Below are 45995 nucleotides of genomic sequence, written 5' to 3' on the forward strand. Positions count from 1 at the left end.
CTTGATGCCTTCGGCTGCGAGCTCGACCTTGAGCTCTTCACGGCGTTCCTCGAAACGGTCCGAGACGTACTTGAGGAACACTAAGCCCAGGACCACGTGCTTGTACTCGCTGGGCTCCTGGTTACCGCGCAGCTTGTCGGCCGTCTTCCACAGGGTCTGCTCAAGGGTCTCTGCCGGCTTAGCCGCGCGTCTTGCCATCAGTTGTATCTCCTCTGCGCCAGGCGCGCTTCAACTCGGTGCTTCTCTGCTAATCCGACTCTACCTGCGACGACCCACCTTCCTGGGTAGTTGTGTCTGCTGCGCCGCAACGCGACGCCGGGATATCTCCCGCGGAGGAAGGTCCTCTGCACAAGGAGGTCACGGCTATGACTGCCACTGCTACAACTACACCCCGTGTCTGGATCGGTTGCCTGCACTGCTACAACGACGGTGCGCTCATCGGCGAGTGGTTCGATGCCGTCGACGCAGACGAGGTCACGGTGTCCCAACTGCACGTCGGATCGGGTCGCAATGGCGCCCCATGCGAGGAGCTCTGGGTGATGGACCACGAGAACATGCCGATCCCGGGGGAGATAGATCCGCTCGCCGCCGCCGCGTGGGGTCGCTGCCTCGAGGAGTTCGACGAGCACTTGCGCCCCGCCTTGATGGCCTGGGTGCGCAGCGGTTCCTACGTCGCCGAGGGCACAGGGGACTTGCCGAGTCTGCCCGCCTTCGAGGAGAGGTACTGCGGCGAATGGGACTCCTTCGAGGAGTATGCCGAACAGCTCGCCGAGGATATCGGCCTCCTTGCCGGTGTTCCAGAGGAGGTTGCTAGGTACTTCGCGTGGGACCGGTGGGCAAGGGACCTCGCGTTCGACTACACCTGCGAGGACGCTCCCGGCAGCGGCGTCTTTGTGTTTCGGGACCTCTGACCCGCCGCTGGCCCGGCGGGCGAGGGCTACAACCCCGCCTCGTCGAGCATCTGAGACACGCTCATGCCCAGCGCGCCTGACAGGCCCATCAGGGTCGCCATGCGGGGGTTCGACGGGCTCGTCGAGTCCTTGCGCCCCGAACCTCGCCCACCCTCGAGGAGCTGGAGCGAGTTCTTCGTCAGGCCCGCCGAGTAGGCCAAATCCTCTTGGGTGAGGCCTCGCACCTCCCGGAGACCGCGCAGCGTCGTGCCGAGGAGTCTCGCATGCTCATTTGTCCAGCTCACACGACAATCGTTCCGACCAGGCCCGAAATATAACACCCTATAGAGCGGGCCTGTTATGTTTGGTCAAAGGGGGATCTGCTCGTAAACCAGACACCTGCACTTAGCGACGCTTAGCCGAGTGCCGGGCAACGACGCCCGTTGAAAATCGTTCAACTTGGACCACTTACTAGGAGACAACGCATGACCACGACGACCTCCACGCGCCGCGTGGTATCCCTCGCTGCCCTCGCCTTGGCCGCACCGCTCTTTCTATCCAGCTGTGGAACGTCCGGAGACGCCACCGGTGAATCTGCTAGCGATCGCCCGAACGACGCGAAGGAGGCCGTCTACGAGTTCGGGCAGCCCACGTATGTGTCTGTCGATGGGGGTCCGCTCGAGGTGAGGGTCCCCGAAGCCCTCAAGGAGGTTGCGGGTGCTGACCTCGAGGGGCTTGCAGTGACCAGCATGACCCTGACGCCGCATGAGCTCGAATCGGCCGGCAGCTGCGCCGTGGACCTGGACGTGGAGTTCGTCGACAATGGCAAGGACTCATTGCAGACCGCCGGTCAGACGGAGGACGAGTACGTCAAGGCTGCGAAGGAAAGCTTCGACGACGACCTGGGTGAAGGCCTGCAGACCATCGGCATTAGGACCTGGGACGAGCTGGTCGCTGAAATGGGCCAGGAGAAGGCCTACACGATCATGAGCGAGTTCGCCCCGGTCGCGCCCGACGGAACGTTCGATGACGAGGTTGCCCGTGCTAGCTATGATGGGGGCACTCCGCGCGGCAAGGTACTCAAGGCGCTCGGGCTCCCCGACGATTCCCCGAGCATCGATGCACTCGATGAAAGCGACCCTGAGACGGATGTCTACGCCTCCGACGACGCTTCGGACATCACTATCGTCCAGGACTGCGCAGCCTCGTCAAGCAATGAAGAGGATGCCGGAGAATCGATCAAGTTCCCGCTTCTGGACGAAGACGAGAACCGGGGCTTTGACGACGGCGCGACCTTCGAGTTCGCTGTGATGAAGTCCGGCGAGCTCGGCATCGTGAACGGCAGGGTCATCGGCTACGAGACCGACACCAACGGCGATTGGATCGCCGGCTGATACATGCAGAAGGCCCGTTCGTGTTCCCCTCGGGGTTCACGGACGGGCCTTCTTTTTTGTCGCGGACTTCGCGTCGCCACGCCCTCGGCGTCGTCGGCTCGACAGCCAGCGAAGTCGGTTCACCGCCATCCCTGGTAGACCTCGTGGAGCCACTTGCCACCGCGGTAGACCAGCCAACCAAGGCCTGCCGCGCTCACCAGAGTGCCCAGGGCGATCAGGCCCTTCGACCACCACTGCTGTGCCCCCTCGAACATGGACCATGCCCATGCGTACAGGCCGTTGATGTTGAGCATCGCCCCGCCGAGATCGAGCACCAACGCGACTGCCAGGGCGAACAGCGCCAGGGGCAGCAACGCCAGGAGCAACCGGCCCACCGAATGCCACGTAATCACCCTGCTGAGCTTGGCCGAGCGCTCGTTGGCCCTCTCCAGCACCTCGGCTGCCTTCTGCAGCCTCTCGGCCATCTCGGTGACCTTCTGCTCGCCGGCAACTTCCAGACGGCTCTCCTGCGCCTCCAGCGCCTCCTCGACCTTCAAGGCACTCTGCTCGATCATGGCCTCGTACTTGGACGCGACCTTGTCGGTGAGCACGTCCACGACCTTCTCGGTGTCGAGCCGCACCGTGCTTTTCGTGCGAACAGCCTTTGCCTGCTGCTCAGTCGCCGAGGCCATATCCGTCATCTGCGCTTCGAGCTTCCTCATCATTGACAAGGCCTCGAGCTCGCCGCGGCTTGCCTGGCTTCCGTCCGGCAGCTTCACGGTCTGGCTGCTGCTCAGCGTCTCGCCGATCGCTTCGAGCGTCTGCGCGATCTCCGTCGTCGCGTGCATTTGCCGCGACTTCAGCTCGGCGACTTGACTCGTCAGCGCGTCGAGCCGCGAGGTTGTCGCGGAGCGCTGCGAGGTCGACATCTGACGCAGCGCCGTCGCCATCTGGTTCTGGGCTTCGACCAGTGTCTCCACCCGGTCGGTCAGCGACTCCAACGTCGAGTTCATGCTCTCCGAGGAGCTCGACTGCTGTGTTCCCTCGGCTTCCAGCTCCTGCTGCGCGATCCTGTCCCGTACTCCCGTGCCGTTCCTGGCTCCCATGGCGGGCCTGCCTTTCCTTTTTCTCTACGAAGATCTCGTGTGCTCCCTGGTGGGTGAACTCTGTACAGAAAGACGACGCCTTGCGTCGTCGCTTGCGAGGCTTCGCGCCGGTCTCGTCGAGTGCCTTGTACGTCCAACCCACCGAATCGTGGGCAGGCTTCATCCCGTCATCGCTCGCCTTGACCTCGATGATCTTTTCGTCCAGCTCGATGGCCTTTTCCGCGAGCACCTTCCTGAACGATGGGGTGTCCACAGCTCGACGGTCTGCGAGGCACTCCTCGACGTCGTCTCCGAGCTTCTGGTCGAACTTGCTGAGCTCTGGCCCCTCCCGGTTTGCCTCCCAGTAGCTGCGCTGATCCACACTCAAGGACTTCTCCACGACCTCCAGACCCCTCTCGACCATCAGCTGGTCGTTCATTTTCTGGGTGTGGTAGTGCATGTTGTTCGTCTGCAGCGACTTGCCCGTGACGTTGTCGTGATTCAGGATCGTGATGTGGTTGTGCGGGTGTCCGCCCTTGCCGTCAACGTGAGTGATCACCATGACGTCGCTGTTCGGTCCAAGACGTTTCGCGTACTCGTACCCCAGATCCGTGACCTGCTGAACTTCCGCCGGGTTGCCCGGATCGAACTCCGTATTCGAGAAGCTCTGAATCACGCCACGAGCCTCGATCTTGCGACCGTTGGTCTTGGCGAGGGCTTCCGCCCTGTCGACGAACTCCTCTGGGCTCCCGAGGTCGCACCGCATTCCTGCCACGCGATCCGTGCCGTTGAGTATGTTCTTCTTGTACTCCGCCGAACCCCTTGCGCCATAGCGTTGATATCCGATGGCAGAACTTGCCTTGGCAATCCTTTTCGAGTGAGTAGTGCTCATGATCGCCTCACTCCGCCCAGAAGATCCTCGACCACTCGCAGCACGTCGCCCAGGGCGACCAGTGTTCCGACTGCGTCGTCACGACCGACCTCGCCAACACCATCGCTGTTCACCTTGCGGACCAGCTGATTGAAGTTCACCCCCAGGCGGTTCACTTCCGTGCGCAGCCTCCGCAGCTCATCGTTATTCAACGATGCGCCGCTATCGGGCTGAACGATCGCTGCCGCGATCGTCGTCGGCACGGCACCGCCATCGACTGCGTCGAGTGTCGCTGCGCGCAAGAGTGCCGACGGTGCGACCCCCATCGCAAGGGATCGCGCCTTCACGCGTGCTGCTTCTCCTTCGTCGAAGCGCACGGTGAGTCGCTCACCCTTCCTCGGTGGCCGCGTATCCGGTGTCCCATTCGCCATATTCGCACCCCTCCTCCTTCGTCGTCGTGCTTCGAATCTGCCTGCACATATTGGCTCCGTATACATGAGACGCAAGCAACCTATTCGTCAGACATCGCTGGCGCTCGTCTTCCTCATAGGGCTTGCGGGGGGAGGGCTGCGCCCTCCCCCTCGACCCCCACCTACAAGCGCCCGCGCTCTGCGCTACCCGCTTGAGCGCGAGCACGAGGAGGCTCCACCACCGACGGTGGCGGAGCCTCCCGCCCGCCCAGCAGGACATCAGTCGTCAACGGACTGGCTGCCCGGATGCGCCGCAGCCGGCATCTGATCCTGCTGTCCGAGAGCCCCTGACGTGGAGGTGCCCTGAGCGCGCGCCCGCCGGTCCTTCACGTCACTGGTGATGGCCTTCCGCGCGTCCTTCCTGAGCCTTCCGTACGCTTCGGGATCGCTCTTTTCGAGGAGCACGAGCATCCTGTCCTTGATCCGTGCCTCTTCCTTCTCCTGACGAAACTTGAGGCTCGACAACTTGGCTGCGGTGTCCTCTTCCACGATCGCCATTTCGGCTTCAAGGTGGGTGAGGCCGCCTTCGATCTTTTCCGTCATGCGCTGACGCTTGGTCAACTTCTGAGCCATGATGTTCATCCTTTTCTGCTTGCAGGATCGTTGATGTTGTTGGTTCGTTGGTACTGACCGAGTGCCACCTCCGGCGTCACTCCTCGACGTCCGCTGCCCGGGTCGTCGTAGTGAGTGGGTTGACCTCTTCGCCGTCATCGTCACCGCGCTTCACCATGAACCCGAGGGCCGTGGCGATGAGAGAGGGGAAGATGATCAGCGATGCGAGGAGGGCTGCTCCTGCTCCTGCGATCCACACGTTTGAGAAGATCGTGAGCCCGAAGCTGATACCCCAACGGGCGATCATGAATCCGACGGTGTAGCCCATCGCCAGCAGTGCCAGCCGCCAGATCGGCGAGCGTGCCTGCCACTGCTCGAACTCCGCAGCCATCGTGCGCAGAAGTCCCTTGGTGCCTTCGAACTCCGAGGTCTTGCGCTTGGGCAGGCGCAGCAGTCCGTTGAGCATCAACAGACGGCCCAGCTGCACGAGGAACATCGTGAGCATCGTGGCGGCGAACTCCAGCCAACCGTTTTTGGCCAGCGCATAGGCGACCATTCCGATGGCACCGCACGCCAGTAACGTGGCGATGATCTGGTAAGGGCGTTCGCCTGAATGAATGTGAACGGCGACGTTAGGCGCTTCCTTGTTCTTGCGTCCCATGTCGGGGACCCCTTTCGAAGATGAGCTGCGATAGCGCCTTCACTACAGGCACCTATTGCGGTTCAGCGGGACGGACTCTCCAGTTCGTCATCGCTGTAGATCTCGACCTCAACCGGAGCGATCTCCGGCTCGGGATCGGGAGCTGCCGCGACCGGCTGCTCCGTCGTTTCGTAGTGCTCAGACGCATCGCCGACCTCGATCGGGTTGATGGCCACCTCGCTGGTGGGTACCTCAATGACGACCTTCTCCATGCGTGAGCCCGACTGCTTATGCCGACGAGCTACCGCAGGCCAACCGAACGCCCGAGTGAGCCATGCGGTCCACAGGACACCCAGCACACCTTCGATGGCGCCAAAGGTCGCCAGGGCACCCGTGGCACCCTCTGGGACCCACTGACGGCCGACCAGCCAGACGATGATCCCGAGGATCAAAGCGATGCCGATGAACGGCCCAGGGGCGAGCCGGCCCCATCGAGGAGCCATCAGCCATCCGATGCCGTAGGCAATGCGGGAGACGAGAAGAGCGGGGCCGACGAGGATCAACATCACCAGCACCCAGCCGACCGTGAAGAACACCCACCCGAGGGTGTTGGCGGCGCCCTCCTCCCGAAAGATCGAGCGATAGATGATGCTGCGAGTGGTGACCTCCGACGAGGTCGCGTCACCGGCACCGGATTCGTAGCGGTCGTGTCGACGGGCAGTGCGCATGAGCTTCTCGCCCCGACGGCGTGCGCCCAGCGAGTGACCGGCGCGAGCGAGGATCCAGGAACCCCTGTCCTTCTCCCAGCGATCAGCCATTGCTCTCGGCCTCCTCCACCGGCGCGTAGGTGACTCCGTCGACGATGCAGACCTGCTCGGCCTCCTCCGGGGCCTCTGCCATCTCGCAAACCCGGCCACCGCCACCGGAGACGCCGGCCGCGATCCCAAGCACGAAGACCCCGCCGAGCACGACCAGAACAACCACTGTCGCGACGATGTACTTACCCATTCGGACCACCTCTTCCGGTTTTCGTAGTGTTGTAGTCGTTACAAGGTTACTATACTGTTATTGTTGTTGCAAGGTAATTAGGAGAGAGGAAAAGATGAGCCAGAAGACCCGACTCGCAACGACCATCCCCGCCGAGGTGGACACAGTGATCCGAGCCCTTGCCGCGGAACGCCGGACCAACCTCTCAGCGGTCGTCACCGGCCTACTCAGGCACGCACTGAAAAATCCAGAAGATCCTGATCTCATCGCCATCCTCGACAGCGAGGTGGCCGCTTCCAGAGCCGAGCGCGCGTCCATAGGCCGACGCGCCATGAACATCCGTTACGACAAGAAACCGGAGGACTGACCAATGGGACTGTTCGCCCCCAATACCGCCTACAAGCCGCCTCCCACCCCGTTCGGCGGCTTCATCGAGAACAAGGCAGCCATCACTGCACCGCACCTACTTGTCTCAGGGCCTTCAGGCGTCGGTAAGAGCCGACGCGTCCTCGGACCCGGCATCCTCATGTGGCGCGGCCCGGTGGTTGCCGTGAGCTCGAAGCCCGATCTCATCGACCTGTGTCTCGAGAAGCGTCTTGCATGGGGCGGCGAGGGTCGCACCTACGTCCTCGATCTCTCCGGCGAGGTCCCGGATGACATCCTTCCCGCGGGGGTGGAGAAGGTAGTCATCGACCCCACGGCCCTCATCCGCAACGATGATGACGCCCTCGACCTGGCGAGCATCCTTATGCAGTCCGGTGCGGCGGGCGCAGGCGGCGGGTCCGGGTCAGGTGGTGGCGATCCCTTCTGGGAGAACATCTCCACCGCACCGCTGGCCGCACTTCTGCGCGCGACTGGCACGCGCGGCATCTCATGGGCGCGAGCTGCCGTCGGTCGACTCGACCCTGACGAGGTCGAAGGCCAGGGCTCGGAGGACGACGGGGGAGCGGTCGAAAGCACCCTCGATCCTGAGACGCCCTGCTGGATCAATGCCATCGGCGACCTCGAGGACAGCTCACCCATGCTGGCAAGTGAGCTCTCATCCGCCTCTCAGCTCGACCCCAAGATGCGCGATTCGATCATGGTCACCATGAAATCCGCGGTCGCACCGTGGCTGCGCTCGACGGTGGCCGGCAATCGCAACCTGCGGGCGTTCACTCCGGACCTGCTGGCACACCCCGGATCCACTCTGTTCATGGTTGCTCCGGCGACGGGGGTCGCGGCGGGCGCGGCCGTCTCCTGCGTCGACTTCATCTCCAAGCGCTGGCGGGCGAACCAGACAGAGCAGGCCAAGCTGCCCAGGTTGCTGATGGTCGTCGACGAGCTGTGCAACACGATGCCGTGGCCCAAGTTGCCCACGGTGGTCACGGAGTCCCGTGCCATGGGCATCCATCTACTTTGTGCCGTGCAGGCCACCAGCCAGTTCTCCAAGCGCTATGGCCCCGAGGGCATGAACGAGCTTCGCGACGTGTTTCCCGCAACGCTGTGCCTGGTGGGAGCCGCAGAGAAGGACATGCTGGAGAAGGCCGCGTGGTGGTACGGCCAGAGCGAGAGGCACAAGACGTCGACCGACCACTTGGGCAGGCAGTCACAGTCCTCCGAGAAGACCGACACCATGACTGCGACCGACCTGCTGCCTCGTTCAATCGACGAGGGCCGGCTGCTGCGGGGAACCCGACCAGGACACAGCGGTGGTGCGGTCAACGAGGCCGGGCTCTTGGTGACTCTCGTGGACATCGACTCCATCCCCTTTGCCCCTGTCAAGGGCAAGGGCAAGTGACCGCACGCGAAGGCCCCGCTACCTTCGCGGCAGCGGGGCCCTGCTTCTAATCGATCCGGGTCACCGGCTCAGAACCTCCTTCTCGCGCTCACCCTCCTGCTTGCGGGCCTGGACTGCCTTCTCCTTCTCGCTGACTGGCTTGCGCTCGACGGTCTTCGCTGACTCCGAAGCAGCCTTTCCCTTCTCTGAGCGCGAATGATCCTTGGCGGCCTGCTCGGACGCCGCACGCTCCCTCTGTTCACGGGCGCGACGGCGAGCGACCTCCTGCTGCCGCTGCGCCTCCTTGTACTCGGCGGAGCCCTTGGCCTCCTCGCCGAACTTGTGCTCGACGGCCTTTTCCCCACCCTCGCTCATGAGGCGACGGATCTCCTTCACACGATCCTTGTCGATCTTCTGCTGCTGAACTGCTGCTGCCTGGTTCATTGGTCCTCCTCAGGACTACTGCCGCCTGTCGACGATGTCGAGAATCCGCACATCGTGTTCCAAGCAGTTGTCGATCACCTGCTTGTCGTGCTCGCTGCATGCCCAGAACGAATGCCAGTGCGCGACGACTTCCCACACCGCTGGAGCGTCGCACCGCTCGCACGTGCTGCGTTCCACCGCTTCACCCCCTCTCCTTGTCATATCGACCCGTCCCCGACAACGCTGCGTAGAGGGTCGATCTTGAGACCTTGAGGTCTCGGGCCACCACGGCCTTGGGGACACCGTCAGAGACCCGGCGCCGGGCCTGGGCGATCTGATCGTCGGTGAGCTTGGTGCCACGGTCATAGACACCACGGGCCTTCGCTGCGGCGATGCCCTCGGCTTGTCGGTCGCGGATCATCGCCCGTTCGAGTTCAGCCACGGCAGCGAGCACCGTGAGCATGAAGGTCCCCGTACGGTCGGCAGTGTTCAGTGCAGGCGTATCAACGAACTCAACGGCCACGTTCTTCTCGCGTAGATCCCGCACGATCTCGAGCAGGTCCAGTGCCGAGCGGGCGAGCCGGTCGGCACTTACCACCCGTACCGTGTCGCCCTCGCGGACATACGCGAGCATCTCCTGCAGCCGCGGCCGGGACTGAATGTCCTTGCCGCTGATCTTCTCCTCGAACACGCGGTCCACATCGCCCAACGCTGAAAGCTGCCGAGCAAGGTTCTGGTCGGCGGCGCTCACGCGTGCGTAACCCACGACTTGACCCGATGCGTTCGATGACATCTAAGACCTACTCTCAAATATGTATAACAACAGTTTACTACCACCCTATTGAACACACAATAGAGCGGTTACCGTAGCGTGCAATCAGGTACACCCTGTTGAACAGTGGTTGCCGATGAGCCTGATGTTGCATGATTAGGGAGTGAGCCATGATTCGAACCAAGAAGCTACCGCCGAACAGACAGCCCCCAATGTGCCGAGCGCACACGCAGGTACAGACGAGGAACACGTAGATGGCGGCAGTGCCAAATGGCGCACAGCCAGGCACTTGATTGCAGCCGTCTTATTGTTGGTGCTTGCCGTAGGTGCTCTCTGGTTCTACAAGGACTGCACAGTCACTCAGAGCGGCGGGGTCTCAACGAGGATCTGCACGCCCCCCACTGTCACGAGTGCCGGAGCCCTACTCGCGCTCTTTACCGTGCTCATGCTTCTCTGGCCGGATCTAGCAGAGATCACAGTGCTCGGAGTGACGCTGAGACGCAAAATCTCTAAAGCTGCCGACGATGCTGCTGCAGCAGATCGAAAGGTATCGCAAGTTGAGAACTTGCTTCAGTTGCAACAGATTCGAATTGATTCGGTTGTTTCGTCGAGCAGTGTTGCCAGCGCTAGCTCAAACAATACCTTCCATTTTTCCGGTGGGGAGTGGTCGCAGCAAGAATCAGAGCGCCTTAGGAAATACAAAGACGCCGTCTCGCCGGAGTCCGACGGCGAGAGTGATAGCGAATCGGTTCAGGCCACCTCTAATTACTCGGAAGATGACTTGGCGATGCATCTCATCCGAGAGTATGAGGAGCTGTCAAAGCTATTGAATATTGGTCCCTACAGGCCCAACGGCAAGGGCGATGGCTACCGCGGTGGCCCGAAGCTGGCGAACGAGCTCCGGTGGTTCGCAGAGGAGCAGTCTGCCGTAATAAATAACGTCCGGCGACTCCGAAACTCGATCGCGCATGGAGATAGGTTTAGTCGCGAGGACGTCGCGGCGGGTATCCAGGTCGTTGAATCACTCTTGAGTAAAGCCAAGGAGCTGCGCGGCAGCGTGATTTAAGTGATGTTTACGGGCACCTGCTCGGCTGCATGCACAGTATTCGTATATTGCTCGGCGGTGAAAGTGTGGGGATGCAATCCTCTAAGCGCCACCAGTCATCGACAACCAAGGGGGTGCGGAGCAATAGAGCTCGGACAAGTCACTAGCGTTCGACCACCGAAGTAAGCGCTGTTGAACAGTGGTGAAAGCCGACCGCGGCGGGGCACAGGCTGCCTGAGACAACTAGGCAGCTCTTATGCTTACCTTCCAGCTGTACCCCCTGCGCCGGCCCGCGGGGTCGACGAGTAAGCCACCCCCTGGCGAAGCCCCACCTGCAGAGGCAGCGAGAACACGTTGCGATCCGTGCAGCGATCCGACTCGCTAAATCGCAACACCGATCGCAACCTCGCGTACCGGGCCTGAGGGCCCGGGGATCAAGAGGCGCTGCCCTGCGGGCCGCGGCGGGACACAGCCGGCCTTCGGCCGGGTTTTCCATGGACCCAAGAGGCACAGAGCGTAGGTGTGATGAGCACAGTCTGCCTGTGGCAACCACCAGGCAGCTCGCACGTGCTCACCTGCCAGATGTGCCCCCCCCTGCGCCGGCCCGCAGGGCCGGAGAGTGAGTCCCCCTTGCGAAGCCCCGCCTGCGGAGGTAGCGAGGCCATGCTGCGATCCGCAACGCTAGATCGCAATGATGGCGCTATTTCGGGTGAGTTGGGTGAGTTGGGTGAGTTGAATGCAGAGAATCCTACGCGTGAAGATTTTTCTTTGCCGGGACAGTTCGTGTGCCTCCGGTAGGAATTTTTATGTACGAGTGGGGCTGCTGGGAACTCACCCAACTCACCCAACTCACTTTCCCACCTAATCCAACCTCGGGCACCAGTTGGCCCGGCCCCGCAATAGCTCCCACCATCCTTTATGGACTGACGGGCAAAGAGCAGCCCCGGAATCCGTTGAATCCGGGGCTGTCATCTGCCGGCAGCGGCTACGGCGCGAGCCCCCCGTGCCATGTACAGTCCGCGTCGTCACACATGCTCAACTCACGGTGGGATCGGTCTACCTCAGGCCACCTGTCCTTCTCGCTGCGATAGCAATCGGACCAGTCCCGACCACGGTCGGACTTCTCCGCCAGGATCGGCACAGGAGTCGCACCAGAGCTGATCCGGAAGTTGAACTGCAACGCCCGCAACACGGCCTCCTCGGCTTCGTCAGCAAGGTCACTGGGTACGCTCAGCACGATCTCGTCGTGCACGATCGCGCGCAGGCATGGCAGGAGCCACATCGGCAACCGCAAAACGCCCTCCATCATGAGATCCCGGGCCGTACCCTGCCCGATGGCCGCAGGTGCCTGCGTATACTCACTGCCCCGACGGATGCGAACGGGCCGGCCAAAGGCGTTCCAGACCAGGCCCTTGCGTTCAGCCCGGGTCCGTACCTCCTTCTTGAACCGGGCGAGTTCCGGGAACCTTGCGTCGAGCGTGTTGAGCAGCGATTGTGCCTCGAAGTGTCCGATCCCCGCAGAGGCAGCGAGACCCTTCGCGCCCATGCCATAGGTCGTCGCATGCGTCACTGGCTTGGCATCGTCACGGCGTCCGGGATCGCCGAACAGCTCGACGGCCATCTCGGTGTGGTAGTCCTTTCCCGGCTCAAAGGCAGAGATATAGGCAGGGTCCTGGCAATGCGCCGCGATGGCACGTGCATCGACCTGCGAGAGGTCGAAAGCGATCAGCACGTCGCCCGCGTCGGGTAACAGCAGTGACCTCTCCAAGACATTTGCCCGATCGCGCTTGCCCAGTACGGTCAGTCCCGGCTTGGTCACTGAGATCCGTCCGGATGTCTGCCGGGCAGCCACGGAAGGGTGTACACGCCCGTCGAGGGCCGTATGATCGCCGATCGTCTGGACGACCGAGCGCTCCCGACTGATGGCGCGAAGGACCCCGACCAGCTCGATCAGGGCAACGTTGTCGGGGTGCTCGTCCAACAGCGCAGCAAGTGCATCCTTATTCGTAGCCAAGGACCCCCCATCCGTCCGGGGAGGCTCGACTCCACAGTCCACAAAAGCCCGCTCGAGAGCTGCAATCCCTTCCTTGGACCGCTGCGGTGCCTTGCCGGTGGTCGGCAACCCGTAGAGACGCCCCAGGCTCTCCCGAAGGACAGCCACACGCTGCGCCTGTGCAGTCAGACGACGCTGGACCTCGCCAACGTCCACTTTGAACCCGTAGCGGGTGATGTGGTTCAGACGCCACATCACCTGGTGTTCCCGGCGGAGATATTCATCGAACCCCAGGTACGTGGACACCTCGCGGAGCACCTCCACGTCCTGAACGAGGTATGCACGGTACCGTTCATCGTCGGTCGGAATGGCATCGTATCCGCCGAACTCGTCGGCCAGTCCCTTGAGAGTGGATTCCCCACCAGTAGTCAGCTTGCCCACGAGGTCGAGCCGCTTGGCAATCGCATCGAGGCCGTACCGCCGGGCATCGATGGATCCTGACAGCGGCGGGTCGATATGCCGCGCCATCAAAAGCGTGTCGCGCACCCGGCCCTGCCCCACCAACAGGCCGACATCGAGACCATGCCAATGCTCCAGGGCCGCCAAGTCGAACCCGATGGCATTATGTGCAACCACCCGATCGGCGGAGCGCAGAACGGCGCACAGCTCATCCATGTCGGTCGTCAGCACGACAGGACCGTCGCCAAGTGCGTAACCGGCCAGCCGGCAGAAGCCGGACCCATAGGTGTAGAGCTCATCAGCCGAAGCCGTTTCGATGTCGAAGCAGACCGTCTTCATGATGCACCCCCGAGGTCTTCGATGACCGGCGTGAACCCTGCCGAACCCGAAGCATCGTCGAGATCGTCGATCTCGACCATTGCGCGACCGGGCTCATCTGGAACGGTTCTGCGGCCCGTGGGCACCGGAACAGTGTTGGCCACCGTCGGAGTCGCCGGAGAAGAAGACGTCGGACTGTACTCCTCGATCAACCAGTTCGTTCGACGAGCTTGCCCGACACCGTTGTTGATCAGGCGATGGCCGTCCCGCCAGCGGCCCACCTGGGTGGCCCAGGCCTTGCCAAGGGCACGGGGGTCGGTTTCTTTCAGAAGCCGCTCCAAACCGGGAGGGGTCTCCGCGTCGGCATCCGTCAGAAGCTTCTCGGACACACCCTTCGCGGTGAAAGGCCTCCCGACGGGACAGGTGTCGGCGAGCCAACTCAGATGCGCCGTCCAGCACTGTCCTTCGAAGTCAGCAACGTCACGCTGTTCGTCCATCCCTTCAAGGAAACCGGGGATGTCTGCCACAGCGAGAATGCCGCCAAGCACGTCCTGCCACCTCTCGAACGAGCCGAACCGGAAAGCACGGGGTGCCTCCGGCTGCCCACGATCGAACCAGGCGCGGACAAGGATGAGGCAAGCCCTCAACAGAGCAGGGCGATGCTCCCCGGCCCACTGCGGCAGGTCGTGCTTGAAGCCGTCCCGGTTCTGCGGATTGGGAACATCTGTGTGCAACCGGATCTGCACGACCCGTCGCGCGGTGTCACCTGAGATCTCCACGTGGTTGCCGGCGAAGAAGAAACAGGCCCGGTTGGGCATCTCGATCCGTTCGGTCACCCCGAGCTTGCGATCCGACCACGACTCGGCAGTGACACAGCCATTCAACACAGCGGAGTCCAGGCGATGCGTCTCGTCGAAGAAGACCGAAGTAGAACCGGCATACAGGTACGCCGTAAGGGCCTTCCGCATCTCATCCTCGTTATCTGGAAGCATCGCAAGATTGGGAGCACGCCCGGCCACCACGGTCGACATCGTCGAGGCGAGCTTCCCTTTGCCGACGCCGGGCTGGAGCCCGTTGATGACCAGTAGGGGGTTGGTCGGAACGAGTGGGCGGACCAAGGGCGAAAGAAGCGCGGCGACCGCATGCGCCATATCCGACTGATCCTGCAACAAGAAATCGACGAGAAGGTCTTTCGTCAGCAAGTCACGGGCCTCTGCGATGTCAGCATCGGTCGGGCTGTCGGGGACGCTGATACCAGCGATGTCATCTGCCAGGGCCACGTACAAACCGGTCTCGGGGTCATAACCCGTCTCGGTCACGATGGAACCATCTGGACGGACGACCGGCACTGCTGAGACGCCATCAAGGCGCTGGTAGCCACGGTATCGGCTGGCGGCAGCCTGCATCGTGTTGCTGTCCGGCCAGACGTGAGGGTGTGAACAGCCCGACTGTTCTTTGCTTTGATCACCGTCCACGGTGATCGCGGCCGAGGAAAGCAGGTCGTTGAACATGCCGGAGGTCACCGGCACGACCACCGGCCCGTCCCGATCGACCACGAGTCGAACGAGAGCCTCACCGCGACGGAACAGCTCCTTGCCCTCATAACGCTCACGCAGCACCGAGTCCACCTTGTCGACGACCATCTTGCGATCTTCGCCGATGTGGATAACCGGCCGCTCGTCGTCACGACGGGTCCTCGCCAGTGCACGCGCCGACCGCTCTGCCGCTTTGCGCTTGCGGTCTTCCTGAGTCTCCGCCCTCGGCGGGCTATCGGAAGGTTTGCTCTTGGCAGTGGCGATCCAGTCTTCGAACATCTCGAGGCGGTCGATGCTGCAGGGCATGCCGCCAAGCTGGTCATCCACTCCTGAGCTGCCGAACCCGACAACCCACACGTACTTCACGGACGAAGCCCGACGTGAACCGCAAGCCGCCCCCAAGGCTAGGGCGCCATCGTAGACCTGCCGCTTCGTTGCAGCATCGGCATCCGGAACGATGAGCACTTCCTGGTCCCGCACCACCTTGAGATGGAGGGAGGGACTACCGCCCCGCGACCAGCCCGTGATCCCGCAGATCCGGAAAATGGCCCAGCCCGCAGGAGCCCACGCATCGGCCGCCAAGGCCTGCTTGACGCCTTCCACGACAAGAACACCGATGGGCTTCTCCACCCCACGGACGACGGGAAGCTGTGGACTGTCCGGTCCGCCACCCCCGTCGGACGGACTGATGTACTTCATGGGCTCGCCTTCGGCGTCGATGACCGTGCCAGCCTGCGGCTTCACCTGCCCGGTCTCGCTGCCGTCCTGCTCCTGCATCGGGAAGACGAGTACCGGGAACACAGCATCACCGAACTTGGAGATCCATCGGGCCCAAGCGGGCAACTCATCCACCGTCTGCGCGCTGTGCACACCATGCTTCTCGGCGATCTCCGCTGGAATAGCACTGCCTGCCAGCTCCTGCGCGTGGTCGGGCACCAGATTCGAGTATGCGGCCAAGGGGGATGGTGAGTTGGGTTTGTACCCAGCCGCGCCACTCGTAGAGAAAACGTTCCTTCCGGATGCATCCCTTTGTCCCGGTAAAGAAGAATCTTCACGTGCATGATTCTCAGCACCCAACTCGCCATTGGGCCTCAGAACCCCGTACCGAGAGTCCGGGCCATGCGTTGACTCCGCCATCGAAGTATCATTGGGGATAGAGCCCGCCAGAGCTTCATCGATTGCCGTCTCGCTGCCAACCGCACCGGGGCGGTTTTCATTTGCCATCATTGCGATGCACCCCGCAGGATCGCGAGGATGAGCTCGCGACGCTCATGGGCGATCGGCGGCGCAATCGCAGCCGCGCGCTTCGCTGCTGCCTGCAATTCGCTGAACGCACGCTCAGCAGCAGACGCATCGCGCATCGAGTCAAGGTCAGAGCGCGATACGACGTACCTGCCGTCGCTCATCTCGCGGGGGAGTGCGCCACTCTTGACGCGTCGGCGCAGGGTGTCGATCGATCCATACCGGCGATTGCCATCGGCATCGCGGATCTCCGCGGCCTGCGAAAGGGTTAATGTGTCAGCCGTAATAGTGGCCATGTGTTCTCACTCCAGAGACGGCACGTAAAGCGTGCTCATGTCCCTGGCTGACACACTCACAGGTGGCGATCTATTTCTCGCCTGTGCTGCCAGATGGAGTCCTGCCGCAGTCTCTCCCAACTGCTGACGCTTACTCCGCCCGTTGTGGCTGGTCCTGCCTCGTACCGGGTTGATCTAGGTCCCTTGGTACTCGGTGGTGAGGTGGGCTGTCCTCGGACGTTCTCTTAAGGGGCTTGCGAGACCCCACACGTACTGTCGCCTGCCTAGTCAAGCGGTCGAACCTAGCATACGCAATCCTTAGCCGGATTGCCACCGGGACTTTCCACACTCCGCCACTCAGAGCGTCCCGCGCTAATGCCAGCCTGGATCAACGCGATCGTAGTTGATCCCCGTCTGACCTTTAGAGCCTTTGCCGACCGGGCTGATCCGCGGGCTCATCAGCGCCCGGATCACTCGACGTTTACTCACCAGTTCCAGCGTGTTCCACGCGCTGCGCACGTCGCCGCTGGCTGCGAGGTCAAGCACCAACGGATCGGTTGCTGTGAGGCGCTCGAGGCGTTTTTGCGCCTCCTCGATCCGCGGACGTACGAGGTCCTCCTGATCGAACAGAATCTCAGGACGGTTCCGCTGCGCTGCCTTGACGCCGACCTCTTCGAGATATTTGCGATCTTTTTCGATCCGGTCAATAAGTGCCTGTCGTTCATCGTCCACACCATGATCCTGCTGACCGAGCAGCGCGAGAAAGTCGGGACGTTCCAATCGCGCGAGCATGAGCTCGGTGACAACGACATCAAGATGCTCTTCCTTCATGGCGACGTGGAACCCGCTTTTGCCGGGAACGCCATGACAGAGGTACGTGTGGTAGTGCTCACGTGGAAGCTGCCCACCATCTTCGCCGTACTTTTTCTTGCCGAGGTTCTGCTTGCCAGCCCTCGTCCCTGAGCCGCAGATTCCACACACGGCAATTCCTGACAGCAGATGCTTTGCGGGCCAGTCGTTCGTCTTCTTACGTGCAGGGTTGTTCAGCAAGGGAACCAGCTTTTGTTCCCACTTCTCGGGGTCGATCAGTGCTGGCCACGCGCCGTCGGCAACGATCTCTCCACGGTGCTGACGTTTTCCGGCGTACGCAGCTGTCAAGAGCATCGACTTCACAGCAGGTGGAGTCCAACCGAGATGGGCACGATGCTCCTTGAAAGACGGGCGTCGTGGAGGGACATGGAGCTTGTTGAACGATTTTGCGATTGCGTACAACGACTCGCCTGCGAGTACTCGTCTCGCCGCTTCCTTAACGATCTTGGCCTGGTCCGGTTCCTCCTCGATGTGCTTAAGCAATCGAGACTTCTCGTCATAAACGCGGCGGTAGCCGTACAAGTTCTTCCCGTGCACACGGCCCTGCTCTGCAGCTGCACGTACATCTCGACGGATACGCTCTGATGATTTGGCCGACTCGTATTCCGAGTCCACTGCATCCTCGAGCATTGAGCGACGGTCTCGCGCGTTGGCGGGATCGTACTCACGACCATGAGTCGTGACAAGAACGCGGACGCCTCGCTCCTCGCACAACTCGATCAGGTTCACCCACTCACCAGTACGACGTGACCCGCGTGAGGACTCCCAGAGCACTAGAACATCGGCATCAAACCGTCCGTCTTCAAGGTCGTCCGCCAAGCGACGGAAGTCCTCTCGCGCCCTCGTCGCGTACTTCGACGCGCTCCTGTCGTCGTCACGGTATGGCTGCGGGTGAAGCTTCCAGCCGCGCTTGGCAACCGCACTCATGTTCTCGTTGTGCTGCTGGTCTGGTGACTTGCCTGTGCCGTGCCTGTCCCGGGAGACCCGCAGGTACTCCCGAGCCACTGTCTGCTTGCTTGGGCGCTGGTCCTGATTCTGCATAGTTTGTACCCACCTCTCTTCTAAAGTATATCTGGGGCCAACGTGGCGATGATCCTGGGGAGCGTGTTGTGGTTATGCCGGTTCTGCGGGGTCAACCGGTGGCTGGCCTTGGGGGCATCGCTGCTGACTCTGGTCGGCTTCGTCATCCTGGTCCATCCCGAACCCAGCGTCATCCGTGCCGCCGTGATGGGTGCCGTCGGCGCCGTCGCCGTCTACCTCGGCAGAGGCCGCCAGGCGTTGACTGCGCTTTGCCTCTGCGTCTGCGGCGTTTTGGCGTGGGATCCGTGGTACGCCCGAGAGCCCGCCTTTCAGCTCTCGGCCCTGGCGACCGCCGGAATCGTCCTCATGGGCCAACGGTTGGGTGCGCTGGGGCGCCGCATCATGCCTGGCTGGTTGGCAGATGGCGTGGCCATCAGCACCAGCGCCCAGCTCTTCTGCCTCCCTGTTTTGCTGGGCATGAACCCTGCGTTCAGTCTGTATGCGGTGCCGGCGAATGTTGTGGCTGCGCCCATTGTCCCGCTGGTCACCGTGGTGGGGATGTCGGCCTTGGTGCTGTGTGCCGTACCGGGCCCCTGGGCCCAGCCACTCATCTGGATCGCGGGCATCCCCACCGACTGGATCGGGAAGCTGGGCAACCTGATCAACGGCCTGCCCGCAGCGTTGCTGCCGTGGCCAGAAGGTTTGGGTGGACGGGGAGCCGCAGTCCTGCTGGCCTCTCTGGCCCTGATCTCGGTCTGGCTCGCCGCAACGCCGCCGGTCGGGGGAGCCCAGAAAGACACCGAGGCCAGTCGGCCGCGCCAGCAAGCTCTCACTGCCTGGTTGGTACCGGGCAACGAGCACTTCGCCGCCCCCGGCCGGCGAACCGTTGCCGTCGCCGCAGCGCTAGGGTGCCTGGGATTGCTGGCCGGGATCACGGTCCCGGCCACCAGCTGGTGGCCACCCCCGCAGGACGGCTGGCAGGTCGCGGCCTGCGATGTTGGACAAGGGGATTCCTTTGTCCTGCGCTCCGCCCCCGATCACGCAGTACTGATCGACACCGGTACGGAGCCCGCCATCGTTGATGACTGCCTCAGCGAGCTCGGTGTCCACACCATTGATGCCCTCTTCATCACCCATTTGCATGCCGACCATGCTGGCGGGGTGGCGGGCGCCGTCCGTGGCAGGACGGTGGAGCGTGCGTTTTTCTCCACGGGAACCAACAGCACGGAACTCCCGGGGTTGCCACCTGGGCTGGAAGCCACGAAACCGCCCGTCGGAGACAGCGGGACGGCCGGTCCAGTCAGTTGGGAAGTGATCGGCCCCATCGGAGACCCCCGGGGTGAGGAAGAAAATGATGCCTCACTCGTCGTCGTCTTCACGATCGCCGGGCACGGGCTGCCGACCTTCACCCTTCTGGCCACCGGCGACCTGGAGGAGGAGGCGATGGATGCGGTCATCCGCACCCAGCCCGATCTTCGGGTAGACGTGTTGAAGGTCAGCCACCATGGGGCGAAAAACGGCGGGACCGCCATCATCGATCATTCCGGTGCCCGGGTGGCGCTGATCGGTGTCGGGGCCGAGAACAGCTACGGACACCCCACACCGATGATCCTCAAGGCATTGCACCAAGCAGGTATGCATTGCTTCCGCACGGATCTTAACGGCACCATCCGGTTGCGGGCTTCCCGCACAGGCGAGTTGATCGTCACCGGAAGGTCGGCACCGGCCTCGGGACGATAGGATGCAATGTCAGACTCCAACGGAAGGTGGATCAGGGTGGCCAATAAGTCCGCGGGAGGATCCCGGGTTACGGGAACGCGAACACAGGATCGCACGGGCTGGCGTCAGGTGGCCCCCGCCCCCCTGGTTCTTCTCCAGGGGCCAGAGAACTACATCGCGGGCCGTGTTTTTGAAGCGATCCGCCAGCAGGTGCGCAAACGCGACGGGAACGCCGAGATCACCGCTTTCGATGCCTCCACGTATCAGCGTGGTGAGCTGCTTCTGGCGGCCAGCCCCTCCCTTTTCGGTGAAGCGAAGATCATCGAGGCCACCTCCTTGGCCACCATGAACGAAGACTTCCTTGAAGACGCGCTCGCCTACGCAGCATCACCCGCGGACGACGTGGTGATGGTCTTGCACCATTCGGGTGGGAATCGGGGCAAGAAGGTACTTGATGCGCTCAAGGCCGCCGGTGCCGGGGTCATCGACTGCCAACCCCTGAAAAGGGATTCCGAGAAGGTCGACTTCGTGTCCCAGGAATTCAAGGCGGCCGGCCGCCGCATTCTGCCCGAGGCAACGCGGGCCCTCGTGGCAGCGGTTGGTACCGATCTGGGGGAATTGGCGGCGGCTTGCTCCCAATTAATTCAGGACACCACCGGTGAGGTTGATCAGGAGACCGTGGACCGGTATTTCGGTGGACGGGTGGAAGCCACCGGCTTCAAGGTCGCCGATGCCGCCCTCTCCGGTCGCGGGCCAGCCGCCTTGGGGACGCTACGCCATGCCCTGGCCACCGGCACGGATCCGGTGCCGATCGTCGCCGCATTGGCCATGAAGCTCCGTCAAGTGGCCAAGGTCTCCGGGCAACGCCGTTCCGCTGGTGCCATGGCTCAGGAGTTCGGCATGGCGCCATGGCAGATCCAGCAGGCGCAGGAGCAGGCGAGGTATTTCTCAGCGGATGACCTGGTGCGTTGCCTGAGGCTGGTTGCCGAGGCCGACGCCCAAGTCAAGGGGGCTTCGCGGGATCCGCATTATGCGGTTGAGCGTGCCGTGACCGGTATCGCCTTGGCCGCGCAGCGCTGATGAGTCGCCCTCGGGCAGTTAAACGAAGAAGCCGCTTCCGGTTGACCGGAAGCGGCTTCTCACGATGAAACCTTGAACGAGCTTTAGAGCGCGTTGACCTTCTTGGAGATGGCCGACTTGTGGTTCGCTGCGTTGTTCTTGTGCAGGACACCCTTGGAGACAGCCTTGTCGAGCTTGCGACCGGCAACGCTCAGAGCTGCGGTCGCAGCATCCTTATCAGCCTTGGTCACGGCCTGCTTGACAGCGCGGATGGCGGTCTTCACATCCGAACGAACTGCCGCGTTGTTGGCGCGGGCCTTCTCGTTGGTGAGGATGCGCTTCTTCTGAGATTTGATGTTTGCCACTAGTTTAAACTCTCTTGCTTTCGCGGAAAATGGTCGGTGAGGGTCCCTCCCGAGCCATCGACTGAGCGGCGTGGGGATACCTATGGCGACCCGGGAGAAGTGCCCGTCGACCTGCGCGGACACACAGCAAGCAATCCTAGCAGCTATGCCCGGTCGTCGCGATTCGACACCGGCTGAGGCGGGTCGGGGATTCTGTTGAGATCAACTTGCTTTTCCACCTGAGCGGCACCCTTCGCCTCGACAACTGTGGCGGTAACCGACGGAGAAAGGTACCCGTTTCACGCGGGACGGCTCAGGCTTCCCTCAGGGCCCGGCTGACCCGTTCGAAGGCCTGCCGACCCAGCACGGCACCTTCGCGACGAATGGCCTGGGGGTCAACGCGGATCACCCGATCAATTTTTACTTCGCTGGGCCTGCCCTGCCGGTCCCAGGCTCCGGTTCCGATATCAACGTAGTCCGCGTCACGGTGATGGGGGTTGTCATGGTCCCGGGAGGTCAGCATCAGGGCCAGGAGTAGTTCCCCGTCGCGGCCCACCAGAAGGACGGGGCGGTCCTTGCCCTGGGTTGGGTCCTCCTCATAGGGGACCCACGTCCACACGATTTCCCCGGGGTCCGGGAGGCCATCGGGTTGCGGGGCATATCTGGGTGTGAACCTGCCGGTGTAGTCCCCGGGGTAGGGTCGTTCGGCCCACTGCCCCGACGATTGCTGCGGCGCAGTTCCGGGGCTCTGTGAGCGTTGCGTTGTGCTGCCTTGACTGGACCGAAAGAGCCGGATCGCTTGGGAACCAAGTCGAACAATTTTCCTCATACTGCGCGCACTGATCTGCATGCGCCTACGGTAACAGCGGTCCGCCACGCCCGCTTCGGGGACCGGCTTGAGGCCGAATCGTGGAACAATGAGGATCTGTGGTGCAACCGCGCCCACCATCAGTCCCATCAAGAACCCCAGAGTGAGGTCACCTACGTGTCACCCATGGCCCGCACCGCACCGGTGCCTGCCGCAACCGATCCGGCGATCCTCAGGAACTTCTGCATCATCGCCCATATCGACCACGGGAAGTCCACCTTGGCCGACCGGATGCTGCAATCCACGGGGATCGTCTCCCAGCGTGAGATGAAGGCACAATACCTGGACCGGATGGATATCGAGCGTGAGCGCGGCATCACCATCAAATCCCAGGCCGTTCGCATGCCGTGGGAAGTCGATGGCGTCTCCTATGCACTGAACATGATCGACACCCCGGGCCACGTCGACTTCACCTATGAGGTGTCCCGGTCGCTGGCAGCCAGCGAGGGAGCGATCCTACTGGTCGATGCCGCCCAGGGGATCGAAGCCCAGACTCTGGCCAACCTCTACCTGGCCATGGAAAACGATCTGACGATCATCCCTGTGCTCAATAAGATCGATCTTCCAGCCGCGCAACCCGAGAAGTATGCCGCCGAAATTGCCGGACTCATTGGGGGCAACCCTGAGGACGTGTTGAAGGTCTCGGGAAAGACCGGCGAAGGCGTCGACGCGCTGTTGGACAAAATCGTGCGCGACCTACCGCCTCCGGTCGGCAATGCCGATGCCCCGGCCCGAGCCATGATCTTCGACTCCGTCTACGACACCTACCGCGGTGTCGTCACGTACGTCCGAGTCGTCGACGGGAAGTTGAGCCCGCGCGAAAAGGTCCAGATGATGTCCACGCGCACCGCCCATGAGGTGCTCGAGATCGGGGTATCTTCGCCCGAACCGACACCTTGCAAAGGCCTGGGCGTCGGCGAGGTCGGCTACCTGATCACCGGTGTGAAGGACGTCCGGCTGTCAAAGGTCGGCGACACCATCACCTCCTTCGTCAATCCCGCTCCGGAGTCCCTCGGCGGTTACGAGGATCCCAAACCGATGGTCTTCTCCGGGCTGTACCCGATCGACGGATCGGATTACCCGGTCTTGCGCGATGCCCTGGACAAGCTCCTGCTCAACGACGCGGCACTGACCTTCGAACCGGAAACCTCGGTAGCCCTGGGCTTCGGCTTCCGCGTGGGTTTCCTGGGTCTGCTGCACCTGGAAATCACGCGTGAACGCCTGGAAAGCGAGTTCAACCTGGATCTCATTTCCACGGCCCCCAACGTCATCTACGACGTGGTGACCGAGGATAAGTCGGTGGTCACCGTGACCAACCCCAGCGAGTTCCCTGCCGGCAAGATCCAAGAAGTCCGCGAACCGATGGTGGCCGGCACGATCCTGACCCCGAATGAATTCGTCGGCTCGGTCATGGAACTATGCCAATCACGACGCGGCCAGATGCTCGGCATGGATTATCTCTCCGAGGACCGGGTGGAACTGCGGTACTTGCTCCCGCTGGCGGAAATCGTGTTCGATTTCTTCGATTTCCTCAAATCCAAGACGCGCGGCTATGCCTCCTTCGACTGGAAGGCAGAGGGCGAACAGGTCGCCGATCTGGTCAAGGTCGACATCCTGCTCCAGGGTGAGGCGGTGGACGCGTTCAGCGCGATCACCCATAAGGACAAGGCCTACCCCTATGGGGTCATGATGACCCGCAAGCTGCGCGAACTCATTCCGCGCCAGCAGTTCGAGGTCCCCATCCAGGCAGCCATCGGCTCGCGGATCATCGCCCGTGAATCCGTCCGGGCCATCCGCAAGGACGTACTGGCCAAATGCTACGGCGGCGATATCTCGCGTAAGCGCAAACTGCTCGAAAAGCAGAAGGAAGGCAAAAAGCGCATGAAGATGGTCGGCCGTGTCGAGGTCCCGCAGGAAGCCTTCATTGCGGCACTGTCCTCCGAAGGTTCCGCGGATAAGGCCAAGAAGTAGTCTTCATGCCTTCAGCTTTGCCCCTCGGGGATCCGGCGCCGGCCGATGGCCTGCTGCCTGCCAGCACCATCGACGGCGCCACCGAACGCGACTTCTGCATCTATGTGCATATCCCGTTCTGTGCCGTCCGTTGCGGATACTGCGACTTCAACACCTATACGGCTCATGAACTCGGCTCCGGTTCCAGTCAGGACACCTATGCAGCGGCAGCCTCCGCCGAACTCGAGTTCGGCGGAGGCGTGCTGCGTGCCAGCGGGTTGCCCGACCGGAAAGTCTCCACCGTTTTCTTCGGCGGCGGAACCCCGACCCTGTTGCCTGCAGAAGACTTGGCCTCGGTCCTGGAAACGATCCGCGAGACCTGGGGTCTGGTGGACGGCGCCGAAATCACCACGGAAGCGAACCCGGACTCCGTCACCTTCGAATCGCTCAGCACGCTGGCCGACGCCGGTTTCACCCGGGTGTCCTTCGGTATGCAGTCAGCCGTTCCTCACGTGCTGAAGACCTTGGACCGCACGCACCGCCCCGAGGGGGTCGGGCAGGCCGTGGCTTGGGCGCGCGAAGCCGGACTCGCTGTCAGCGTGGACTTGATCTACGGGGTACCGGGGGAGTCTCTGGACGATTGGCGGGCCTCCCTGCTGACGGCGCTGTCCTACGAACCCGACCATATTTCTGCCTACGCCCTCATCATCGAGGCCGGAACCCGGCTGGCCGCCCAGATTCGCCGCGGCGAAGTCGCGGATATCGATGACGACGACCACGCAGATAAGTATCTCCTGGCCGAAGAACTGCTCACCGCCGCAGGGTTCTCCTGGTATGAGGTCAGCAACTGGAGCCGCACCGAGGCGACCCGGTGCCGTCACAACATGGCCTATTGGAAGGGCGCCGACTGGTGGGGTGCCGGACCCGGAGCGCATTCGCATGTGGGCGGTCTACGCTGGTGGAACGTGAAGCATCCTGCGGCCTACCAACAGCGTATCGACGCCGGCACATCCCCTGCCGCTGGACGCGAAACCCCTGATGAGCAGGCTCGCCTGCTCGAACGCACGATGCTGTTGACCCGCATCGTCGACGGTCTACCCGTTTCGGAGCTGCCGTCCTCGGGACGCCAGGCAGTGGCCGGACTCATCGCCGACGGGCTCATTGACGGATCGGCAGCCGTGCGGGGACAGGTCATCCCGACCTTGAATGGTCGCCTGCTCGCCGATTCCATCGTGCGTCGGCTGCTGGACTTCTAGGAGAGATGCTCCCGGACGGGTGCAGGCCCGGGAACAAGGTTCCCGGGCCTGCACGAATATTTCCTGACGCGGACTGCTAGTCGATGAGTCTGAGGTTGAAGGGGTAACGGTACGGCCGACCGCGGTTGACCTCGATGCCGGCGACCACGCCGCTGACGGTGATATAGGTCCACAACGCTACGGCGATGATGGCGAAGACCCCACCGATCACCGGGATGAGCATCAGGATATTGGAGATGAGGGCCAGGACGGTGAGGGGAAGCGTGAAGTTCAGCGCTTCCTTGGACTCCTGCGCGGTGAACGCCCCGCGGTCACGGTAGACGAGGTAGATGATCCCCGAGGGAATGCACCCGAGAATGCCACCAAAGTGGGCGATCGTCGCCCACTGGCGGTCCTCCGAAGGAGTCAGCGGCAGGGGAGCCGACGACGAACCCTCGAAGCGCCGCGCGTCGGCTGAGCCTTCGCTGGGCTTCTTGCCTGATCCGTTCATCACTACGTCTTTCCTCCCGTCCTGCACAGTTTTGCCTAGTTTATCGCCACGTGGTGCACCAAGCACCCCTTCGCGGGGCTTGCGGCGCGCCGAGGCGTCAGTGACGTCCTGTCGTGAGGAAGTCAATCACCTCTTCGACCCGTCCGAGCAGGCTCGGTTCCAGGTCAGCATAGCTGTTCACCTGGCCCAGAAGCCGACGCCAGCCCAGGGCGACATCTGCCTGGCTGGCATGGGCCCACCCCAGGCCCTTGAGAATTCCCGTCTTCCAGTCCGTACCGCGGGGGACGACCGGCCAGGCAGTGATGCCGAGTACTTGGGGCCTGATGGCCTGCCAAACGTCGACGTAAGGGTGTCCGACGATCAGGACGTTGGATGTGGCTCCCGGAACACGCATGGCCTCGGCGGCGATCTTCTCCTCCTTGGTTCCGGAGATCAGATGGTCAACCAGGATCCCGAGTTTGCGGTGGGGGCCTGGGGAGAATTCGGCGATCGCTCCCGCCAGGTCGTCGACACCGTGCAGGGGTTCCACGACGATGCCTTCCACCCTCAGGTCATGACCCCACACTTTTTCGACCAGTTCGGCGTCGTGCTTGCCTTCGACCCAGATCCGACTGGCCAAGGCGGTGCGGGCTTTGAGATTCGACACCTTTACCGAACCCGAGGCGCTCCTACTTCCGCTGGCTCCGGTTCCAGACGCTGTGGCTTGGGGTTCGATGATCTCCACGGGCTCGCCTTCCACCAGGAAACCGAAGCCGGTGGGGAAGGATCTGGTCTTGCCGCGACGATCCTCCAGGACCACCAGTCGCAGGCCGCCGGAACGTTCGATCCGGACGATCTCACCTACCCAGCCTGACTGCACATCTTCGAGCAGTAGGCCCCGTGCGGCGGGGACTCGGCGTAGCTGTCGGGCTTTCGGCGCCGATAGATCCTGGGCTCCCCACTGGTGGATATCCAATTGCTGACACGGCCTTTCCCTGGGTCGGGCAGCCTCGTGGATCGGGCCACCAGCGCCGATGCGCGCGGCCACCATGCTAACAAGTGCTCCTTCGTATTAGACTTAGCACTTAGGCGTGTCGAGTGCTAAGCCACGAGGCCGTCATCAGTCCATCCACCACGAGACCCACAGGAGGATCGAATGTCAGTTCCACGGCGCCTCGAGGTCCTGCGGGCGATCGTCGAGGACTATGTCCATTCCCGGGAACCGGTCGGCTCCAAGGCCCTGGTAGAACGGCACCGTTTGGGGGTATCGGCGGCGACCATTCGCAACGATATGTCGGCGCTGGAAGAAGAGGGCCTCATTATCGCCCCGCATACGTCCTCGGGAAGGATCCCGACCGAGCGGGGCTACCGGTATTTCGTGGACCAGATCGACGCCGTCCGCCCCCTCTCGCCCGCCGAAAGCCGGGCCATCCACCGCATGCTTGAAGGCACCAACGATCTGGACGAAGTCCTGGAACGTACGGTCAGGCTCCTGGCCCAACTCACCAACCAGGTGGCAGTGCTTCAAGTACCGCAGTTTAGCGATGCGACGGTCCGCCACATAGAATTGGTGGGTTTGGGTTCCGGTCAGGTCCTCACGATCCTGATCACCAATACGGGCAAGGTCGACCAACGGGTGGTCCTGGTCCCCCCGGAGACCAGCGATGACTCACTCGCGGACCTGAAGGCCACGTTCTTGGCGGCTACCTCGGGTCAGCGGATGCAAAGCATCGGCGATCTGGCCCTGGCCGCCTGTGAGAAACTGGCTCCTTCCCTGCGCGATTCCGGGAGGATCCTGGCCCAGGCCTTGGCTTCGTTGGGGGATAACTCGGTGATCGAGCGAATGATCATGGCAGGAACCGCCAACCTCGCCCGTTCCACCGGGGATTTTCCGTTGACGATCACCCCGGTGCTCGAAGCCCTCGAGGAACAAGTTGTCCTCTTGCGGTTGTTCTCCGAATTGGAGCAGGACGCCCGGGGCATTGCCGTGCAGATCGGACGGGAGAACCTCTATGGCGGCTTGGCGGAGACCTCGGTCGTAGCCACAGGCTATGGTCCGGGATCCACTGCCAAAATCGGTGTCCTGGGTCCCACCCGGATGGACTACCCCACCAGCATGGCGGCCGTTCGCGCGGTCGCCCGTTATCTTTCCCGTATCCTGGCCGGCTGACGGATCAGGACTCGGGGATACAGCATGTACAGATTGTCGGAAAGGACACAGCACACACTGTGAGCAGCCACTACGAAACCCTCGGCGTCGCGCGCGACGCCTCCGCCGAGGAAATCAAGAAGTCCTATCGGAAGCTCGCCCGCAAGCTTCACCCGGATGTGAACCCGGGCGAGGACGTTTCGGATAAGTTCAAGTCGGTCACCCACGCCTACGAGGTTCTTTCGGACCCGCAGAAGCGGGAGATCTATGATGCGACGGGCAATGAGAACGGCACTGCCGGCGGCGGCGGAGGTGGCGGTGGCGGCTTCGGCGGCTTCGGGGACATCTTCGAACAGTTCTTCGGCGGGGGTGCGGCCCAGGGCCCGGCCTCGCGGACCCAACGCGGCCGCGATGCACTGGTCACCGCGAGCATCGAACTCAAGGATGCCGTCCAAGGCACCGTCTACACCCTGGACATCGAGACGGCGGTGACCTGTGGCGTCTGCCAGGGCACCTGCTGCCAGCCCGGAACCTCACCCGAAACGTGCACCATCTGCCACGGGCAGGGCCAGGTGCAACGTCCGGTCCGTTCATTCCTGGGCAATATGATGACCGTCGAAACCTGCAGTGCCTGCCGCGGCTTCGGCACCACCTTGCCCAGCCCCTGCAACGAGTGCATGGGCCAGGGCCGGGTGCGTGAGCGCGTGTCCAAGCAGTTGAAGATCCCCGCGGGTGTCGCCACCGGCACGCGCATCCACTTGGACAGCCAGGGGGAGGCGGGCCCCGGCGGCGGCCCCTCCGGCGACCTATACGTGGAAATCAACGTCAAACGCCATGCGGTCTTCGAACGTGAAGGCAACGACCTGCATGCCACCTTGCGCATCCCGATGACGGCGGCCGCCCTCGGCACCGATATGAAATTGGAAACCTTCGACGGCGAGCAGGACATCCAGATCGAACCGGGCACCCAGTCTGCCGATACGGTCAAGCTCTCCCAGTTGGGCGTCCCGCGACTGCGCGGTGGCAGCCGCGGCGACCTGATCGTTCACCTGCAGGTGGAGACCCCCACGAAGGTCGACGACGAACAGCGCGAGCTACTCGAGCGTTTGGCCACGCTCCGCGACGAAGAATTCGCCGAAGGCCGCCTGGCCGAACGCGGCGGAGTCTTCTCTCGATTGCGCGATAAATTGGGCCACCGCGCCTGATGAGCAACCAGGCGTTCCTGCTCGACGATGGGCTGCCGGCCTCCGCGGCCCCGGGCGACGCCGTCGTCATCGATGGCCCCGAGGGCCATCATGCGGTGACGGTAAAAAGGGTTCGTCCCGGTGAGCAGATCGATGTGCTCTCCGGGACGGGGACCCGCGCCGTCTGCACGGTACGGGAGACGGCGAAAGCAAGTTTAACCGCCATCATCGACCGGATCGAGCGGGAGGATGAACCTCCTGTCGAGCTGGTCCTGGTCCAGGCCTTGGCCAAGGGGGATCGGGATCTCCAGGCCGTCGAAGCGGCCGTCGAGCTCGGTATTGATGCGATTCAGCCGTGGCAGTCTGATCGCTCGGTGGTCAGATGGGCGGCAGCAAAGGCCGATAAGGGCCGGGCCAAATGGGCGGCGACGGTCAGGGCTGCGGTCAAGCAATCCCGGCGTACCCGACTGCCCGAGGTCGCATCGGTGATGACCACGCAGCAGTTGGCTGCCCGGTTGGCTCAACCAAAGACCCAGGATGGGCCCGAAGTGGCGATCATCCTCCACGAGAGCGCCACGGAACCGCTGTCCGCCGTCGTCCGGAATTTCATGGACGAGGTTGCCGCCGGCGATCCTGCAGCGGGACGCCCACGGATTCTGCTGCTGGTCGGCCCCGAAGGCGGAATCGCCGACGCCGAGATCTCCCGGCTCACCGAAGCGGGGGCCCAGACAGCGGTTTTGGGACGCCACGTCCTCCGAGCTTCGACCGCGGGACCTGCGGCGTTGGTGATCACCCGTCATATTGCCGGGGTTTTGGACCGGTAGAGACCAAACGCCGGATTATTTGACGGTGAACGTCGTGGAGTCCTCGGATTGCCGTGCCGTGGAGTCGTCCTTGCTGCCCCAGACGGCCAGCGTGTAGTCGCCCTTTTCAACGTCGGTGGTCAGGGCGAACGTGTTATCTGCCAAGTCGCCCTCACCCAGCTTCATGGTGCCCGAGTCCACCCGGACTTCCTCTTTGCCCTCGGCACGCATCAGCTCCCACTGCGTTCCACCGGGGAAGGCGACCGAGGTTCCCTGGACCTTGAGCTTGCCGGCAGGGACCTTGGCCCCCTCTTGCGGGTCAATGATCCAAATCGGGGCACGGAACCGTGTATTGCGCCGAATCGGTCCGGTGAGTTCTACATGCCCAAAGGCGTTGAACCCGGAATGGCCGTCCACCAGGATGTTGACGCTGGCGGGTGGATCCTGCCCGATCAAACCAGCAGCAGAGGCCGCGGCGGTCGCGGTGTACACCAATTGTTGGATGGCCCGCTGGGCCAGACCTTCATCGAGCTTGCGGCTAAAAGCATCGGCCGAGAGGTCCACGGTGATGACGTTATTGGCGTCGATCGAGGTGCCGATGCGGGTGGGCTTGCTCCACAGGTTGAAATAGTCGGGGTCATCGGGTTGGTGCTCGGTGAGGTATTTGATCGCGGTGGTGACCGGATCGCCCTGGTCCTCGGCGGCAAGATATTCCCGGTACAGGTAGACGGTCGAATCGCGTTCGCCGAGCCAGTAGATCGGGGACAGGTGCGGGCCGCTGAGGCTTTCCAACGCGGCCGAACTACTGCGCCCGGCCACCGAAGAGGAGACATCCGTTGCCGCCGGCATGCTGGTCGGGGCGCCCTCGGGTGTTCCGACACAGGCGGCGACCGTTCCCAACGAGAGCACCGCAACCAACATCACCATGCGGCCACGCATACGGCGGCTGGCGGGGGCGGCGATCACTGGGGTCCTCTGGTTCGGCGGAAATTTAACGACGGGCAGACACACGTGTGCCGCGGCCGACCATTAATCTTGGCACACGATGTCCTCCCCGGGACCCCGGATCGGGGTCCGGGGGAGGACCGTTGCAAGACCGATATATACACTTGCATGAATAACGGAAGCCTCCTGCGGGCCGGTCACGTAGGATGGAGGCGTGCCGAACGACCGCGAACCCGCGGCCGGAGCGGCTGTCAACCAGCACGAAAACGGGAGGGCAACCCACTAGGATGACCGACGAGGACAACACCACCGCACCGGAGGCGAACCGGGCCACGGTGATCACGTTTTCCAGCAGCGATCAGATGGTCGGTGCGCTCGGCGCAAACGACGAGGTGCTGCGCATCCTGCAGGGGGTCTATCCCTCCGTTCAATTGCATGTGCGCGGTAATGAACTGAGCATTACCGGGGAGGCTGCTGCGGCGGGCCGTGCCGAGCACGTGGTGAGAGAGGCCCGCTCCTTGGCCGCGCGGGGCACCCGGGTCTCGGCCCAACTGGTCGAACAACTGGTGCGCCTGGTCGAATCCGATGGTGCGCTGCGCAGTTCAGGATCCGAAACCTTTGGACTGAACATTCTTTCGGGCCGCGGTAAACGGATTCGGCCCAAAACGGTCAATCAGAAGGCCTATGTTGATGCCATCGACGCCAACACGGTCATCTTCGGCATCGGCCCTGCAGGTACCGGCAAGACGTTCCTGGCCATGGCCAAGGCCGTCCAGGCCCTGCAGGCCAAGGAAGTCAGCCGGATCATCCTCACCCGCCCGGCCGTCGAGGCGGGGGAGAAGCTCGGTTTCCTCCCGGGATCACTGAACGAGAAGATCGACCCGTATCTGCGCCCGCTCTACGATGCACTCCACGACATGATCGATCCCGAATCAATTCCCCGGTTGATCGCCGCCGGCACCATCGAAGTAGCCCCCCTGGCCTATATGCGCGGACGAACCCTCAACGATGCCTTCATCATCCTGGACGAAGCACAGAATACGACGCCGGAACAAATGAAGATGTTCCTCACCCGCCTGGGCTTCGGCTCCCGCATCGTCGTCACCGGTGACGTCACCCAGATCGACTTGCCCGGTGGTTCCAAATCGGGGCTGAAGGTCGTCTCACAGATCCTTGACTCGGTGGAGGACATTGCCTTCTGTCATCTCGACGCCACCGACGTGGTGCGTCACCGGTTGGTGGGCGATATCGTGAGCGCCTATGAGAAATGGTCCGACGGACCTGTTGAAGATGCCGAGTCGGAACGTCGGCGCACCGCAGCGCAGCATCAGGCGGCAGCCCGCGAACGCATCGCGGCCCGCAACCTGCCGGCGGAGACCTCCACCACCGAACAACCCACCGCCGACCACGCCACCGAGCCGGAGTCCTAGAACATGAGTATCGAAGTCAATAACGAATCGGGTGTCGATGCCGACCTGGAGGCCATTGAACGCCTCATCCGGCATATCCTGCAGACGCTGCGGGTCCACCCCGAGGCCGAAGTCTCCGTCATCCTGCTCGACGAGCAAGGCATCGAACGCCTCCATGTGGACTGGATGGACCTGGATGGACCCACCGACGTGATGTCGTTCCCCATGGATGAGCTGCGTCCGGGCACCCCCGGCGCCCTCAGCCCCGCAGGAATGCTCGGCGACCTGGTGATCTGCCCCCAGGTCGCCGCTCGGCAAGCCGAAAGCGGGGGCCACTCCACTGCGGATGAGATCCTGCTGCTGGCCACACACGGCACCCTCCACCTGCTCGGCTTCGACCATGAGGAGCCCGAGGAGAAGGAAGAGATGTTCTCCCTCCAGCGCACCCTCTTGGAGGAGTTCACCGGTCGGAAGGCTCCTCGCGAGACCACCGAATGATCCCTCTGGTGCTGCTCGTCCTGGCACTGGTCTTCGTCTGCTGCGCGGCCATCCTCACGGCTTCCGAGGCAGCCTTCCTGGCCCTGCCCCGGCAGGAAGCCGAAGACATGTTGGCGGAGCGTCCGCGTCGGCAGCTCCGGCTGATCCTCTCCGACCCGGCGGCCCATACCCATGCCGTGAGGTTCTGGAGGATCTGGTTCGAAACCGCCGGCGCCGTGGCCATCGCCCTGCTCTATTACGGCCTGTTGGACAACATCTGGTGGGCCGGCCTCTTGGCCACCATCACCATGGCAGCCGTCGGCTTCGTCCTGGTCGGTGTCTCCCCGCGCCGTTACGGTCGGGTCCGCAGCCGCAGCGTCGTCGTGCTCAGCGCCCCGCTGGTCCGGGTCCTCCGCATCATCTTGGGGCCCATTCCCGGCTGGCTCGTCAGCTTGGGAAGCAGCGTCGCCAAGGGGGCGCCGGTGACCGAAGAAGCATTCTTCACCGAACAACAATTCCGTGACATGGTCGACCGCGCCCACGAAGCCGACATCATCGAAGACGTCGAAGCCGACCTGATCCATTCGGTCTTCGAACTGGGGGACACCCGGGTCAGGGCCGTCATGGTCCCGCGTACCGATATGGTCACCGTCGACCACGGTTCCAGCCTCAGCGAGGCCATGAGCCTGTTCTTGCGTTCGGGCTGTTCCCGTATCCCGGTGATCCGGGATAACCCCGACCAGATCGTCGGAATCATCTACCTCAAGGACGTGGCCGCCCGCCTGCACGCCCGGCCCGACGACCACCATTTGGTCGAACAGGCCTGCCGAGACGTACGCTACGTTCCCGAATCCAAATCGGTGGCCGAGCTCCTCCAGGAACTCCAACGTGAATCGACCCATGTGGCCATCGTCATCGACGAATACGGTGGGACCGCCGGCCTGGTCACCCTGGAGGACCTCATCGAGGAAATCGTCGGAGAAATCGACGACGAATACGACGATTCCACCATCGAGTCCGAGGAACTCGAAGACGGGGTCTTCCGGGTCAGTGCCCGCATGAGCATTGATGACTTCGCCGAGCTGTTCCAGCGCCGCATCAACGACGACGAAGTCGACACCGTCGGCGGCCTGTTGGCCAAGACGTTGGGCAGGGTGCCGATCGTTGGTTCCGAAGTCACCGTCGATGGCATCCGCATCCACGCCGAACGCCTCGCCGGACGGCGCAACCGGATCGGCTTCGTCCTGGCCTGGGTCGACGAATACCCCGAAGCCGCAGACAATGATGAGGGGTCGTTGGGCAGATTGGCCGCCGATGACGTCCCCCGCGAGAACAAGGAATAGAACCGATGGCACAACAGAGACGCCGTAACACCGGGCCAGCACGCCGCGGACCCGGCAAAAACCCCCATCAGGCAGCCCGGGCAACACCAAAGAACTCCTCGCAGGACTCCGACCCCGTGGTCAACGAGCCCCATGTCGGGCCCCGCGGCATCGGCAGCGGGCTCGCCACCGAATGGCCCGAGGATTTCCGGGCAGGCTTCACCTCGTTCGTCGGCCGACCCAACGCCGGTAAGTCGACGTTGACCAACGCGCTGGTCGGGCAGAAGATCGCCATCACCTCGGCTAAACCCCAGACCACCCGGCATACCATTCGCGGGATCGTCCACCGCGAGGACGCCCAACTGGTGCTGGTGGACACACCGGGGCTGCACCGTCCGCGGACCCTGCTGGGCCAACGCCTGAACGATCTGGTCGCCGAAACCCTCTCGGAGGTCGACGCGATCGGATTCTGCATCCCGGCCAACGAAAAAATCGGCCCCGGCGACCGGTTCATCGCCACCCAACTGGGTCAGCTGCAGCGCAAACCCATGGTCGCCATCGTGACCAAGGCAGACCTGGTCGACCGTTCGACGCTGGCACGCCAACTGGTGGCAGTTTCCGAATTAGGGGTCGAAACGCTGGGGGAGGAGGGATGGGCCGCCGTCGTACCTGTTTCGGCCACCGGTGATTTCCAGGTCGACGCCGTCGCGGACGTCCTCGCCCAAGCCATGCCGTTGTCCCCGCCGCTCTACCCCGACGGGGAACTGACGGACGAACCCGAGGCGGTCCTCATCGCCGAACTCATCCGCGAAGCAGCCCTGGAAGGGGTCCGCGATGAACTGCCACACTCCTTGGCCGTGGTCGTGGAGGAAATCATTCCGCGCGAAAACCGGCCCGCGGATAGCCCGATGCTGGACATCCACGTGAACCTCTTCGTCGAACGCCCCTCGCAGAAGGCAATCATCATTGGCCGGGCAGGTTCACGGTTGCGCGAAGTAGGAACCCGGGCCCGGCAGGGGATTGAGGCGCTCATGGGAACCCGGGTCTATTTGGACCTGCATGTGAAGATCGCCAAGGAATGGCAGCGCGATCCGAAACAGCTGGGCCGGCTCGGATTCTAGCCCCGGCCGGTGGGACGGCAACGGCAGGGATTGCTCTCCCGCTGAGGCGACGAAACATTTGACGTTGACCTTCGAACGGACCCGAACCTGATGCTAGGGTGAATTTCATGCAGGCGGACCTCCTTCTACTAGGTAGCCGCGACGGGGATCTTCTGGACACCAGTCTCTAGGGCCGACCCCCCGTTGCGGAGTTTCGTGCTGCCGGCCTGCATTTTCAACCACCACTGAAAAGGCCCCCTAGATCCATGCAGAACATGCAAAAGTCCTCAGGAATGCCGATCCAGAAGTACATCCCCTTCCAGGATCAGATCACCGTCGAACTGCCTGACCGCACCTGGCCGGACAAAATCATCGACAAGGCACCGCGCTGGTGCGCCGTCGATCTCCGGGACGGTAACCAGGCCCTCATCGACCCCATGAGCCCCGAACGTAAGCACCAGATGTTCGATCTGCTCGTGAAAATGGGCTATAAGGAGATCGAGGTGGGTTTCCCCTCGGCTTCCCAAACGGATTTCGATTTCGTCCGCCAGCTCATCGAACGCGACAGGATCCCCGAGGACGTCTCCATCCAAGTCCTCACCCAAGCGCGTGAACACCTCATCGAGCGGACCTACGAGTCGCTCGAGGGGGCCAAGCAGGCCATCGTGCACCTCTACAATTCGACCTCGGTCCTCCAACGTGAAGTCGTCTTCAAGCAGGACCAGGACGGCATCGTGGACATCGCCTTGACCGGGGCCCGGCTGTGCAAGAAGTTCGAAGAGCAGTTGACGGGCACCAAGATCACCTACGAATACTCACCCGAGTCCTACACGGGCACCGAACTGGAGTTCGCCCGCCGGATCTCGGACGCCGTGGCCGAGGTCCTTGAGGCCTCCCCGGAAAACCAGATGATCCTGAACCTGCCGGCAACGGTGGAGATGGCCACGCCGAATGTCTACGCGGATTCGATCGAATGGATGCACCGCAACCTTCAGAACCGTGAGTCCATCATCCTGTCCCTGCACCCTCATAATGACCGTGGCACCGGGGTGGCAGCCGCCGAACTGGGCTATATGGCGGGCGCCGACCGCATCGAAGGCTGCCTGTTCGGCAATGGTGAGCGCACCGGCAACGTCGACCTGGTCACCCTGGGGATGAACCTCTACGGCCAGGGTATCGACCCGATGATCGACTTCTCGGATATGGACGCGATCCGCCGCACCGTCGAGTACTGCAACCAGCTGCCCGTAGCCGAACGGTCACCCTACGGTGGCGATCTGGTCTTCACCGCCTTCTCCGGCTCCCACCAGGACGCCATCAAGAAGGGCTTCGAACATATGGAGGCCAAGGCCGCCGCAGCGGGCAAGGACATCAACGACATCCCCTGGGCCGTTCCCTACCTGCCGGTAGATCCGCAGGATATCGGCAGGTCCTATGAGGCGGTCATCCGGGTGAACTCACAGTCCGGCAAGGGAGGGGTCGCCTATGTCCTCAAACACGACCACTCCTTGGATCTGCCGCGTCGAGCGCAGATCGAGTTCTCCGGGGTCATCCAACGTCTGGCCGAAGGCGGCGGCGGAGAGATCAGCCCGGCAAGTATCTGGCAGCAGTTCCAGAACGAATACCTGCCTTGCGAGAACTTCGAGGGAGAGAGCTGGGGCCACTACCGGCTGGGCAATACGCGGACCCGCACCGATGAGGACGGATCGTTCACCCTGGATATGGCCCTGGTCGCCGACGGGGTCGAGCAGGAACGCTCGGGGACCGGAAACGGTCCGATCAACGCCCTGGTCAACATCCTTGCCGCCGATGGGGTGGACCTGAGGGTCCTGGACTACACCGAGCATGCGTTGAGCGAAGGGGGCTCGGCGCAGGCCGCAGCCTACGTCGAATGCGCGGTCGGCGAACGCGTGCTGTGGGGTGTGGGCATTGACGCGAACACCACGACGGCCTCCTTGAAGGCCGTGATCTCGGCGGTCAACCGTGCCATTTGGGATAACGCCCAGCGGGCCTGAGGCCACGGCTAGAAGAAACGACGGCGAACGGGGCACGGCTTCTCTGGGATACTGGAGCCGTGCCCCGTTCCAGTTTCGCCGCGAAGTCCTATAGGACCCAAGGCCTGGTCCTGCGTACCTATAAATTGGGTGAGGCCGACAGGATCATCGTCCTGTTGACCCCCGACCATGGTCAGGTCCGTGCCGTCGCCAAGGGGGTGCGCCGCACCAGCTCCAAAATGGGTGCCACCCTTGAACCCTTCATGTTCGTCGATGCCCAGGTCATCCGGGGTCGCAGTCTGGACATCATCACCCAGGCCCAATTGCGCCACCCCTACGGTCAGTCCCTCTCGCTGGACTATTCGAGGTACACCAGTGCCAGCGCCATGGCAGAAACCGCAGAACGGCTCACCGAATCCGATACGGAATCCGCCGCCACCCAGTTCAGGCTCCTCCACGGAGCCATGGCCGCCATGGCGCGCGGCGCCCAGGATCCCGGACTACTGCTCGACTCCTACCTGCTCCGCGCCCTGGCCACCGCAGGGTGGGCGCCGAGTTTCACCGATTGCGTCCGGTGCGGCGCCCCCGGCCCGCATACGGCCCTGAACATCCCCTTGGGCGGGGTCGTCTGCGCCGACTGCCGTCCGGCGGGCTCCAGTTCCCCGGCCCCGGCGACCGTTTCCCTGCTCTCCGCCCTGCTCACCGGGGACTGGCCGGCCACACGGGACGCCGACGCCTCGGCCCGGAGGGAGGCTGCCGGTATGGTGTCGGGGTATCTGCAATGGCACCTGGAACGGGTCGTCAAATCCCTCAAACACGTGGAAAGAGCCTGATCGATGAAACGATCCTCCCGCCAACAGGCGAACCGTCCCGGTCCGACAGCACCGTGGCCGCATCCCAGCGGTGCCGTCGCCCCGCGGATTCCCGCCGAACTGGTTCCGCGGCATGTGGCTATTGTGATGGACGGCAACGGACGGTGGGCCAACCAACGCGGGCTTCCCCGCACCGAGGGGCATAAGGCGGGGGAGGCAGCCCTGCTCGACGTGATGGCCGGGGCCATCGAGCTGGGGGTGAAATACGTTTCGGTCTACGCTTTCTCCACCGAGAATTGGAAACGCACCCCGGAGGAAGTGAAGTTCCTGATGGGCTTCAACCGCGACGTGCTGCACCGTCAGCGGGACCAGCTCGACGCCTGGGGGGTACGGGTCCGGTGGGCCGGGCGCCGCCCCAGACTCTGGCGTTCAGTGGTCAATGAACTGCTCATGGCTGAGGAGCAGACCAAAGATAATGATGTCTGCCATCTGACCATGTGCGTGAACTACGGTGGCCGGGCCGAGATCGCCGATGCGGTGACCGCCATCGCCGAAGAGGTAGCCGCCGGGCGTTTGAAACCTCGGGGTATTTCCGAGAAAACCATCGGACGGTATTTGGACGAGCCGGATCTCCCCGACGTCGACTTGTTCCTGCGCTCCTCGGGGGAGCAGCGGACCTCCAACTTCATGCTCTGGCAATCCGCCTACGCCGAAATGGTCTTCATGGACGTCCTCTGGCCCGACGTGGATCGGCGCACGCTCTGGGAAGCCGTCGGAATCTATGCCCGCCGCGACCGACGCTTCGGTGCCGCCATGGACACCCCCACCTCCTGAGCCTCTGAGCCTTCAGCCCGGGAGGGCACATACCCTTCGCAGAAGCGGGTCAACGCCTCATAGGCTTTTGCGCGGGTCTGCGGGGCTGAGGTGAAGAGGTCGTGCATCCCTTGTTCGATCCGCACCACAGCCACCTCGTTGCCCAGTTTCAACGCCCGTTGCCTGACCGTTTCCACCTCAATGACCGTGTCCGAAACCAGCATCTCGGGTTCGAAGGAGGTGCCCAGATGCGTTTTGTCGGAGGTCATCACCAGCACCGGGACCTTGATGTCGAGCCCGCGGTTCACCTCGGCATGCCCGGCCAGGACCGCGGTGATCCACCCGGCGGTGACCGGGAATGCGTACCGGGGTCTCCAGAGCGGATGGATATCCCATTCCCCATGGGCCTGGGTGGACAGGGATTGCCAATAATGGTCAACTTCGGGCAACTTGATCCGGGCCTTGGGTTTGACCCGGGCCAGGGGATCCAGCAGCCCGGCAGCAGCGTTGCGCACCAACCAGCTGCCCTGCATTTCCAACCAGGGTGAGTTCAGGATCAGGGCGGTGAACACCCCGGGATGGCGGTGGGCGTACAGGCTCGCCGTGAGCCCTCCGGTGGAGTGAGCGACACACAGGGTCCGGCCCACCGTCCCCACGTCGTGCCGGATCGTGGACAGCGCCGCTTCAATATCGGCGTCGTACTCGGTCAGTGCCGTCACAAATCCCGGAGTCTGCCAGGATCTCAGGCTCCTGCCGTAGCGGCGCAAGTCCAGGGCATAAAAGCGATAGCCCCTCCCGGCCCAATAACGCGCCAGTTCCGCGTTATAGAAATAGTCGGTCCACCCATGCATCCCCAGCACGACGTCGGTAGCCTCCGGGGCGGGCGCCTCGGCCGTGTCCCGAACGGTGAGGGCCCGGTCCAGACCCTGCCGCAGATTGAGCATGGCATCACGCCAATGCTTCCTCTCCCGGGGTTGGCCCCGCTGCGGCTCGTCAGGGGGAAGATAGCGGACCAGTGTTGCACTCAGCGGGCCTTCCTCATCGCGTCCCCGCGCAATGGTGGTGTAGCTGAAGCCGGGTCCCAGCTCATCATCGAGCCATTCGCCGGGGCGGGTATCCACCGCATACTGGGGTTCCTTGTTGTGCATGTGTCGAGCATATCCATGGTGGAGTTGGCAGCGGCAGTGTGGGCAGGGAAGACTGTTGGCATGCGCTTCTATCCGACGTTCTTCCGTGTGGTCTTCTCCGGCATGGACCCCGAGAAGGCCCACCAGATCGGCTTCCGGCTCATTCGCCTGGCCGAGACCACCGGAGCTTCGGCGGTATTGCGCCGGATCACCCGTCCGCACCCGAGTCTGCAGTGCCGGGTCATGGGTCTTGATTTCCCATCCCCCTTCGGTCTGGCCGCAGGTTTCGACAAGGAGGGCCACGGAGTCGCTGCCCTGGCGGATCTGGGCTTCGGGCATATCGAAGTCGGAACGATCACCGGTCAGGCGCAACCCGGGAATCCGAAGCCTCGCCTGTTCCGGCTGGTCGAGGATCGTGCGGTGATCAACCGGATGGGCTTCAATAATGATGGCGCCACGGCGGTTGCCCCACGGATCCGTGCCGCCCGCCCCGTCCTTTCACGGCGTTTCGGTCGGTCCCGGCCGATCGTGGGCATCAACATCGGCAAGACGAAGGTCGTCGAGTTGGAGGATGCGGTCCAGGACTACCTCGCCGGAACCCGAGAACTCGCAGCTGCGGCCGACTATATGGTCGTCAACGTCAGTTCCCCGAACACCCCGGGGCTCCGCCTGCTACAGGGCATCGAGTCACTGCGCCCGCTCCTGACTGCCGTCGGCGCCGAAGCCGACCGCAGCGCCGGGAGGCATATGCCCCTGTTGGTGAAGATCGCACCGGATCTTGCCGACTCCGATGTCGACGACGTCGCAGCACTAGTCACCGAGCTCGGCTTGGACGGTGTCGTGGCCACCAACACCACGATCGAACGCACCGGGCTGGTCACCGTCCCGGACCGGATTCGCGAATACGGCGCTGGTGGCCTCAGCGGCGCCCCGCTGAAGGCCCGCTCGCTCGAAGTGCTCCGGCGTCTACGCTCCGCCCTGCCGAAGGAGTCGACAGTTATTTCCGTCGGGGGAGTGGAGACGGCAGCTGATGTGACCGAACGCCTTCACGCCGGCGCCGATCTGGTGCAGGGGTACACCGCCTTCCTGTATGAGGGACCCTTCTGGGCGGCACGGATCAACCGTGGGCTGCGCAAGGCCCTCGCTGCTCGCTGATTCGGCACCAATAAAGCGAGGGCCCCCACCCATGGTGGGGGCCCTCGCTTCGTGGTCCGGGAAGCAGCCGGGTCAGTCGACCGGTGCTCCGCGGGCGATCTGAGGCTTCGGCAACCGCAGCTTGCGAAATTGCAGGCCGCGCATAGCGGCATACCAGAGGACCCCGCGGTCCCGGCTGCCAAACTTATCGGTCAAGCGTTTCTTGAGCTGGCGCGTCATGATGAATGAATCGAGGACCGTGATGGCCAGCACGATCCACAAACCAAAGGTGACGTAGGCGGTGACCTGGAGGTTCTTGCTCATCGAGAAGGAAATGATGAGGAAGACCAGAATGATGATCATCAGGAACTCGCCGACCATCCAGCGCGAGTCGACGAAGTTGCGGGCAAAACGCTTCTGCGGGCCCTTATCACGGGTGGAGAGGTAACGTTCGTCTCCGGTTTCGTTGGCCAGACGCATGCGCTCCTGAGCGGCGACCCGCTGCTGGCGAGCCTGGCTCTTGGCGGCCTTGCGGTCACTCGGAACCAGGGGACGCTTATTCTGCGCCTCTTGGCTATTGCGCCTCGGCGTCGGGGTACCCTTGCCTGCGGCGGGACGATCTGACTCTTCTGGGGTGGCCGGCGGCTGTGCGGCATCGGCTTTTTTGCTTCCAAACACGTGCTCAGTCTAGCCGGGGCTTCCCTGCAGCCGAAACGCCGTGCAGTTGTAGGCTGAGGCCATGACTACTTCCGATTCCACTTCCGCCGCCGTCGATCACGGCGTCGATCTGGCAGCGATCGCCGAGCGCGTGAACCGTGCCATCGACCAGACCCTCACAGAACTCAAATCCCTCGTCGCCATCCCGGGTATTGCCTGGGAGGCTTTCGATGCCGCCGAACTGGACCGAAGCGCCGAAGCGGTCGCTGCGCTCGTACGTTCCACCGGCATGGAAGACGTCCAGATCCTTTCGGTGGACACCCCCGACGGTAAGCCGGGCTCCCCGGCGGTGGTGGGTCGCCGCCCGGCGCAGCCCGGCAAGCCGACGATCCTCCTCTACGCCCACCACGATGTCCAGCCCCCGGGGGACCGGGAATTGTGGAATACCGAGCCCTTTGAAGCCACCGAATCCAAGGGCCGCCTCTATGGCCGCGGAGCCGCGGACGACAAGGCAGGCATCATGGTCCACATTGCCTCCCTGCGTGCCGTGCTCGACGTGGTGGCGGACTTCGGCGTCGGGGTCACCTACTTCTTTGAGGGAGAAGAGGAAGCCGGTTCCCCATCCTTCAGGCCGTTCCTGGAAAAGCACCGCGAACTGCTGGCCTCCGATGTGATCGTCGTGGCCGACTCCAGCAACTGGAAGGTTGGCGTCCCCGCCTTGACCACCAGCCTGCGGGGGATGGTGGGCGCGGAGATCGAGGTCCGTGTTCTGAACCACGCAGTGCATTCGGGAATGTTCGGCGGACCCGTTCTTGACGCCCCCACCGTGGCGGCACGGCTGATCGCTTCCTTCCATGATGACGAGGGCAATGTGGCAGTCGAGGGCTTATTGGCGCGTGACACCGACCCGGTGGACTACGCCGAGGCAGACTTCCGTGCCGATTCTTCGGTCGTTGACGGCTACCGGTTGGCCGGTACCGGCGCACTGGCCGACCGCCTCTGGAATAAGCCGGCGCTTTCGGTGATCGGCATGGACATTCCCTCGGTGGAGCTATCCTCCAATACCTTGCAGCCCATGACGCGGCTGAAGATCAGCGTGAGATTGGCACCCGGCCAGGACCCCCAGGAGGCGGCCGAAGCCCTGCAACGTCACGTGCAATCCCAGGACCTCTTTGGTGCCCGGATCGACTTCACCGCCGTCGAACAAGGCAACGCCTTCTCCACTGACACCGAGGCAGCTGCCGCGCGCGCCAGCCTGTGGTCGCTGGAAAAAGCCTGGGGTGTCACCCCGGTGGAGACCGGCATCGGCGGCTCGATTCCCTTCATCTCAGATCTTCTCGACCTCTACCCTCAGGCGCAGATCTTGGTCACCGGGGTAGAGGACCCGGATTCGCGGGCCCATAGCGCCAATGAGTCACTGCATCTCGAGGATTTCCGCAAGGCGGTGATCGCCGAAGCATTGCTTTTGGCCCGGCTCGATTCAGAAGGACTGAAATAAGGGTGCCTGTCGTACCATGGGACATGAGGGGACGGCACGCTACGGTGCTGCCCTCCGGAACAAGCAATATTGGAGGACCAGATGACCGCCACGACCAATGATTCGACAGCCGGATCCACCGAGGAGCTCAAGACCCACGAGGTGCTTCTGTCCGACGTGGCCGCGGATAAAGTCCGCAGCCTGTTGGAACAGGAAGGGCGGACCGATCTCCGTCTGCGCGTGGCTGTCCAGCCGGGCGGCTGCTCCGGCCTGATCTACCAGCTCTACTTCGACGAGCGTCAGCTGGAAGGCGATGCCGTGCGCACCTTCGAAGGCGTCGACGTGATCATCGACAAGATGAGCGTGCCCTACCTGGCCGGCGCTTCCATCGACTTCGAAGACACCATCTCCAAGCAGGGTTTCACCATCGATAACCCCAACGCCGGCGGCTCCTGCGCCTGCGGCGACTCGTTCCACTAGGAAGACCGCCGGCCTGAATTCCACGTCAACGTAACCATCGGTTGACACGGGGTTTTGGTCGGCATTCCGTCGTTCGAGAGGGTAAGCTCTACGATGAGTAGTAAAACTATTGGTCTCGAAGTGCCGGTGCCGGATGCCTTGCTGCGCCCGGAACCGTATCTGGCACCTACGAGACCACGTATCGCACCAACAAAGAGGAAGGGCCGTCTGTGAGTTCGCAAGACCGAACCAGCAGCAGTCGCAGGGGCAAGGCCAAGGTACTGGCCATCGCCGGCGCGGGGGCGCTGCTGCTGACGGGTTGTTCAGAACAAGTCCAGCGTGGCTGGCTCCCGAACGAATCCCGGGACATCACCAACCACACTGCAAGCATCCAGGACCTCTGGGTCAACACGTGGGTCACCGTCCTTCTGGTCGGCATCATGACCTGGGGTCTGATGATCTGGTGCATTGTGGCCTACCGCCGCCGTAAGGGCGAAGTCGGTTACCCACGCCAGCTCAGCTACAACCTCCCCATGGAGATCCTCTACACGGCAGTGCCGTTGATGATGGTCCTGACATTCTTCACGTTCTCGGATAGCACCCAGACCGCCATTGAAAAGCCTGTCGATTCCGACTTGGTCGTTGATGTTCAGGCGAAGCAGTGGGCTTGGGACTACAACTATTCCTACGAGGGCGAAGAAAAGTACGACGCCAGCGTCCAGGCACACCTGGATGGCTCCAAGGGCAAGAACGATGACATCGCCACGCTGTACCTGCCGGTCGACACCTCGGTGACGCTCGAGCTGAATAGCCGCGACGTGATCCACTCTTTCTGGGTTCCTGCGTTCCTGCAGAAGCTGGACATGATTCCTGGCAAGACCAATAAGATCTATCTCACTCCGCAGGAGGAGGGCACGTACGCCGGCAAATGTGCCGAGCTGTGCGGCGAGTACCACTCGGAGATGCTCTTCAACGTCGAGGTTGTTTCCAAGGCCGAGTTCAAGTCCAAGCTTTCGGACATGAAGGACGGACATATCGGCAAGGATTACAACCGCAAGCCGGACGAGGTCAATTCCATTACCATTCCGCATGAGGAAGGGGAGTAGGCCGCGATGACTACTTATGAATACGCGACGGACGAGGCAAAGCCCCTCGCCCCCCGGGTCGTGCCGGTGTCCAAGGGACGCATCGTCGTCAACTGGATCACCTCCACCGACCACAAGACGATCGGTTACATGTACCTGATCGCCTCGTTCATCTTCTTCTGCATCGGCGGCATCATGGCGCTGTTGATCCGTGCCGAGCTCTTTGAGCCAGGTATGCAGATCCTGCAGACGAAGGAACAGTACAACCAGCTGTTCACCATGCACGGCACCATCATGCTGCTCATGTTTGCCACCCCGTTGTTCGCCGGCTTCGCCAACGTCATCATGCCCCTGCAGCTGGGTGCCCCCGACGTTGCCTTCCCCCGTTTGAACGCGCTGGCCTTCTGGTTCTACCTCTTCGGTTCCACCATCGCCATGGCCGGCTACATCACCCCGCAGGGTGCCGCCTCCTTCGGGTGGTTCGCCTATGCGCCGCTGTCGAATACCACGTTCAGTCCGGGTGTCGGTGGTGACCTCTGGGTCTTCGGTCTGGCGCTGTCGGGCTTCGGCACGATCCTGGGTGCGGTCAACTTCATCACCACGATCATCTGCCTGCGCGCACCGGGTATGACCATGTGGCGCATGTCGATCTTCAGCTGGAACACGCTGATCACTTCGCTGCTGATCCTCATGGCCTTCCCCCCGTTGGCTGCCGCTCTGTTCGGCCTCGGTGCCGACCGACGATTCGGGGCACATATCTACGACCCCGACGCCGGTGGTCCAGTCTTGTGGCAACACCTCTTC

General features: G+C 63.0%; 47 protein-coding genes (1 of these 47 only partly in view). 24 read left to right on the forward strand and 23 right to left on the reverse strand.

From position 1 onward, the window contains the following. Positions 1-198, reverse strand: partial view of a class I SAM-dependent DNA methyltransferase gene (locus CIK75_RS02110; protein ID WP_096223075.1) — the 5' end (the start) only. 1362 nt of this gene lie to the left of the window's left edge; the window shows 198 of its 1560 coding nt (coding positions 1-198); it begins with the start codon at positions 196-198; its stop codon lies beyond the left edge, outside the window. Between the two features lie 167 nt (positions 199-365). On the opposite strand from CIK75_RS02110, the gene CIK75_RS02115 reads away from it, so the two are divergent. Next, positions 366-911 (forward strand): antirestriction protein ArdA, encoded by a 546-nt coding sequence (locus CIK75_RS02115; protein WP_096223076.1) that lies wholly within the window; start codon positions 366-368, stop codon positions 909-911. A 26-nt stretch (positions 912-937) separates the two neighbouring features. On the opposite strand, the gene CIK75_RS02120 is transcribed toward CIK75_RS02115, so the two are convergent. Beyond that, a complete protein-coding gene (locus tag CIK75_RS02120; RefSeq protein ID WP_096223077.1) occupies positions 938-1195 on the reverse strand; it encodes a helix-turn-helix domain-containing protein in 258 nt (85 codons plus the stop codon). A gap of 180 nt (positions 1196-1375) precedes the next feature. Between CIK75_RS02120 and CIK75_RS02125 the strand changes: the two genes are divergently transcribed. Further along, positions 1376-2284, forward strand: coding sequence for a hypothetical protein (locus tag CIK75_RS02125; RefSeq protein WP_096223078.1), 909 nt, complete (start codon positions 1376-1378; stop codon positions 2282-2284). 119 nt (positions 2285-2403) lie between these two features. Here the strand turns inward: CIK75_RS02125 and CIK75_RS16130 are convergent, their stop codons facing one another. The 7 genes from CIK75_RS16130 to CIK75_RS02165 all read right to left on the reverse strand — a co-directional run bounded on the left by CIK75_RS16130 (position 2404) and on the right by CIK75_RS02165 (position 6889). After that, positions 2404-2988: a hypothetical protein gene (locus tag CIK75_RS16130; protein ID WP_158225865.1), complete on the reverse strand. Its 585-nt coding sequence runs from the start codon at positions 2986-2988 to the stop codon at positions 2404-2406. Continuing rightward, positions 2939-4240 carry a relaxase/mobilization nuclease domain-containing protein gene (locus CIK75_RS02135; protein WP_096223080.1) on the reverse strand — a complete coding sequence of 434 codons (1302 nt, stop codon included), beginning with the start codon at positions 4238-4240 and terminating at the stop codon, positions 2939-2941. Before CIK75_RS02135 ends, CIK75_RS16130 begins: the two co-directional genes overlap by 50 nt. Beyond that, positions 4237-4566 (reverse strand): hypothetical protein, encoded by a 330-nt coding sequence (locus CIK75_RS02140; RefSeq protein WP_143413241.1) that lies wholly within the window; start codon positions 4564-4566, stop codon positions 4237-4239. Before CIK75_RS02140 ends, CIK75_RS02135 begins: the two co-directional genes overlap by 4 nt. A 342-nt stretch (positions 4567-4908) precedes the next feature. After that, positions 4909-5262: a hypothetical protein gene (locus CIK75_RS02150; RefSeq protein WP_096223083.1), complete on the reverse strand. Its 354-nt coding sequence runs from the start codon at positions 5260-5262 to the stop codon at positions 4909-4911. Positions 5263-5338: 76 nt separating this feature from the next. Continuing rightward, positions 5339-5902, reverse strand: coding sequence for a hypothetical protein (locus CIK75_RS02155; RefSeq protein ID WP_096223084.1), 564 nt, complete (start codon positions 5900-5902; stop codon positions 5339-5341). Between the two features lie 62 nt (positions 5903-5964). Continuing rightward, positions 5965-6699, reverse strand: coding sequence for a hypothetical protein (locus CIK75_RS02160; protein ID WP_096223085.1), 735 nt, complete (start codon positions 6697-6699; stop codon positions 5965-5967). Beyond that, positions 6692-6889 carry a hypothetical protein gene (locus CIK75_RS02165; RefSeq protein ID WP_096223086.1) on the reverse strand — a complete coding sequence of 66 codons (198 nt, stop codon included), beginning with the start codon at positions 6887-6889 and terminating at the stop codon, positions 6692-6694. Before CIK75_RS02165 ends, CIK75_RS02160 begins: the two co-directional genes overlap by 8 nt. Positions 6890-6983: 94 nt before the next feature. On the opposite strand from CIK75_RS02165, the gene CIK75_RS02170 reads away from it, so the two are divergent. Together CIK75_RS02170 and CIK75_RS02175 are read left to right on the forward strand one after the other, a co-directional pair. Further along, the gene (locus CIK75_RS02170; protein WP_096223087.1) at positions 6984-7235 is read left to right on the forward strand and encodes a hypothetical protein; all 252 of its coding nucleotides are present in this window, start codon (positions 6984-6986) and stop codon (positions 7233-7235) included. Positions 7236-7238: 3 nt separating this feature from the next. Then, positions 7239-8648 carry a TraM recognition domain-containing protein gene (locus CIK75_RS02175; RefSeq protein WP_096223088.1) on the forward strand — a complete coding sequence of 470 codons (1410 nt, stop codon included), beginning with the start codon at positions 7239-7241 and terminating at the stop codon, positions 8646-8648. Positions 8649-8708: 60 nt separating this feature from the next. On the opposite strand, the gene CIK75_RS02180 is transcribed toward CIK75_RS02175, so the two are convergent. The 3 genes from CIK75_RS02180 to CIK75_RS02185 are packed head-to-tail and all read right to left on the reverse strand — an operon-like array spanning position 8709 to position 9843. Then, complete coding sequence (locus CIK75_RS02180; RefSeq protein ID WP_096223089.1) at positions 8709-9071, reverse strand: hypothetical protein; 363 nt, start codon at positions 9069-9071, stop codon at positions 8709-8711. A gap of 15 nt (positions 9072-9086) precedes the next feature. Beyond that, positions 9087-9248 (reverse strand): hypothetical protein, encoded by a 162-nt coding sequence (locus CIK75_RS16135; RefSeq protein ID WP_158225866.1) that lies wholly within the window; start codon positions 9246-9248, stop codon positions 9087-9089. 4 nt (positions 9249-9252) lie between these two features. Beyond that, positions 9253-9843, reverse strand: coding sequence for a recombinase family protein (locus tag CIK75_RS02185; protein ID WP_096223090.1), 591 nt, complete (start codon positions 9841-9843; stop codon positions 9253-9255). A 142-nt stretch (positions 9844-9985) separates the two neighbouring features. On the opposite strand from CIK75_RS02185, the gene CIK75_RS02190 reads away from it, so the two are divergent. Beyond that, positions 9986-10888: a hypothetical protein gene (locus tag CIK75_RS02190; protein WP_143413242.1), complete on the forward strand. Its 903-nt coding sequence runs from the start codon at positions 9986-9988 to the stop codon at positions 10886-10888. Between the two features lie 964 nt (positions 10889-11852). On the opposite strand, the gene CIK75_RS02195 is transcribed toward CIK75_RS02190, so the two are convergent. From CIK75_RS02195 to CIK75_RS02210, 4 genes are all read right to left on the reverse strand, one after another. Next, positions 11853-13658, reverse strand: a complete 1806-nt coding sequence (locus tag CIK75_RS02195) for a DNA polymerase (protein WP_096223092.1) — start codon at positions 13656-13658, stop codon at positions 11853-11855. Next, a complete protein-coding gene (locus CIK75_RS02200) occupies positions 13655-16129 on the reverse strand; it encodes a hypothetical protein (RefSeq protein WP_143413243.1) in 2475 nt (824 codons plus the stop codon). The genes CIK75_RS02195 and CIK75_RS02200 overlap by 4 nt, the downstream gene beginning before the upstream one ends. Positions 16130-16395: 266 nt before the next feature. Then, positions 16396-16710, reverse strand: a complete 315-nt coding sequence (locus CIK75_RS02205; protein ID WP_096223094.1) for a hypothetical protein — start codon at positions 16708-16710, stop codon at positions 16396-16398. Positions 16711-17061: 351 nt separating this feature from the next. Next, the gene (locus tag CIK75_RS02210) at positions 17062-18600 is read right to left on the reverse strand and encodes a recombinase family protein (RefSeq protein WP_096223095.1); all 1539 of its coding nucleotides are present in this window, start codon (positions 18598-18600) and stop codon (positions 17062-17064) included. Positions 18601-18627: 27 nt separating this feature from the next. Between CIK75_RS02210 and CIK75_RS02215 the strand changes: the two genes are divergently transcribed. Together CIK75_RS02215 and holA are read left to right on the forward strand one after the other, a co-directional pair. After that, a complete protein-coding gene (locus CIK75_RS02215; RefSeq protein WP_256382345.1) occupies positions 18628-20319 on the forward strand; it encodes a ComEC/Rec2 family competence protein in 1692 nt (563 codons plus the stop codon). A gap of 6 nt (positions 20320-20325) precedes the next feature. After that, entirely contained in the window at positions 20326-21378 is a 1053-nt protein-coding gene (gene holA / locus CIK75_RS02220; RefSeq protein WP_087000730.1) for a DNA polymerase III subunit delta, read from the forward strand. 83 nt (positions 21379-21461) lie between these two features. On the opposite strand, the gene rpsT is transcribed toward holA, so the two are convergent. Then, positions 21462-21722 (reverse strand): 30S ribosomal protein S20, encoded by a 261-nt coding sequence (rpsT, locus tag CIK75_RS02225; RefSeq protein ID WP_087000732.1) that lies wholly within the window; start codon positions 21720-21722, stop codon positions 21462-21464. Between the two features lie 292 nt (positions 21723-22014). Then, on the reverse strand, positions 22015-22530 hold the full coding sequence (locus CIK75_RS02230; protein WP_087000787.1) for a type II toxin-antitoxin system PemK/MazF family toxin: 516 nt from the start codon (positions 22528-22530) through the stop codon (positions 22015-22017). A gap of 156 nt (positions 22531-22686) precedes the next feature. Between CIK75_RS02230 and lepA the strand changes: the two genes are divergently transcribed. Both lepA and hemW read left to right on the forward strand, forming a co-directional pair. After that, complete coding sequence (lepA, locus tag CIK75_RS02235; protein WP_179204342.1) at positions 22687-24540, forward strand: translation elongation factor 4; 1854 nt, start codon at positions 22687-22689, stop codon at positions 24538-24540. 5 nt (positions 24541-24545) lie between these two features. Continuing rightward, positions 24546-25775 (forward strand): radical SAM family heme chaperone HemW, encoded by a 1230-nt coding sequence (gene hemW, locus CIK75_RS02240; RefSeq protein WP_087000741.1) that lies wholly within the window; start codon positions 24546-24548, stop codon positions 25773-25775. 76 nt (positions 25776-25851) lie between these two features. On the opposite strand, the gene CIK75_RS02245 is transcribed toward hemW, so the two are convergent. Beyond that, positions 25852-26265, reverse strand: a complete 414-nt coding sequence (locus CIK75_RS02245; protein WP_087000743.1) for a DUF4870 domain-containing protein — start codon at positions 26263-26265, stop codon at positions 25852-25854. 97 nt (positions 26266-26362) lie between these two features. After that, entirely contained in the window at positions 26363-27220 is an 858-nt protein-coding gene (locus CIK75_RS02250; protein WP_241895232.1) for a DUF3097 family protein, read from the reverse strand. A 180-nt stretch (positions 27221-27400) separates the two neighbouring features. On the opposite strand from CIK75_RS02250, the gene hrcA reads away from it, so the two are divergent. From hrcA to CIK75_RS02265, 3 genes are read left to right on the forward strand one after another with little or no spacing between them, the layout of a single operon-like run. Beyond that, positions 27401-28414: a heat-inducible transcriptional repressor HrcA gene (gene hrcA / locus CIK75_RS02255; RefSeq protein ID WP_087000747.1), complete on the forward strand. Its 1014-nt coding sequence runs from the start codon at positions 27401-27403 to the stop codon at positions 28412-28414. Positions 28415-28473: 59 nt separating this feature from the next. Then, the gene (dnaJ, locus tag CIK75_RS02260; protein WP_096223097.1) at positions 28474-29598 is read left to right on the forward strand and encodes a molecular chaperone DnaJ; all 1125 of its coding nucleotides are present in this window, start codon (positions 28474-28476) and stop codon (positions 29596-29598) included. Further along, positions 29598-30401 (forward strand): 16S rRNA (uracil(1498)-N(3))-methyltransferase, encoded by an 804-nt coding sequence (locus tag CIK75_RS02265; protein ID WP_087000751.1) that lies wholly within the window; start codon positions 29598-29600, stop codon positions 30399-30401. Before dnaJ ends, CIK75_RS02265 begins: the two co-directional genes overlap by 1 nt. A 15-nt stretch (positions 30402-30416) precedes the next feature. Here the strand turns inward: CIK75_RS02265 and CIK75_RS02270 are convergent, their stop codons facing one another. Next, on the reverse strand, positions 30417-31346 hold the full coding sequence (locus tag CIK75_RS02270; protein WP_096223098.1) for a GerMN domain-containing protein: 930 nt from the start codon (positions 31344-31346) through the stop codon (positions 30417-30419). A gap of 266 nt (positions 31347-31612) precedes the next feature. Between CIK75_RS02270 and CIK75_RS02275 the strand changes: the two genes are divergently transcribed. The 7 genes from CIK75_RS02275 (at position 31613) to CIK75_RS02305 (ending at position 39273) form a co-directional block, all read left to right on the forward strand. Beyond that, the gene (locus tag CIK75_RS02275) at positions 31613-32755 is read left to right on the forward strand and encodes a PhoH family protein (protein ID WP_096223099.1); all 1143 of its coding nucleotides are present in this window, start codon (positions 31613-31615) and stop codon (positions 32753-32755) included. 3 nt (positions 32756-32758) lie between these two features. Next, positions 32759-33232: an rRNA maturation RNase YbeY gene (ybeY, locus tag CIK75_RS02280; protein ID WP_087000757.1), complete on the forward strand. Its 474-nt coding sequence runs from the start codon at positions 32759-32761 to the stop codon at positions 33230-33232. Beyond that, the gene (locus tag CIK75_RS02285; protein WP_087000759.1) at positions 33229-34554 is read left to right on the forward strand and encodes a hemolysin family protein; all 1326 of its coding nucleotides are present in this window, start codon (positions 33229-33231) and stop codon (positions 34552-34554) included. The genes ybeY and CIK75_RS02285 overlap by 4 nt, the downstream gene beginning before the upstream one ends. A gap of 5 nt (positions 34555-34559) precedes the next feature. Further along, on the forward strand, positions 34560-35654 hold the full coding sequence (era, locus tag CIK75_RS02290; RefSeq protein ID WP_096223100.1) for a GTPase Era: 1095 nt from the start codon (positions 34560-34562) through the stop codon (positions 35652-35654). Between the two features lie 245 nt (positions 35655-35899). After that, on the forward strand, positions 35900-37648 hold the full coding sequence (leuA, locus tag CIK75_RS02295; RefSeq protein WP_087000763.1) for a 2-isopropylmalate synthase: 1749 nt from the start codon (positions 35900-35902) through the stop codon (positions 37646-37648). A 59-nt stretch (positions 37649-37707) separates the two neighbouring features. Beyond that, positions 37708-38460 carry a DNA repair protein RecO gene (gene recO, locus CIK75_RS02300; RefSeq protein WP_096223101.1) on the forward strand — a complete coding sequence of 251 codons (753 nt, stop codon included), beginning with the start codon at positions 37708-37710 and terminating at the stop codon, positions 38458-38460. Between the two features lie 3 nt (positions 38461-38463). Continuing rightward, positions 38464-39273, forward strand: coding sequence for an isoprenyl transferase (locus CIK75_RS02305; RefSeq protein ID WP_096223102.1), 810 nt, complete (start codon positions 38464-38466; stop codon positions 39271-39273). On the opposite strand, the gene CIK75_RS02310 is transcribed toward CIK75_RS02305, so the two are convergent. Further along, positions 39219-40400 carry an alpha/beta hydrolase gene (locus CIK75_RS02310; protein WP_087000769.1) on the reverse strand — a complete coding sequence of 394 codons (1182 nt, stop codon included), beginning with the start codon at positions 40398-40400 and terminating at the stop codon, positions 39219-39221. The two genes, CIK75_RS02305 and CIK75_RS02310, sit on opposite strands and share 55 nt — an antisense overlap. 60 nt (positions 40401-40460) lie before the next feature. Here CIK75_RS02310 and CIK75_RS02315 point away from each other — a divergent pair, with 60 nt between their 5' ends. Further along, on the forward strand, positions 40461-41534 hold the full coding sequence (locus tag CIK75_RS02315; RefSeq protein ID WP_087000771.1) for a quinone-dependent dihydroorotate dehydrogenase: 1074 nt from the start codon (positions 40461-40463) through the stop codon (positions 41532-41534). A gap of 72 nt (positions 41535-41606) precedes the next feature. On the opposite strand, the gene CIK75_RS02320 is transcribed toward CIK75_RS02315, so the two are convergent. After that, entirely contained in the window at positions 41607-42191 is a 585-nt protein-coding gene (locus CIK75_RS02320) for a DUF3043 domain-containing protein (protein WP_087000773.1), read from the reverse strand. 61 nt (positions 42192-42252) lie between these two features. Here CIK75_RS02320 and CIK75_RS02325 point away from each other — a divergent pair, with 61 nt between their 5' ends. The 4 genes from CIK75_RS02325 to CIK75_RS02340 form a co-directional block, all read left to right on the forward strand. Further along, positions 42253-43668, forward strand: coding sequence for a dipeptidase (locus tag CIK75_RS02325; protein ID WP_087000775.1), 1416 nt, complete (start codon positions 42253-42255; stop codon positions 43666-43668). An 81-nt stretch (positions 43669-43749) separates the two neighbouring features. Continuing rightward, on the forward strand, positions 43750-44127 hold the full coding sequence (locus CIK75_RS02330) for an iron-sulfur cluster assembly accessory protein (RefSeq protein ID WP_087000777.1): 378 nt from the start codon (positions 43750-43752) through the stop codon (positions 44125-44127). Between the two features lie 209 nt (positions 44128-44336). Then, a complete protein-coding gene (gene coxB / locus CIK75_RS02335) occupies positions 44337-45212 on the forward strand; it encodes a cytochrome c oxidase subunit II (protein WP_087000779.1) in 876 nt (291 codons plus the stop codon). Positions 45213-45218: 6 nt separating this feature from the next. Then, positions 45219-45995, forward strand: a 777-nt coding sequence (locus tag CIK75_RS02340) for a cbb3-type cytochrome c oxidase subunit I (protein WP_198962377.1), incomplete at its 3' end; no start/stop codon positions are given.

The sequence above is a fragment of the Glutamicibacter sp. BW78 genome (assembly GCF_002332245.1).
Classification (GTDB): domain Bacteria; phylum Actinomycetota; class Actinomycetes; order Actinomycetales; family Micrococcaceae; genus Arthrobacter_H; species Arthrobacter_H rhombi_A.

Bases quoted from the DNA above. Each gene is read 5' to 3' on its own strand.
- CIK75_RS02185 (WP_096223090.1), bottom strand. From the start codon at position 9,843: ATGTCATCGAACGCATCGGGTCAAGTCGTGGGTTACGCACGCGTGAGC.
- CIK75_RS02160 (WP_096223085.1), bottom strand. From the start codon at position 6,699: ATGGCTGATCGCTGGGAGAAGGACAGGGGTTCCTGGATCCTCGCTCGC.
- CIK75_RS02195 (WP_096223092.1), bottom strand. From the start codon at position 13,658: ATGAAGACGGTCTGCTTCGACATCGAAACGGCTTCGGCTGATGAGCTC.
- CIK75_RS02315 (WP_087000771.1), top strand. From the start codon at position 40,461: ATGCGCTTCTATCCGACGTTCTTCCGTGTGGTCTTCTCCGGCATGGAC.
- ybeY (WP_087000757.1), top strand. From the start codon at position 32,759: ATGAGTATCGAAGTCAATAACGAATCGGGTGTCGATGCCGACCTGGAG.
- CIK75_RS02330 (WP_087000777.1), top strand. From the start codon at position 43,750: ATGACCGCCACGACCAATGATTCGACAGCCGGATCCACCGAGGAGCTC.
- hemW (WP_087000741.1), top strand. From the start codon at position 24,546: ATGCCTTCAGCTTTGCCCCTCGGGGATCCGGCGCCGGCCGATGGCCTG.
- holA (WP_087000730.1), top strand. From the start codon at position 20,326: ATGTCAGACTCCAACGGAAGGTGGATCAGGGTGGCCAATAAGTCCGCG.
- CIK75_RS16130 (WP_158225865.1), bottom strand. From the start codon at position 2,988: ATGATGAGGAAGCTCGAAGCGCAGATGACGGATATGGCCTCGGCGACT.
- CIK75_RS02325 (WP_087000775.1), top strand. From the start codon at position 42,253: ATGACTACTTCCGATTCCACTTCCGCCGCCGTCGATCACGGCGTCGAT.
- era (WP_096223100.1), top strand. From the start codon at position 34,560: ATGGCACAACAGAGACGCCGTAACACCGGGCCAGCACGCCGCGGACCC.
- CIK75_RS02230 (WP_087000787.1), bottom strand. From the start codon at position 22,530: ATGAGGAAAATTGTTCGACTTGGTTCCCAAGCGATCCGGCTCTTTCGG.
- CIK75_RS02310 (WP_087000769.1), bottom strand. From the start codon at position 40,400: ATGCACAACAAGGAACCCCAGTATGCGGTGGATACCCGCCCCGGCGAA.
- hrcA (WP_087000747.1), top strand. From the start codon at position 27,401: ATGTCAGTTCCACGGCGCCTCGAGGTCCTGCGGGCGATCGTCGAGGAC.
- CIK75_RS02305 (WP_096223102.1), top strand. From the start codon at position 38,464: ATGAAACGATCCTCCCGCCAACAGGCGAACCGTCCCGGTCCGACAGCA.
- leuA (WP_087000763.1), top strand. From the start codon at position 35,900: ATGCAGAACATGCAAAAGTCCTCAGGAATGCCGATCCAGAAGTACATC.
- CIK75_RS02175 (WP_096223088.1), top strand. From the start codon at position 7,239: ATGGGACTGTTCGCCCCCAATACCGCCTACAAGCCGCCTCCCACCCCG.
- CIK75_RS02135 (WP_096223080.1), bottom strand. From the start codon at position 4,240: ATGAGCACTACTCACTCGAAAAGGATTGCCAAGGCAAGTTCTGCCATC.
- CIK75_RS02150 (WP_096223083.1), bottom strand. From the start codon at position 5,262: ATGGCTCAGAAGTTGACCAAGCGTCAGCGCATGACGGAAAAGATCGAA.
- CIK75_RS02275 (WP_096223099.1), top strand. From the start codon at position 31,613: ATGACCGACGAGGACAACACCACCGCACCGGAGGCGAACCGGGCCACG.
- CIK75_RS02180 (WP_096223089.1), bottom strand. From the start codon at position 9,071: ATGAACCAGGCAGCAGCAGTTCAGCAGCAGAAGATCGACAAGGATCGT.
- CIK75_RS02115 (WP_096223076.1), top strand. From the start codon at position 366: ATGACTGCCACTGCTACAACTACACCCCGTGTCTGGATCGGTTGCCTG.
- CIK75_RS02155 (WP_096223084.1), bottom strand. From the start codon at position 5,902: ATGGGACGCAAGAACAAGGAAGCGCCTAACGTCGCCGTTCACATTCAT.
- CIK75_RS02210 (WP_096223095.1), bottom strand. From the start codon at position 18,600: ATGCAGAATCAGGACCAGCGCCCAAGCAAGCAGACAGTGGCTCGGGAG.
- CIK75_RS02125 (WP_096223078.1), top strand. From the start codon at position 1,376: ATGACCACGACGACCTCCACGCGCCGCGTGGTATCCCTCGCTGCCCTC.
- CIK75_RS02285 (WP_087000759.1), top strand. From the start codon at position 33,229: ATGATCCCTCTGGTGCTGCTCGTCCTGGCACTGGTCTTCGTCTGCTGC.
- CIK75_RS02205 (WP_096223094.1), bottom strand. From the start codon at position 16,710: ATGGCCACTATTACGGCTGACACATTAACCCTTTCGCAGGCCGCGGAG.
- CIK75_RS02170 (WP_096223087.1), top strand. From the start codon at position 6,984: ATGAGCCAGAAGACCCGACTCGCAACGACCATCCCCGCCGAGGTGGAC.
- CIK75_RS02245 (WP_087000743.1), bottom strand. From the start codon at position 26,265: ATGAACGGATCAGGCAAGAAGCCCAGCGAAGGCTCAGCCGACGCGCGG.
- CIK75_RS02265 (WP_087000751.1), top strand. From the start codon at position 29,598: ATGAGCAACCAGGCGTTCCTGCTCGACGATGGGCTGCCGGCCTCCGCG.
- CIK75_RS02165 (WP_096223086.1), bottom strand. From the start codon at position 6,889: ATGGGTAAGTACATCGTCGCGACAGTGGTTGTTCTGGTCGTGCTCGGC.